The sequence below is a fragment of the Aliigemmobacter aestuarii genome (assembly GCF_004799285.1).
Taxonomy (GTDB): Bacteria; Pseudomonadota; Alphaproteobacteria; order Rhodobacterales; family Rhodobacteraceae; genus Aliigemmobacter; species Aliigemmobacter aestuarii.
In genome coordinates this window covers 226,079-280,350 of sequence record NZ_SSND01000001.1, presented here as the reverse complement: position 1 = coordinate 280,350, position 54,272 = coordinate 226,079, and the positions used below count along the sequence as shown (strand labels likewise).

Genomic DNA, 54,272 nt, shown 5'->3' with positions numbered 1-54,272 from the left:
GGTGCAGCGGCGGATCGAAGCGGATGATCTCTTCCACCGTCGCCGCGACGTTGCCCGGCGCCAGCGCCGCGCGCGGCGTGCGGTGTTCCAGCAGGCATTTCACCCCGTTCCCGATCGAATGAACCGTCGCCTCGTGGCCTGCGTTCAGCAGCAGGATGCAGGTGGTGATCAACTCGTCGGTGGTCAGCTTCTCGCCCTCTTCCTCGGCGGCGATCAGATGGGTGATCAGGTCATCGCGCGGGTCGGCGCGGCGCCGGTCCACATAGCCGCGCATGAAGGCTACGAACGCCTTGGTCGCGGCGACGGCGCGATCCTCCATCGCGCGGGTCCGGCCTGCCTGATACATGCCCACCATCGCGTTCGACCAGGCCAGAAGGTCCTGCCACATCTCTTCGGGCACGCCCAGAAGGCGGGCGATGATGGTCACGGGCAACTTCTGGCCGAACTCGGCCAGCAGGTCGAACTCGCCCTCGGGGAAGGCATCGATCAGGTCCTGCGTCAGGGCCTGTATTTCGGGTTCAAGCGCCGCGATCCGGCGCGAGGTGAAGGCGCGCAGCACGAGGCTGCGCAGGCGGGTGTGGCGGGGCGGCTCCAGTTCCAGCATGGAATGGGCCTCGACCGCGTAGAAGGGGGCGAGGTGTTCGGGGATCGGCCCGCGCCGTTCCGGCGGAACCTCGCGCCCCAGCCGCCGGTCGCGCAGGATCGCGTTGACCGCCGCATAGGACGTGGCCATCACCATCCCGTAGTCGTCCCAGTGAAAGAACGGCCCGCCCGCGCGGGCGCGGTGGTAGAAGGGATAGGGGTTCTGGACGAACGCCGGATCGGTCGGGGATTGGGACAGGCTTAGCATCGGGTTTTCCGGGGGGCGGATTTTCAGGGTGTCCGGGGCGCAGCGGACGGGCGAAGCGGGATCAGGCCCTGCGCGACCATGACGCCAAGCGCCACGATGGCCGCACCCAGAACCTGTGTCCACTGCCAGGCCCCGCCCAGCATCACGGTGAAGATCATCACATAGAAGGGCGCGGCGTTGATGTGAAGGCTGGCCTGCCCGATACCGATCCGCCCGACCGACAGGATCCACAGAAGCTGGCTCAGGCCAAGCGCGCCCACCGAATAGACCGCAAGCGCCGACCATTCCGCCGCGCCAAGCGCCCGCCAGTCGGGGCCGGCCCCGGTCAGCCCGGCATGGGCCAGCGCGGTGGCCGTGGTTGCAATCGCGGCCCCGGTCAGCGTCACCGACGTCCGGCCAAGGGGGGAAAGCCCGGGAAAGGACGTGACCGTCAGGCGCGAGGCCAGCGCGAAGGTGACGACCGAGACGAGGCAGGCCGCCGCGCCAAGCCCGATGTCAAGCCCGCCGATCCCGCGCCCGAGCGCCACCAGCGCGCCCGCAAGGCTCAGCACCACGCCAAGGATCAACGCGACGGTGAGCGGCCGGCGGTCGGCGATCAGTTCGATCGCGATGCCGACAACCGGCAGGCCCGCCGAGATCACCGCCACCGTGACCGGATCGGTCATCGCCTGCCCGATCACCAGAAAGATCGCCCCGCCCCCCAGCGTCGCCCCGACCCAGAGCGCGCGGCCCCAGACCACCGACCTCAGCGCGCCGGGACCTTCCAGCATCAGCCACAAGGGCAAAAGTGACAGCGCGGCCAGCGACATCCGCATCGCGGTCAGCGGCACCGGCGCCACCACGTCGATCAGCCATTCGGCCGCAGGCAGGCCCGCCGCCCAGATCAGCATGGAGGCCATGCAGAACAGGTTGGCGGCCAGAAGGCCGCCCGCGGGCAGGGGGGATGCAGGTGTGGACTGGGTCATGGAATCCGTGCCGGGGCCAAAGGGCCCGTCCGGGGCGATGATGAACCAGCCGGGCGGGCGGCACTGTTCCGCAAGCGACCTTTGGCGTCGCTGCCGTGCGGCCTCAGGCCGCCGACAGGGCCGCGACGATCGCCCCGAAATCGGCCGCCTTCAGGCTTGCACCGCCGACGAGCGCACCGTCGACATCGGGCAGGGCAAAGATCTCGGCCGCGTTCGAGGGTTTCACCGACCCCCCGTACAGCAGTCGCATCCCCGCCGCCTCGGCCCCGAAACGCGCGGCAAGTTCCGCCCGCATGAAACGATGCACCTCGGCGATCTCGGCATTGGTGGGGGTGCGTCCGGTCCCGATTGCCCAGACCGGTTCATAGGCGATGACCAGAGCCGCCGCGGTGGCGCCGTCTGGCACCGACCCGGCCAGCTGCGCGCCGACGACGGCCAGGGTCTGGCCGGCATCGCGCTGCGCCTCCGTCTCGCCCACGCAGACGATGGCCACGAGGCCCGTGCCCCAGGCCGCCTGGGTCTTGGCCGCCACGGCCGCATCGGTTTCGCCGTGATCGGCGCGGCGTTCGGAATGGCCGAGGATGACATGGCTCGCGCCCGCGTCACGCAGCATCGCGGCAGAGATGTCGCCGGTATGCGCGCCGCTTTCGCGGGCGTGGCAATCCTGCCCGCCGACCATCACGGGCGTCCCCCTTGCCGCGTTTGCCATGCGGTCGATCAGCGTCGCGGGCGGGCAAAGCAGCACCTCGCAGCCGGGCGCGGGATGGGCCGCAGCCAGCGCCGCCACCTCGGCCAGCGCGGTGGCCGTGCCGTTCATCTTCCAGTTGCCCGCAGCGAGTTTGCGCATGGTCCGATCTCCCTGAATACCTGCCGGCGACAGGGTTACGCGATCATGCGGGCAATGCAAACAGCGATCAGGCCGCGGGCGTGTCCTTGAACTTGATCGACTCGCCGCAACCGCAGGCTTCGGCCACGTTCGGGTTGTTGAACCGGAAGCCCGATTCCAGAAGGCCGGTCGCATAGTCGATCTCGGTGCCGAACAGGAACATCTGCGCCATCGGCGCGATCATCACGCGCGCGCCGTCCTGTTCGACGACCTCGTCCATCGGGCTGACCTCGGCGGCGAATTCCATCGTGTATTCCATCCCCGCACAGCCGCCCTTCTTGACGCCGATGCGCAGGCCCTTGGCGCCGTCGCGTTCCATCAGGCGCGCGATCTGGCGCACCGCTGCGGGAGTGAGGGTGACGGGGGCCTTGCCGGGAATGCCGAACATGGAAGGGATCCTTATACCTGCACCGCAAAGATAGGATTTTCCCGGCCGGTTCTCAAGCCTCGGGCCGGATCGTCATCGATCGGGGCATCACGGGGCGATTCCTAGCCGGGCGTTTCGTCATGGGGTTTCACGTCAGGGGGCGTGTCGTCACGGGTCTGATCGTTGCGGGTCTGATTGTTACGGGGCAGACCGTCGCGCGGGGATCGTGGCCGGGCGGCGCTGGTCACGGCTGTCGCAGGTCACGGGCGGGCGCAGGTCACGGGCGCGCGGTCCGGTCGGCCATGGCTTACATGAAGCCCAGTTCCAGCCGCGCCTCGTCGCTCATCATCTCCATCCCCCAGGGCGGGTCGAAGGTCATCTTCACATCCACCTGCTTCACCCCCGGCAGGGGTTCGACGGCATCGGCCACCCAGCCCGGCATCTCGCCCGCGACCGGACAGCCCGGCGCGGTCAGCGTCATGGTGATGTCGACGGCATTCTCGGGGCTGATTTCGATCGTGTAGACCAGGCCGAGGTCATAGATGTTGACCGGGATTTCCGGGTCATAGACGGTGCGGCAGGCCTCGACCACGCTGTCGTAAAGCGGATGATCCGTCGTCGAAGGCTTGATCAGCGGCGCGCCCTCGACGGGTTCGGCATGGTCGTTCATCGGCGTCTCTTTTCAGCTTGCGGGCCGGACGGCCCGGTTTCTTGACCGAATATATAGGAAATCGGCGCGGGAAGGTCCAGACCGCGCGCGCCGTCCTGCCATGCGTCGCGCCGCCACGCGGGGCCATCGCAGGCAGGGCCGCCCGTCCGGGGCGATGGTCCGGCGCCGGAACGAAAGACGCCCGGACCATGCGGGGCCGGGCGTCTGCAATGCCTCTGTGCGGAACTCGTCCCGCGATCAGAACGGGATCTCGTCATCCATGTCGGACCGGCCGCCGCCGAACCCACCGCCGGCCGCGGCACCGCCACGGGCCGCCCCGCCGCCGCTGCCGCCACCGCCATAGCCGCCGCTCGAGGCGCCGCCTTCATAGTTGTCATAGCCGCCACGGTCGTCATAGCCGCCGCCACCACCGCCGCCGCCTTCGCCCCGGCCATCCAGAAGCGTCAGTTCCCCGCGGTAGGGCCGCAGCACGATTTCCGTTGTATAGCGGTCCTGTCCGGACTGGTCCTGCCATTTGCGGGTTTCCAGCGCGCCCTCGATATACACCTTCGAGCCCTTGCGCAGATATTGTTCCGCGATCTTGGCCAGCGGTTCCGAGAAGATCGCGACCGAATGCCATTCGGTGCGTTCCTTGCGTTCGCCGGTGTTGCGGTCGCGCCAGGTTTCCGACGTGGCGATCCGCAGGTTCACCACCTTGCCGCCGTTCTGGAAGCTGCGCACCTCGGGATCGCGGCCCAGATTGCCGACGATGATGACCTTGTTGACCGACCCCGCCATGGGTTCCCCCCTTGAAAATCCTGATTCTGTCTTGCGGGCAGGCTCGCCCGAAACTGGTTAACAAAGCCTATAACGGCCCGGTGTCCCTGCTGCAACCGACCTGCGGGACAGGCGCGCGGGGGCTGTTCGGGCCGGGTGCGACGCGAAAACACCGGGCTGAAGCCACGAGGGTCTTTCGATCCGCAGCGTTCTCGCTATAGTTTCCGCGACCTGACTCCTTCGCTGGTAGGCAGATGAAAAGATTCGTCTCTGTTCTTTGCGCTTTCTCCCTTTGCCTGTCCGCCTCTGCAGCGGCGGCCGAAGGGCTGAAGCTCTCGGGATCGTCCAAGTCGCGCGTCTCGCTGTTCAAGTCGCAGACCTCGCTGCTGGATGGCCGTCTGGCCAAACAGTATTCCGGGTCCACCCGGCTTAAGCCTGACGCGCCGAAGGTGACGGTGGCCACGACCTCGGTCGCGATTCCGCGCTATTCAGGCCGCTACAAGGGGCAGTACCTGGAAACCGCGAAGGCCGCCGCGCGCCGCCATGGTGTGCCCGAAGATCTGTTCCTTCGCCTGGTGCAGCAGGAATCGGGCTGGAACCCGAACGCAAGGTCTCACAAGGGCGCGACAGGTCTGGCCCAGCTGATGCCCGGAACGGCGCGGCTGGTGGGGGTGAACATCCACGACCCGGCGCAGAACCTGGACGGCGGGGCGAAATACCTGCGGATGATGTACAACAAGTTCGGCAACTGGCGGCTGGCGCTTGCCGCCTACAATGCCGGGCCGCTGGCGGTGGAAAAGCACAACGGCATCCCGCCCTACACGGAAACCCGCAATTACGTGCGTGTGATCCTGGGCGGCTGAGGGCACGTCCGGGACCGAACGGTCGCGCGATCCGGCCTCAACGGCGCGGAAACCGGAACTTTCCGTCGGCGATCTTGCGGATCAGCGAACAGCCGATCTCTTCGCGGTGAAACAGCGTCCATGCGTTGTTGGCGAAGGCCCGCGGCTCAAGGGCATAGATGCTGATATGCACAAGGCTCATCGAACCTTGCGGCGGCACGGGATGCGTCGCCAGCAGCATGTCGCGCCAAACGGGGTCGAGCGATTCCATCTCGAACGCGTTTGCCACGAATTCCTGTTCGGTTGCGGCGATCTCGACCTCGCCTGCGGATTGCTGCAGCAAGGCATGCGCCATTTCATGCGTGATCGTCGCGGCGAACAGGGCTTCGGGCGGCATGGCCCTGCGCGCGTCCCCGTCGGCAAGCAAGCCTGGCATCCCGTCGATGTCGGATACCTGCAGGCAGCCGGTGCGCTGGTCGAACACGGCAAGGCAATTGCCGAACGAGGGATGCATCGCGCGTTCGACCACCGCGATGTGGATCGGATAACGCTGTTCCAGGCCGCAGGACCCGATCAGCGCCTTTGCCCCGATGGCGGCTGCGCAGACCTTGGCCGAAAGACTCTCGCTTTCGGCTGCGACCGTCAGTTCGGGGTCGTCGCAAACCCGGATTTCTGCCGGGGCGACATCAGGCACAAGCGACAGTCCGGCCAGAACGACACCGTACAGAATGTCACGCATGATGCGATCTCCCGGGTTCGGTCGGGGTGCGATCTGGACTCGCGACCCGGACGTCGTGATCGTTCCGGGAAAAGTTAACGCCACGAAGCCGGCCCGTGGCAACCCGTTCCGAAAGGCCCGCCGGTCCGGGGCCGCGGCCCTTAGGCCAGCGCGCCGTCGGGCGTGATCCGGGTCTTGCCGCCCAGATAGGGATGCAGCACCGCAGGCAGATCGACCGACCCGTCGGCCTGCTGTCCATTTTCCAGAACCGCAATCAGGCAGCGCCCGACGGCAAGGCCCGAGCCGTTCAGGGTATGCACGAATTCGGGCTTGCCGCCGCCGGCGGGGCGGAACCGGGCGTTCATCCGCCGGGCCTGAAAATCGCCGCAGACCGAGACGCTGGAAATCTCGCGATAGGTGTTCTGGCCGGGCAGCCAGACTTCAAGGTCATGCGTCTTGGTCGCGCCAAAGCCCATGTCGCCGGTGCAAAGCACGATCACCCGGTAGGGCAGGCCCAGCTTTTGCAGGATCGCCTCGGCGCATCCCGTCATCCGTTCGTGTTCGGCCAGCGAGGTTTCGGGCGTGGTGATCGACACCATCTCGACCTTTTCGAACTGGTGCTGGCGCAGCATGCCGGTGGTGTCCTTGCCCGCGCTGCCCGCCTCCGACCGGAAGCACTGGGTATGCGCCGTCATGCGGATCGGCAGGGCGGCTTCGTCCACGATCTCGCCTGCGACGAAATTCGTCAGCGTCACTTCCGAGGTGGGCACCAGCCACCAGCCATTCGTGGTCTGATAGCTGTCTTCGGTGAATTTCGGCAACTGGCCCGTGCCATACATCGCCTCGTCCTTCACAAGGACGGGGGTCCAGGTTTCGGTCAGCCCGTGTTCGTTCACATGGGTGTCCAGCATGAACTGCGCCAGCGCCCGGTGAACCCGCAGCACCGCGCCCTGCATCACCACAAAGCGCGAGCCGGAAAGTTTCGCGGCGGTGGCGAAATCAAGGCCCACCTTCGCGCCCGCGATATCGAAATGCTCTTTCGGGGGGAAATCCATCCCGCGCGGCGTGCCCCAGCGGCGCAACTCCACATTGCCCGCCTCGTCCGCGCCCTCGGGCACCTCGGGCAGCGGCAGGTTGGGGATGGTTTCAAGGATGGATTTCAGCCGGGCATCTTCCGCCCCGGCCTTTTCGTTCATCGCGGCCACTTCGGCCTTTTTCTCGGCCACCAGTGCGCGCAGGCGTTCGAACTCGGCCTCATCCCCGCGCGCCTTGGCGGCACCGACCTCTTTCGAGGCGGCGTTCTGCGCGGCCTGGGCAGTTTCTGCGGCCAGAATGGCGGCGCGACGGGCCTCATCCACCGACAGGATATCCGACGACATCGCGGGCAGGCCCCGGCGGGCAAGCGCCGCGTCAAAGGCTGCGGGGTTTTCGCGGATCGCGCGGATGTCGTGCATGGTCTCACCTCTTCGGACTGACGGGCCCCATATGCCCCATTCCACGCGCGGCGTGAAGGGGGCGGGGAAAGCCGGGGCGCAGCGGATGGGCCGCTCGCGCCTGCCGCCCGAAATGCGTGGTGCGGGCCATTGGCAAGCGCCGCCGTCCTTCATATATGGCCCCAAAGGCGGGTTTCCGCCCGCCTTGCCAAGCGCACACCCCGTGGATAGGGTGCGCCACCATCAGAATTCCCGGGGGTCGAACCCCTGACGACACGCAACGAAGAGGACGCCAGATGTTCGCAACCCCCGCCTTCGCCCAGGCCGCCGCCCCCGGTGGCGCGGCCGCCTTCGGCCAGTTCCTGCCGCTGATCCTGATCTTCGTGATCATGTACTTCTTCCTGATCCGTCCTCAGCAGAAGAAGATGAAGGAACACCGCGCGATGGTCGATGCGCTGCGCCGGGGTGACCAGGTCGTGACCCAGGGCGGCATCGTCGGCAAGGTCGCCAAGGTCCATGAGGACGGCATGCTGGATGTCGAGATCGCCGAGGGCGTGAAGGTCAAGGTCCTGCGCAACACCATCGTGCAGGTCCTGTCGAAAACCGAACCCGCCGCTGCCTGAGGCCATCCGAAATGATGCAGACCCCGCTGTGGAAGCGCGTGCTGATCTGGGCCGTTGTGGTCCTTGGGGTCGCGGCCGCGTTTCCGAACCTCCAGTATAGCCGCGTCGAGACGCATAACGATGCAGTCGCGGCGGTCGAGGCAGCGGGGGGGACCGCCACGCCCGAACAGCAGGCCGCGATCGACGCCTGGCCGTCGTTCCTGCCGTCGGGCCTTGTGAACCTGGGGCTTGACCTGCGGGGCGGCGCGCATCTTCTGGCCGAGGTCCAGGTGGCCGATGTCTATGCCGCCCGGATCGATGCGATGTGGCCCGATGTGCGCGATGCGCTGAGGGACGTGCGCGACCAGGTGGGCGCGGTGCGCCGCCAACCCTCGCCCGAGGGCGTGCTGCGGGTCGCGATCTCGAACACCGAGGCGATGCCGGTCGCGCTGGAAGCGGTCAGGGAACTGGCCCGCCCGGTGGTCACGCTGACAGGGGTCGGCCAGAACGACATCGACGTGACCGCCGAAGGCGACACGATCGTCGTGCAGTTGTCCGAGGTCGAGCGCGCCGCCACCGACGACCGGACGATCCAGCAGAGCCTTGAGATCATCCGCCGCCGCGTGGACGAAGTGGGCACGCGCGAACCCACCATCCAGCGCCAGGGCGAGGACCGTATCCTGATCCAGGTGCCGGGCATCGGATCTGCGGCCGAACTGAAGGCGCTGATCGGGACCACGGCGAAACTGACCTTCCATCCGGTCCTGGGCCGCACTTCGGATGCGGGTGCCGATCCGGGTGCGCGCAACCTTCTTCTGCCGTCGATGGATGAGGAAGGCGTCTTCTACATCGTCGAACAGACCCCGGTTGTCACAGGCGAGGAACTGGTCGACGCGCAGCCCGCCTTCGACCAGAACAACCGCCCGGCGGTCAACTTCCGCTTCAACCCTACGGGCGCGCGGAAGTTCGGCGACTATACCGCGACGAACATCGGATCGCCCTTCGCCATCGTGCTGGACGACGAGGTGATTTCCGCCCCGGTCATCCAGGATCACATCCCCGGCGGGTCGGGCATCATCACCGGTCGCTTCACGGTCGAGGAATCGACGCAGCTTGCGGTTCTGCTGCGGGCGGGTGCGCTGCCGGCCGAAATGACCTTTCTCGAGGAACGCACGGTCGGCCCCGAACTGGGGCAGGATTCGATCGACGCGGGCAAGGTCGCGGCGGTCGTCGCGATGGTTGCCGTCGCGGTCTACATGGTGGCCAGCTACGGCCTGTTCGGGGTCTTCGCGAACATCGCGCTGGCTGTGAACATCGCGCTGATCTTCGGGGCGCTGTCCACCATCGGCGGCACGCTCACGCTGCCGGGCATCGCCGGGATCGTGCTGACCATCGGTATGGCGGTCGATGCCAACGTGCTGGTCTTCGAACGCATCCGCGAGGAACTGCGCAACCAGAAGAATCCGGGCCGGGCCATCGAACTGGGCTATGAACGCGCCTTCTCGGCCATCCTGGACGCCAACATCACCACATTCATCACGGCGGTGGTGCTGTTCACGGTCGGGGCCGGCCCTGTCCGCGGCTTTGCCGTCACGCTGGGTGTGGGCATCATCACCTCGGTCTTCACGGCGCTTTTCGTGACGCGCGCGATCATCGAGATCTGGTTCAACGCCCGCCGCCCCAAGACGATCACGGTTTGAGAGGAGAGACGCACCATGGCCTTCCGTCTGCGGCTCGCGCCCGAAAAGACCAACATCGACTTCTTCCGCGCCCAGTGGCTTACCTTCGGCGGTTCGATGATGCTGACCGTCGTGGCGATCGCGCTTTGGGCCGTGATGGGCCTGAATTTCGGTATCGACTTTCGCGGCGGCACCACGATCCGCACCGAAAGCGCCCAGCCGGTGGACGTGGGCGCCTATCGTCAGGCGCTGTCGGGGCTTGATCTGGGCGACGTGCTGATCACCGAGGTTTTCGATCCCACCTTCGGCCCCGATCAGCACGTGGCACAGGTGCGCATCGCGCCGCTGGACGGATACGAGGCGGTCACGCCCGAAACGATCCTGGCGGCCGAAGAGGCGCTGAAGACGGTCGATCCGTCGATCACCTTCCCTTCGGTCGAAAGCGTGGGGCCAAAGGTATCGGGTGAACTGGTCTGGAAAGCGATCCTTGCCATGGTCGCGGCGACCGGCGCGATCCTGATCTACATCTGGCTGCGGTTCGAATGGCAATTCGCGCTTGGGGCCGTGGCGGCGCTGGTGCATGACATCTTCATCACCATCGGCGTTCTGGCGCTGTTCCAGATCAAGTTCGACCTCGCGATCATCGCCGCGCTGCTGACGATCCTCGGCTATTCGATCAACGATACCGTGGTCGTCTTCGACCGCCTGCGCGAGAACCTGATCAAGTACAAGACGATGCCCCTGCGGGACGTGATGAACCTGTCGGTCAACGAAACGCTCAGCCGGACCCTTATGACCTCGGTCACGACCCTGATCGCGCTTGTCGCAATGGCGGTCTTCGGCGGGGACGTGATCCGCGGCTTCACCGTGACGATCATCATCGGCATTGTCCTGGGCACCTATTCCTCGGTCTTCGTGGCGAAGAACCTGCTTCTGTTCATCGGGCTTGACCGGTCGGAAAAGCCCAAGAAGGGCGGGGACCACGAATTTGCCAATGTCGACGCCTGAGGACGGGGCGACAGGAAGGGCGACCGGGCGATGCGGCTGACCGAGATCACCTATGACAAGGCGCAGCCGATCGACGGCTACGGCCCCGGCTTCTTTCGCATCGGCGGTCAGGTGCTGCGCGGGGCCTGCCTGATCACGCCCTGGGATGCTGGGCCCTGGGCCGGATTTGCCGATACGGAGGCGCCGCTGGCGCTGGCGGGCCGGATCGACGTGCTGTTCCTTGGCACGGGGGCCGAAATCGCGCATCCCCCCGCCGCCTTCCGCGAGGCGCTGGAGGCTGCGGGAATCGGCGTCGAGCCGATGAACAGCCCGGCCGCCTGCCGCACCTACAATGTGCTTCTTTCCGAAGGCCGCCGCATCGCCGCGGCCCTGTTGCCCGTCTGACGGCCGGTCTGTTGGCCGCCCTGACAACTTAGGCGCTGCCTAATCTTCCGGAAGAAAGAAACAATTTCCCCTGAACCCGACGGGCCAATAGACCTTGGACGCGGCTGCCTGCGAACAGGGCGGCCCTTGCGTCAGGATCGAAGGGAAGGCAGGGCCATGTCAGTGGAACGGACGGATACGCTTGTGGTGGGCGGCGGGCAGGCCGGGCTTGCGGCCAGCCGTCATCTGGGACGGCGCGGTATCCCGCATGTGGTGCTGGAACGCGCCCGCATCGCCGAACGCTGGCGCAGCGAACGCTGGGATTCGCTGGTGGCGAATGGCCCGGCCTGGCATGACCGCTTTCCCGACCTGGAATTCGACGGGATCGACCCCGACAGTTTCGCCCCAAAGGAACGGGTCGCCGCCTATTTCGAGGACTATGCCCGCAAGATCGACGCGCCGATCCGCTGCGGGGTCGAGGTGACGTCGCTGACGCGAAAGGCCGATGGATCGGGCTTTGTCGCCGAAACGTCGAAGGGCGTGATCGAGGCGCGCAATGTCGTGGCGGCCACCGGGCCGTTCCAGAAGCCGCTGATCCCCACCGTCGTGCCGGAAAACGCGGGCCTTCTGCAGATCCATTCCACGGGCTACCGCAACCCCGGCCAGTTGCCCGAGGGGGCGGTTCTGGTGGTGGGGGCGGGGTCTTCCGGGTCGCAGATCGCGGATGAACTGCTGCGGGCGGGGCGGCGCGTCTTTCTTTGCGTGGGTCCGCATGACCGCCCGCCGCGCGCCTATCGCGGGCGCGATTTCGTCTGGTGGCTGGGGGCACTGGGCTATTGGGACGCGCGCACGGTGCGGCCGGGGATGGAACATGTGACCATCGCGGTCAGCGGCGCGCATGGCGGGCATACGGTTGATTTCCGCGACTATGCCGACCGGGGGATGATCCTTCTGGGCCGCGCCGGTGCCTGGCGCGATGGTCGGCTTGAGATCGCCGGCGACCTGGCCCGCAACATCCGCGAGGGCGATGCCCATTACCTGCGCATCCTCGACGAGGCCGATGCCCATGCCGCCCGCGAGGGGCTGGACATGCCCGAGGAACCCGAGGCCCGGCGGATCGGCCACGACCCCGACTGCATGACCAACCCGATCCGGTCGCTGGACCTCGCGGGCGACGGGATCACGTCGATCATCTGGGCCACGGGATTTGCCCCCGATTTCGGCTGGCTGAAGGTGGATTGCCTGGACGACAGCGGGCGCCCGATCCACGACAAGGGCGTGTCGCGGGTGCCGGGGCTGTATTTCCTGGGCCTGTCCTGGCTGACCCGTCGCGCCTCGGCCTTCATCTGGGGCGTCTGGCACGACGCCGACGCGGTCGCCGCCCATATCGCCGGGCGCGGTTGACCTGTGCCTACCCCCGGGCGGCGGCCAGCGCCTGCGGCAGCACCTCGGCCAGAACGTCGAGTGCGGTATCGTCGCCCAGGCTGATGCGGATGCAGCGGTCCATCGGGGCCACGAAGGGCATCCGGATGAAGACGCCGCGCGCCACGCATTCCTTCAGCACGGAGCGGGCGAAATCCCCGTCGCGCCCGCAGTCGACGGTCACGAAATTGGTGGCCGAGGGCAGGGCGGTCAGACCGTTTTCCGCCGCGATCGCCCCGACGCGCGCCCGCGCGGCGGCGACCCGCGTCCGCACCTCGGCCAGCCACGCCTGATCGGCCAGCGCCGCCAGCGCGCCCGCTTGCGCGATGCGCCCCATGCCGAAATGGTTGCGCACCTTGTTGAAGGCGGTGATCAGCGGCGCGTCCCCGATCGCATAGCCGACGCGCAGGCCCGCCATGCCGTAGCCCTTGGAAAAGGTGCGCATCCGGATCACGCGCGGGTCATCCGCCGCGATGTCGGGCGCGGTGCCGTCGGGGGCAAGGTCGATATAGGCCTCGTCCAGCACGATCAGGCTGCCGTCGGGGCAGGCGTCGATCATCGCCCGGATCGTGGCGGCGGGGTGATGGCTGCCCATCGGGTTGTCCGGGTTGGCGATATAGATCAGTTTCGCCCCAACGGCTGCCGCGCGGGCGATCAGCGCCTCGGGGTCTTCGGCATCAGCCTTGTAGGGAACCTTGTGCAGGGTTCCGCCATAACCCGCGACATGAAAATTGAACGTGGGGTAGGCGCCGTCCGAGGTCACGACCGGATCGCCGGTGCCCACCAGCATCCGCACCAGATAGCCCAGAAGCCCGTCGATCCCTTCGCCCACCACGATATTGGCCGGGCTGACCCGGTGATGGGCGGCCAGCGCCTGCCGCAGGTCATGGTTTTCCGGGTCACCATACATCCAGACCTCGCGCGCGGCTTGTTCCATCGCGGCGATGGCGCGGGGTGAGGGACCAAAGAGCGATTCATTCGCCCCCAGACGCGCGCGGAAGGCCGCCCCCCGCGCACGTTCCTGGGTTTCCGGCCCGACGAAGGGGACAGTGGCGGGCAGGCTTGCGACAAGGGGGGTGTAGCGTGGTCCGGTCATGGGGGCATCAGAAACGGATTTTCCCCCTTTCGGCAAGGGGGCTGCGCGCCATCTTGAGGGCAGGCTTCGGAGCGGAGGACAACCGATGAAGAAGGGTCTGACACGCCGCGGGTTTCTGGTGACGGCGGCCGCGGCAGGCGGCGCGCGCCTTTTGCCGCCGGTCGTGGCGAAACTGGGCGGCAAGCGGGTGCTGATGCTGGTCGTGGACAAGGCGACGGGAACCCTTCGGGCGGTGGACCGCCTGATCCCCTGAGCCGGTCAGGGTTTCAGGAAGGCGCGCCGCGCCTCCTCGGCGATGGCGCGGCGCATCTCGATCCGGGCCAGTTCGGCCAGGGCGGCCTTGATCTCGTCGGGGTCGGTCAGGGCGGCGACATGGGCGCGCAGCACCTCGGCGCGCTTTTTCCACTCGATCTCTTCGGGCAGGACACCCGCCGCGGCCATGATCCGGAAACCGGCCGCATCGCCCACACTGACGAAGGCATCGCCGGTGCGGTCGGGCAGCGGCTTTCCCTCGCCTGCAAGGCCAATGAGCTGCCCGCGCGCGCGGGCACGCAGCATCTGTCGTTCGGCGATCCGTTCAAGCCATCCCATCACCGGAAGATGGGAGGCCCGCAGGAAAAGAAAAGGGGGGCTGTCTGCCCCCCACTGGCCTTTCGGCCATTCACCCCCCGAGGGTATTTGTGCCAGGTTGAAGATCAGCCGATTTCGGCGAGACGCTTCAGGGCGGCGGCGATCTTGGCCGCCTCGTCCTCGCGCGCCTCAAGGTTGGCGCGGGCCTCGTCCACCACCTCTTCGGGGGCGGAGGCGACGAAGGCGGGGTTGCCAAGCCGCCCCTTCAGCCCGCCGATTTCCTTGGCGAGCTTGTCCATCGCCTTCTGCAGGCGGGCCTTTTCTTCGGCGATGTCGATGACCCCTTCCAGCGGGATGGCGAAGGACGCGCCTTCCGCGGCCAGCGTGATCGCGCCCTTCGGGGCGGTGGCGGCCTCGGTCAGGGTCTCGATCCGGGCAAGGCGCCGGATCAGCACCTCGTTCCGGGCCCAGGCCGCGCGGGCGAAATCGTCCATCGCGGTTGCGACCATGTCGAGCTTAAGGCCCACCGGCACATGCATCTGCGCACGGGCCGAACGGATTTCGTCGATCAGGCCGGTGACCCAGGTCATTTCGCGGTCGGCCTCGGCGTCGATCAGGTCGGCGCCATAGGCGGGCCAGTCGGCATGGACCAGCATCGATCCGCGCGTGCCGGTGGTGGCCCAGAGTTCCTCGGTGATGAAGGGCATGATCGGGTGCAGAAGGATCATGCACTGATCCAGCACCCAGGCCATGGTGGCGCGCGTCTCGGCCGCCTGGTCACCATCGAACAGGGGCTTGGCGAATTCGACATACCAGTCGCAGACCTTGCCCCAGACGAAGCGGTAAAGCGCATCCGCCGCCTGGTCGAAGCGGTAGTCGGCCAGCGCTGCATCCACTTCGGCGCGGGCCTTGGCGGTTTCGCCGATGATCCAGCGGTTCGCGGTGGCCTTGGGCGCCGGTGGGGCGGACTGGGTCTTGTGCCCTTCCCAGACGCCATTCATCTCGGCAAAGCGGCAGGCGTTCCACAGTTTCGTGCCGAAGTTGCGGTAGCCGGTGATGCGCGCCGTGTCGAGTTTCAGGACGCCGCCGAGCGAGGCCATCGCCGCGTTGGTGAAACGCAGCGCATCGGCGCCGAATTCGTCGATGATGTCCAGCGGGTCGACGACATTGCCGAGCGACTTCGACATCTTCTTGCCCTTGGCGTCGCGGACGAGGCCGTGCAGATAGACGGTGTGGAAGGGGATGTCATCCACGACCGCAAGCTGCATCATCATCATCCGCGCGACCCAGAAGAACAGGATGTCCTGCCCGGTCACAAGGACCGAGGTGGGGAAATACTTCTGCAATTCCGGGGTGTTCTCGGGCCAGCCCAGGGTGCCGATCGGCCAGAGGCCCGACGAGAACCAGGTATCCAGCACATCGGCATCGCGCCAGACCGGATAGACCAGGTGGGTGGGGTCCTGCGTCAGGTTGTAATCCGCCAGCGACCGCGCCAGCGTCTGCACCGCGTCCTCGCGGCTGTCGACCTCGACGATGCGGGCATGGTTCAGCGGTTCGGGCAACGGGGCGAGATCGTCGCGGAACCGGTCGATCACCGCGCCCAGGTCATGCGCGCAGTGGTGCACCGGCTCGATGGTCGAGAAGGCGCCATCGGCCAGCAGTTCGAAGATTTCGGCCTCGTCGAGCGCATGGTCGCCCTGCGCATCGCGAAACCCCGTGGGCCAGATGTCGAGCCCGTACCACACCGGGATCTGGTGCCCCCACCAGAGCTGGCGGCTGATGCACCAGGGTTCGATGTTCTCAAGCCAGTGGTAATAGGTCTTTTCGCCCGACTCGGGCATGATCCTGACCCGGCCGGAGCGCACGGCCTCAAGCGCGGGGCCGACGATTTTCGCGGCATCCACGAACCACTGGTCGGTCAGCATCGGTTCGATCACCACTTTCGAGCGGTCGCCGAAAGGCTGCATGATCTTTTTCGCCTCGACCAGCGGCACGCGGGCATCGGCGCCTTCGGCATCGGGTTTCAGCGCGGATTTGCCAAGCCGGGGGTCCGAGGCCACGGTCATCACCGCAAGGCCCTCGGCGGTGATTTCCGCGATCACCCGCGCGCGGGCCTCGAACCGGTCAAGCCCGCGCAGATGATCGGGGACAAGGTTCAGCGTGTCGACCTCGGCCTCGGTCAGGCTGCGTTCGCCGCGAGCCACGGCCAGTGCGATCCCGGCCGTCTCGGCATAGGGCAGGCCATCGGCCCGCATCCGGCCCTTGGTGTCCATCAGCCGATAGCAGGGGATCCCCCCGCGCTTGGCCACGGCATAGTCGTTGAAGTCATGCGCGCCGGTGATCTTCACCGCGCCCGAGCCGAAGGTCGGGTCGGGATATTCATCGGTGATGATCGGGATCAGGCGGCGATGTTCTTTGGGGCCAACCGGGATTTCGCAAAGTTTCCCGACAATTGGTGCGTAACGTTCATCTGACGGATGAACCGCCACCGCGCCGTCGCCCAGCATGGTTTCGGGGCGGGTCGTCGCGATCGAGATGTAATCGCGCGTCTCGCGGAAGGTGACGTTGCCGTCGGCGTCCTTCTCGACATATTCATAGGTGGCCCCGCCCGCCAGCGGGTATTTGAAGTGCCACATCTGGCCGTCGACCTCGACATTCTCGACTTCGAGATCAGAGATCGCGGTTTCGAAATGCGGGTCCCAGTTCACAAGGCGCTTGCCGCGATAGATCAGCCCCTTGTGATACATGTCTACGAAGACCTTGATCACGGCGTCGTGGAAATTCGGGCCGTTTCCTGCGTCGGGGTCGCCCTTGGCGCCGCCCATGGTAAAGGCCTCGCGGTCCCAGTCGCAGGAGGCGCCAAGCCGCTGCAACTGGCCGATGATCGTGCAGCGCGACTTGACCTTCTGCTGCCAGACGCGGGCCAGGAACGCCTCGCGCCCCATCTCGGCGCGGGTGGGTTCGCCGTTGGCCGCCATCTCGCGTTCGGTCACCATCTGCGTGGCGATGCCCGCGTGGTCGGTGCCGGGCTGCCACAGCGTGTCGAACCCGCGCATCCGGTGCCAGCGGATCAGGATATCCTGCAGCGTGTTGTTGAACGCATGGCCCATGTGCAGGCTGCCCGTCACGTTCGGCGGCGGGATCATGATGCAGAACGGATCGGCACCGGGTTTCGCATGCGCCCCCGCGCGCCCCGCCTTGCCGTCGATCCAGGTTTTCGAAATCCGGGCCTCGGCCTCGGCGGCGTTGAAGGTCTTTTCCATCGGCATCTGAACACCCTGCATTTCGTGTCGGGCGATCCATAGCCAAAGAGGCCGGAAAGGGGAAGGGTTTCGGGCAGGGCAAGCCGGAATCAGGCGCAGGCCCGAAACCCGCGAAGGCCCGAAACCCGCGCAGGCTCAGGCCGGGCCGATCACCGCGAAACGCGCGCCCTGCGGGTCGCGGGCGATGGCGATGAAGACCCCGCCGGGCACTTCCATCCGGTCCTGCAGGATCGTGCCGCCGTTTTCCCTGATCTGCACGATGGCAGCGTCGATGCCGGCCACCGAAAAATAGGGCAGCCAATGCGCCGGCATGCCCGGTTCTGGGGGGCAGATGCCGCCGATGTCGGTGCCCTGCCAGCGGACCAGTTGATAAGTTCCCATGTCGCCCATCGGCATGGCGTCGCCCTTCGCCCACCCCAAGAGCGCGGCATAGAATGAGAACGCCGCGACGGGATCGGGCGACAAAAGCTCATGCCAGGCACCGTGACCCGTCTTCATCTGGTCGAAGGCCGAACCCGTCTGCCCGTCCAGCGGCTGAAGAAGGCCGAAGACCGCGCCCTGCGGATCGGCGGCAATGGCAAAGCGGCCGGTGCCGGGAATGTCCTCGGGCGGGCGGTGGACATGCCCGCCCAGTTCCCCGACCCGCGCGCAGGCCGCGTCGCAGTCATCGACCGCGAAATAGACCATCCAGAATTCCGGCATCGGCGCATCGGGCGTCATCAGCCCTGCGACCATCTGATCGCCCGCCATGGCCAGCGTATAGGCAAAGCCCTCCATCCCGGCATCGGCAAAGCCCCAGCCAAGGACCCGGCCGTAGAAGGATTGCGAGGCCGTCTGATCGGCGCTGGTCAGTTCATACCAGCAGGGTGCGCCGTGATGCCCGGTCATGCCGCGCCCCCCTGAAAGATCGGGGCGAAACCGCCCATCACAAGACGCTTGCCGTCAAAGGGCATGTCCATCATCGAGGGGTCAATGTCGGCCCGTTCCATGAAGGCCTGAAGCGCGGCATCTCGGGTGGCGCGATCGGGCCATGTCATCCAGCACAGGACCGTCGTTTCATCGTCCCGCCCATCAACCGCGCGGCGGAAATCCGTCCATCTGCCCTCGGGGATGTCGTCGCCCCAGGCGACCATCAGGCCGGTTGCCCCCAGATCGCGGAAGGCCGGCCACCATTTTTCCTCATGCGCGCGATATTCGTCCTTCCGGGCGGTCGGCACGGGAAGCAGAAACCCGTCGATATACATGGCCTGAAACCTCCTGTTCGCTTGATGCGGGAAGCGTTGCGCGATAGGTTAGAAAAAACAACTGAAAAGATGCCGGCGTTGGCGAAGGGCAGTCGCAAGAGCTATGACGAAGGCTGTATCGCGGCCCATGCCCTGGATCTGATCGGGGATCGTTGGGCGCTGCTGGTGGCGCGTGAACTGATGCTCGGGCCGCGCCGGTTCTCGGCCATCCGGGCCGGTCTGCCGGGGATCAGCGCGAATGTCCTGACCCAGCGGCTGGACGAGATGGAACAGGCGGGGCTGGTGGACCGAACCACGCTGCCCGAAGACGCGCGAGCCACGGTCTATGGGCTGACCCGTGCGGGGCAGGGGCTTTGGCCGGTGCTGAAGGCGCTGTGCCTTTGGGGGGTGGGCCAGCCGGGGCATGATCCGTCGAAACACATCAGCCCGACCGCGCTGATGCTGTCGATGCGGGCGCTTTGCGCGCGGGACAGGGCCGGGAGGCATCTGGTGACGGTGCGCCTTGGGGCAGAGGGTTTCACCATCCGCACCGCGCCTGGCGCCTACGAGGTGCGGCGCGAACGGGCCGAGCGCGCGCCCTTGCGGTTCGCCGGCACGCCCTGCCAGATGGCGCGCGCCGTCTACGGGCCCGCGCCGCTGGCTGACCTGGTGGCGGCAGGGATGATCGGCTTCGAGGGCAACCCCGAAGAGGGGCAGCGATTCGTCGATCTGTTCGCCCTGCGGCCCCCGCCTGCGGTCTCAGATCGCGCGGTCGATCCGGGTGGACAGATGGATGAGGCTTTCGGATGAGTTGACGCCGGTCAGCGCGCCGATCTGGTCCAGCACCTGGTCCAGAACCTGCGTGTTCGGCGCGGCGATCTGCAAAAGCAGGTCGAACCGGCCCGAGGTGGTGAACACCTTTTCGACCTCGGAAATCGACTTCAGCCGTGTCAGGATACCCGCCTGCGCGCGCGGTTCGATCGTCAGAAGCACGCTCGCCCGCAACCGGCCCTGGCGCGCCGCCTCGCCCAGTTTCAGGGTGTATCCCGCGATCACGCCGGTCGATTCGAGCCGTTCGAGCCGGGCCTGCACGGTGGACCTTGCCACCTTCAGCCGCCGCGCGAGGGTTGCCACCGACATCCGCGCATCCGCCCCCAGAAGCGCGAGAATGTTGCGATCCAGTTCATCCATTCACTTTGTATCCTTTTTTCGGCATTATAACAGCCAATCACTGCAAATATACAGTTTTCATCGGTAAGGTTGTGCCCCATATCGCGGGTCCCGAATTTCAGGAAAAGGGCGGCTCATACGCACCTGGCCTGGTTGTAACGACCGCGCAGGTGCCGCACTCCCGCAATGATGCGGGCTGGCTTCTTGCGTCTTGTTGGCAGAAAGGATGCGCCGATGGGACTGTCGAAAACGATCTGGACCAACCCTTCAGAATATCTTCGTACCGTGCAGCCGGAAAACCCCGTGCTGTTCTTCTCGCCCGCCGCGCTTCAGGCGGCGGCGCGCCGGTTCATCGACGGCTTTCCCGGCATGGTGACCTATGCGGTCAAGACCAACCCGGCCGATGTGGTGATCGAGAACCTGTCGGCGGCGGGCGTGCGCGGCTTTGACGTGGCCAGCCCGAACGAGATGCGCCTGATCCGCCGGATCGCCCCGGATGCGGCGATGCATTACAACAACCCCGTGCGCAGCCGCGCCGAGATCGCCGTGGCGGTCGAGATGGGCGTGAAATCCTATTCGGTCGACAGCGCCAGCGAACTGGCCAAGCTGATCGAGATGGTGCCCGCCGAGGGCTGCGAGATCAGCGTGCGCTTCAAGCTGCCGGTGGCGGGCGCGGCCTACAACTTCGGTGCCAAGTTCGGGGCGACGGTGGAACTGTCGGCGGAGCTGCTGAAGACCGTCGCCGCGGCGGGCTTCATCCCTTCGCTGACCTTCCATCCGGGCACCCAGTGCACCGACCCGCACGCCTGGGAATCCTACATCCGCGCTGCCGCCGATATCGCCCGCGCGGCGGGCGTGACGATTGCCCGGCTGAACGTGGGCGGCGGTTTCCCCAATCACCGCCTGCACGGCGTGCTGCCGCAGATCGAGGAAACCTTTGACCTGATCGACCGCGTGACCGACGAAGCCTTCGGCGAGGATCGCCCGATGCTGGTCTGCGAGCCGGGCCGGGGCATCGTGGGCGATGCCTTCACCCATGCTGCCCGCGTCAAGGCAGTGCGGGACGGCGCGCATGTGTTCCTCAATGACGGGGTCTATGGCGCGCTGGCCGAACTGCCGCTGATCGGGCCGATCGACCGGATCGAGGTGACGACGCCCGAAGGCGTGAAGCGCCAGGCCGAGGCGACCCCGCGGATCGTCTTTGGCCCGACCTGCGATTCGGTGGACCGCATCCCCGGCGACGTGATGCTGGCCGAGGACATCGCCGAGGGCGATTTCGTAGTCTTCCACGGCATGGGGGCCTATTCGCTGGCCACCAACACCCGCTTCAACGGGTTCGGCGAACTGACTGTCGCCACGGTCCTGTCGCTGAGCCTCTGACGGCATCGCCTGGCCCCGGCGGGGGATGGGGGTATTTGGATCAGGTTGAAGACCGGAACATCCCTGGCGCCCGGCTGGACATATCCGGCCGGGCGTTTACCATTCCGGGCGGAAAGCCGGGGGCCGGGGGATGGACATGCAGAAATTCGGGCAGGCGCAGGGGCGGATCGAGGATCGGCGCTTCCTGACCGGGCAGGGCCGGTACATCGACGACATCGCGCCCGAAGGCGCGCTGCATGCCGTCTTCCTGCGCAGCCCCGTTGCTCATGCCACGATCGACCGCATCGACGTATCGGCGGCGCGAATGGCTGCGGGGGTGCATGAGGTGCTTTGGGCGGGCGCGCCGGGGATGGTGGGCGTGACCCCGGGCATGAAGGGCGCGCGGGTTCCCAACCGCGACGGCACCCGCGGCGCGGCCCCGGAACGCCCGGTGCTGGCCAGGGGCGCCTTGCGTTTCGTGGGCGAGCCGGTCGTCTGCATCATCGCCGAAACGCGCGACCAGGCGCTGGACGCGATGGAGCTTGTCGAACTCGACTACACCGAATTGCCGGTCGCGCTGGATCTTGCGCCGGGCGCGCCCGAGATCCACGCGACGGCGCCGAACAACCTGGCGTATGATTTTGCCCTTGGGGACGATGCCGCCGTCGAGGCGGCGCTGGCGGCCTCGGCGCATCGCGTGCGTGTGGAACTGCGGCACAACCGGATCATCGTGAACGCGATGGAGCCGCGCGGCTGTTTCGCCGAATGGGATGGGGCGCGGCTGCATTTCGCCTTCAACGGGCAGGGCGTCTGGGTCCAGAAGGGTGAACTGGCGCGGATGCTGGCGCTGCCGCCCGATGCGGTGCGGGTGACCAATCCGGATGTGGGCGGCGGCTTCGGGATGAAGGCGATGACCTATCCCGAATATGTGGTCGTGGCCCAGGCGGCGCGGCTTCTGGGCCGTCCGGTGCGCTGGATGGCGGATCGCACGGAATCGATGCTGTCGGACAATGCCGGGCGCGATCTGGTCACGGTATCGGAGCTGGGGTTCGACGCCGACCACCGGATCACCGCCTATCGCGTCAACCTTGTGTCAAACCTTGGCGCCTACAACTCGCAATTCGGTCAACCCATCCAGTCGGAGCTGTTTTCCAAGGTGTTGACCGGCGTCTATGACATCCAGACCGCCTTTCTTGGCGCGCGCGGCGTCTATACCAACACCTGCCCGGTGGATGCCTATCGCGGCGCGGGCCGGCCCGAGGCGATCTTTACCATCGAACGCACGATGGACGAGGCCGCGCGCGCGCTTGGCGTCGATCCCTTCGCGCTGCGGCTGAAGAACGTGATGCGCGATTTCCCGTATCGGATGGTCAACGGGACGACGGTAGATGTCGGTGATTTTCCGCGCGTGATGAACAGGTTGCGGGACGAAGCGGAGATTTCGGATTATCCGGCGCGCGTCGCCCGGTCGCGTGCGGCGGGGCGGCTCAGGGGCATGGGGCTGGCCGTCTACATCGAATCCATCCTGGGCGACCCGGCCGAAACCACGCGGGTTGAGTTCACCTCCGACGGCGTGAACCTTCATGTCGGGACGCAATCGAACGGACAGGGGCACGAAACGGTCTTTCCCCGGATGCTGTCGGAACGCACGGGCATCCCGGTCGATGTGATCACGCTGGTCCAGGGCGACAGCGATCGCATCGCGACGGGCGGCGGCACAGGCGGGTCGCGGTCGGTCACGGTGCAGGGCACGGCGATCTGGGCCACGGCCGATGCGATGATCGACGCCTTCACCGCCTTCCTGTCGGACGAACTGGGCGAGCCGGTCGGCTTCGACGATGGCATCTTCGGCGCGCCGGGCCGAAACCTGCGTCTGACCATGATCGAGGCGGCGGAGCTGGCGCGGGACCGGGGCAGGGACGACCTGCTGGATCACAGCCGCACGATCACGCTTGAGGCGCGGTCCTTCCCGAACGGCGCGCATCTGGCCGAGGTCGAGGTCGATCCCGAAACCGGCAAGGTCACGCTGGACCGCTACACCGTCACCGATGATTTCGGCACGCTGATCAACCCGCAACTGGCCATCGGCCAGGTCCATGGCGGGATTGCGCAGGGCTTTGGCCAGGCCGTGACGGAGGCCGCGCATTACGACGAGACGGGTCAACTGCTCACGGCAAGTTTTATGGATTACGCGATGCCGCGTGCCGATGATCTGCCGATGATCCGTTTTTCCACAGAACCCACGCCCTCGATCTACAACCCCCTTGGCATGAAGGGGTGCGGCGAGGCGGGCACCGTTGCCGGAATTGCCGCGGTGGCCAACGCGGTGCGCGATGCCCTGGCAACGGCGGGTGTCGGCTGGATCGACATGCCCTTTAGCCCCGCCCGCGTCTGGCGGGCCCTGAAGGAGGCCGGCGCTGTCGTGGATTGACCGCATCAGGCGCTGGTGGCACCGCCATCCGGTGGCGACCACCGAGACGCAGGAGGACACGCCCGCCGGGGTGGCGCGGGGCCGGGTCGATCATGTGATCGTGCTGGATGGCACGATGTCCTCGCTCGATCCGGGGCTTGAGACAAACGCGGGCCGCACCTTCCGCCTTCTGTGCGAGGCGCATGGCGCACGGCTGCGGCTTTACTATGAACCGGGCATCCAGTGGGAGGGATGGCGGCGGGCAATGGACGTGGCGCAGGGGCGCGGCATCAACCGCCAGATCCGCCGCGCCTATGGCTGGCTTGCCAGCCATTACCGCGAGGGTGACCGGATCTTTCTGTTCGGCTATTCGCGCGGGGCCTATGCGGTGCGATCGCTGGCCGGGGTGATCGACCGGGTTGGGCTGTTGCGCGCCGAGTGCGCCACCGAACGCAACGTCACGATGATCTACCGCCATTACCAGCACGGGCCCGACAGCCCGGCCGCCCGCGCCTTTGCCGCAGGCCATTGCCACGCCGAAGCCCCGGTCGAGATGGTGGGCGTCTGGGATACGGTGAAGGCCCTTGGGCTGCGGGTGCCGGGCCTGTGGCTGCTGACGCAGTCGCGGCATGCGTTCCACAATCACCACCTTGGCCGGTCGATCCGGCACGGGTTTCATGCGCTTGCGCTGGATGAAACGCGCACCGTTTTCGAACCGGTGCTGTGGTCCTGTCCCGAGGACTGGCAGGGCAATGTCGAACAGGTCTGGTTCCGGGGCGGGCATGGCGATGTGGGCGGGCAACTGGGCGGGCTGGAAGGCGCGCGGCCCCTGGCCAACATCCCCCTGGTCTGGATGCTGGAGCGGGCAGAGGGCTGCGCGCTGGCGCTGCCCGAAGGCTGGCGCGACCGGTTTCCTGTGGACCCGGCCGCGCCGATGATTGGCACATGGTCGGGCTATGGCGCGCTGTTCATCTGGCGTGGGCGGCGACGGATCGGGCGCGACCGGTCCGAACGCATCCACCCCACCGTGCCGGGCGCGCACTGGGCCTGGCGGCGGTTCCGGCCGGGCGAGGCGGCAGGAACCGCGCGGCCCGTGGAATTCCTCAACGCCAGTCCAGAATGAGGCAGGTCGTGCTGGCGGTGGCGTAAAGCCGTCCGTCCTCGGCGCCGCGCACCTCGGCCCTGGCGACGGCGGTCGTCTGGCCGGCATGGTCAACGATGCCGGTCACCTCCACCTCGGTTCCTATCCGGACGGCGCGCATGATGTTGACCTTGTATTCAAGCGTCGTCTGCCACTTGCCCTGCGGCACCACCGTCATCACCGCGCATCCCATCGCGGTATCCATGATCGTGCCATACCAGCCGCCATGCACGCCGCCGAACAGGTTGGTGTGCCCGAAGGCCGCCGCCCCGCGCAGGGTGGCGCGGTGATCCTCGATCGCGGTAAAGACCATGCCCATGTCGGCCACCAGCCGCGGCATCGGAAAGCGGCCTTCCAGTACGCCCTTCATGTAGTCAAGGCCCGACCGGGCGCGAAAGACCTCGGGCGGGGGGATATCCGCGGGGCAGGTGGCGGAAAAGACGGCGGACGGGGTATCGGGCATGGTCTGGTCTCCTTGTCGCCTTCATGGCCGCCACGCAGGCTGCTGTCGAGGGGCGGAAACCCGACCTTGGGGCTTTTCCTTCGCCCGCCGCCGGGGCAATCTGTCGCCCGACGGGCCGCCAAAGGGGCAGCCGGACGGGAAAGGCAGAAGCCATGCGCAAGGTTACGGTCGCGGCCACACAATTCGCCTGTTCATGGGACCTTCGTGCCAATGCCGACTGGGCCGAGGCGCTGGTGCGGCAGGCGGCAGCCCAAGGCGCGGGCGTGATCCTGATCCAGGAGCTTTTCGCCACGCCCTATTTCTGCATCACCGAACGGCCCGAGTATTTCGCCCATGCCGCACCGATGGAGGGGCACCCCCTGATCGCGCGCTTTGCCGACCTGGCGCGGGAACTGGGCGTCGTGCTGCCGGTGTCCTATTTCGAAAAGGCCGGTCAGGCGCATTTCAACTCGGTCGCGATGGTCGATGCCGATGGCCGGATCCTCGGCAACTATCGCAAGACGCATATCCCGCAGGGGCCGGGATACGAGGAGAAATACTATTTCTCGCCCGGCGATACCGGGTTCAGGGTCTGGCAGACGGCGATGGGGCGGATCGGCGTCGGCATCTGCTGGGACCAGTGGTTCCCCGAAGCCGCGCGGGCGATGGCGCTTCAGGGGGCAGAGATGCTGCTTTATCCGACGGCGATCGGGTCCGAACCGCCTGCGCCGGGCTATGACAGCCAGCCGCATTGGGAAATGGTGATGCGCGGCCATGCCGCCGCCAACATCCTGCCGGTGATCGCCTCGAACCGGGTCGGGCGCGAGGTGGCGCCCGAAGGCACCGAGGTCACGTTCTACGGGTCGTCCTTCATCGCCGACCAGACCGGGCAGCTGCTGGCCAAGGCCCCGCGCGAGGGGGTGGCGGTGATCGCCGCCACTGTCGATCTGGACGAGATCGCGGCGCAGCGCGCCACCTGGGGCCTGTTCCGCGACCGGCGGCCCGGATGCTATGCCGCCGTGCAGACACTGGACGGGCGCGTGCGGTCGTGACGCGGGTCCGCCCCCTTTCCGCCCGTGCGCAATTGCGATAGGGCAGGCGCATGGAAATGACGGTTCACGGTCTGGCCTGCGCGCGCGGCGGCATCACGGTGCTGGAAGGTGTCGGCTTTGCCCTGCGGGGCGGGCGGGCGCTTGTCCTGCGCGGCCCGAACGGCATCGGCAAGACGACGATGCTGCGCACCATCGCGGGCCTGCAACCGGCCGTCGCGGGCGAAATCGGCTTGCCGCCTGAAAGCATCGCCTATGCCGCCCATTCCGACGGGTTGAAGGCCACGCTGACCGTGACCGAGAACCTTTCGTTCTGGGCCTCGGTCTATGGCACCGGACCCGACGCGGTCGAGGCCGCGATTACCGGCATGAACCTCGGCATCCTGCGCGACCGCCAGGCGGCGAACCTGTCGGCCGGGCAGAAGCGGCGGCTGGGTCTGGCGCGGCTTCTGGTGACGGGGCGGCCACTTTGGGTGCTGGACGAACCCACCGTGTCGCTGGATGCAGAGTCGGTGCGCCTGTTCGCGGGCGTGGTGCGCCGTCATCTGGCCGAGGGCGGCGCGGCGCTGATTGCAACCCATATCGACCTTGGGCTCGACGAGGCCGAGGTGCTGGATCTTGGCCCCTTCCGGGCGCGCAGCCCGTCCGAGGGCGGGGCGCTTTCGGCCTTTGACGAGGCTTTCGCATGATCGCGCTTCTGGTCCGGGATTTGCGGCTTGCGATGCGCGCGGGCGGGGGCTTTGGCCTCGGGCTGGCGTTTTTCCTGCTGGTGACGGTGCTGGTGCCGCTGGGGGTGGGACCGGAGGGCGCGACGCTGGCCAAGATCGCGCCGGGCATCCTGTGGGTCGGCGCGCTGCTGGCCTGCCTTCTGTCGCTTGATCGGGTCTTCGCGCTGGATTTCGAGGATGGCTCGCTGGACCTTCTGGCCACCGCGCCGATCCCGCTGGAAGGCGTGGTGGCGGTCAAGTCCGCCGCGCACTGGATCGTGACGGGCCTGCCGCTGACGCTGATCGCGCCGGTTCTGGCCGTGCTTTTGCATCTGCCCGAGGGCGGCTATCTTTGGCTGGTCGTGTCGCTCGCCCTGGGCACGCCCGCGCTGTCGGTGATCGGTACCTTCGGTGCGGCCCTGACCGTGGGGCTGAAGCGCGGCGGGCTGCTGCTGTCGCTTCTGGTGCTGCCGCTTTATGTGCCCACGCTGATCTTCGGCGCCGAGGTGGTCAAGCGCGGGGCCGAGGGCATGGCCATCGCGACGCCGCTTTTGCTGCTGGCGGGGATCACGGCGGGGGCGGCGGCGCTTTTGCCCTTTGCCTCTGCTGCGGCAATCCGCATCAATCTGCGCTAGGAAAAACGTGATAGTGAGTTGAGCCGGACCAAGGAAGGACGTAAGCCATCGCCATGTCTATCTGGGAATATGCCAACCCCAAGAAGTTCATGCAGACTTCGGCCTGGGCCCTGCCATGGGTCACGGTGCTGTCGGTGCTGTGCCTGCTGGGCGGGCTGGTCTGGGGATTCTTCTTCACGCCCGACGACTACAAGCAGGGATCGACCGTCAAGATCATCTACCTGCATGTGCCCGCCGCGATGATGGCGATCAACGCCTGGGTGATGATGCTGGTCACTTCGCTGATCTGGATCGTGCGGCGCCACCATGTTTCGGCCCTTGCCGCCAAGGCCGCGGCGCCGATCGGAATGACCTTCACGCTGATCGCGCTGGTCACGGGTGCGATCTGGGGGCAGCCGATGTGGGGCACCTGGTGGGAATGGGACCCGCGGCTGACCTCGTTCCTGATCCTGTTCCTGTTCTACCTGGGTTACATGGCGCTGTGGGAAGCGATCGAGAACCCCGACACCGCGGCCGACCTGACCTCCGTCCTGTGCATGGTCGGATCGGTCTTCGCGATCCTTAGCCGCTATGCGGTGAACTTCTGGAACCAGGGCCTGCATCAGGGCGCATCGCTGTCGCTCGACAAGGAAGAAAACGTGTCGGACGTCTACTGGTTCCCGCTGCTGATCTGCATCGCGGGGTTTGTCCTGCTGTTCGTCACGCTGGTCCTGTTGCGGACGCGGACCGAGATCCGCGCGCGTCGCATCCAGGCGCTTCAGGCACGGGAGAAATTGGCATGATCCCCGATCTGGGCAAATACGCGGGCGCGGTGCTGTCGTCCTATGCGGCGTCGATCCTGCTGATCGGCGCGCTTGTGGCGCTGTCGCTGTGGAGATCGGCGCGGGTGAAACGCGCCTTGAAGGAAATCGAGGAACGGCAGGGCAAGACGAATGGCTAAACCCTTGATGTTCATCCCGCCGGCCGTCTTCGGTGTGCTGGCGGTCATGTTCTATATCGGCATGAACCGGGACAACCCGAACGAGCTGCCTTCCGCGTTGACGGGCAAGGAAGCGCCCGCGGTGCAGGTGGTGGCCCTCGGCGATGCGCCGGTGACGACCGATGCGCTGCTGCGGGAGCCCGGCGTGAAGCTGGTGAACTTCTGGGCCTCGTGGTGCGGGCCCTGCCGGGCGGAACATCCGCTGCTGGAGCGTCTGAAGGACGAGGGGGTGGTGATCCACGGCATCAACTACAAGGACGAACCGGCCAATGCCCTGGGTTTTCTGGCCGAACTCGGCAACCCCTATGCCACGATGGGCGCCGATCAGGGCCGGATGGCGCTGAACTGGGGGGTCTATGGCGTGCCGGAAACCTATGTGATCGACGGCGACGGGCAGATCGTGCTGCGCTTTGCCGGGCCGATCACCGAACAGGAACTGGAACGCAGCATCCGCCCGGCGATGGAAAAGGCCGCCGGAAACTGATCCGCGCCGCGCGCGCGTTCTATCCCCCCATGATCGCAAGGCCCAGTGTCAGGGCCGCTGCAAGGGCCAGCCAGACCTCGGTCGCCGGAACCGGCGGAACCGGGCGCATGGGCGCGCGGCGGGGATGGACGAACAGGTCTTCCTGCGGGGCCAGCGGGGGAAAACGCCGTGACATGATCGACTCGCCTTCTGCAAGTGGGGCAGGGTCAGGCTAGGGGCAAGAACTTAACGGGAACATAATGCGGACCATCGGGGCGAAGGCTGTCGGCGGGGGCCTGCGGCGGGTGACGATCCCGGGGAAACGAAAAGGCCCGCCGTTGCGGGCGGGCCTTTCGATGTCATGCGTCGCCAGAGGCCGATCAGGCGCTGGCCAGATCGCGCAGCACGTATTGCAGCACGCCGCCGTGTTCGACGTATTCGATCTCGATCTCGGTATCGATCCGGCACTTGAGCTGAATCGTCTTGACCGAGCCATCGGCATATTTGATGTGGCAGGGCACAAGGCTGAGCGGCTTCAGATCGCCTTCCAGACCTTCGATGGTGATCACCTCGTCACCCTTCAGACCCAGCGACTTGCGGTTCTGGCCTTCGGTGAATTCGAAGGGGATCACGCCCATGCCGACGAGGTTCGAGCGGTGGATGCGTTCGAAGGATTCCGCGATGACCGCCTTGACGCCCAGAAGGGCCGTGCCCTTGGCCGCCCAGTCACGCGACGAACCGGCGCCGTATTCGATGCCACCGATCACGATCTGCGGCACGCCCAGACCCTGCCAGGCCATCGCCGCCTCGAAGATCGAGGTCTGCTTGCCATCGGGGCCAAGGGTGTAGCCGCCCTCCACGCCGTCCAGCATCTCGTTCTTGATGCGGATGTTGGCGAAGGTGCCGCGCATCATCACCTCGTGGTTGCCGCGACGGGCCCCGTAGGAGTTGAATTCGCGGGGCGCGACCTGGCGTTCGATCAGGTACTTGCCGGCCGGGGTGGTATCCTTGAACGACCCTGCCGGGCTGATGTGGTCGGTCGTGATCATGTCGCCCAGAAGCGCCAGGATGCGGGCGCCCTCGATGTTGGTGATCACGCCCGGTTCCTTGGCCATGCCGCGGAAATAGGGCGGGTTCTGGATATAGGTCGAGGTCGGCGGCCAGTCGTAGGTTTCGCTGTCGGTAGTTTCCACCGCCTGCCACTTGGCGTCGCCCTTGAACACGTCGGCGTATTTCTTCTGGAACGCCTCGCGGGTGACGACCTGATGGACGAGGTCCGCGATTTCCTTGTTGGTGGGCCAGATATCCTTGAGATAGACCAGCTTGCCGTCCTTCGAGGTTCCCAGCGGTTCGGTCGTCAGGTCGATGTTCATGTCGCCCGCGATGGCATAGGCCACGACCAGCGGCGGCGAGGCGAGGTAGTTCGCCCGTACGTCGGGCGAGATACGGCCCTCGAAGTTGCGGTTGCCCGACAGGACCGAGGTCGCCACCAGATCACCCTCGGCGATGGCCTTGGAGATTTCCGGTTGCAGCGGGCCCGAGTTGCCGATGCAGGTGGTGCAGCCATAACCCACGAGGTTGAAGCCGATGGCGTCCAGATCCTCCTGCAGGCCGGCGGCGTTCAGGTATTCCGACACCACCTGCGACCCGGGAGCGAGCGAGGTCTTGACCCAGGGCTTGCGGGTCAGGCCAAGCGCACGCGCCTTGCGCGCCACAAGGCCCGCGCCGATCAGCACATAGGGGTTCGAGGTGTTGGTGCAGGAGGTGATCGAGGCGATCACCACCTTGCCCGAGGACATGGTGTAGCCTTCGCCCTCGACCGGCACTTCCTTGCCCATCGGGCGCTTGAAGGTGGCCTCCATCTCCTTGGCGAACGAGGCTTTCGCATCGGTCAGCGGCAGGTAATCCTGCGGGCGCTTGGGGCCCGAGATCGCCGGCACGATCGTGCCCATGTCCAGTTCCAGCGTCGAGGTGTAGATCGGCGCATAGTCCGCCCCGCGCCACATGCCGTTTTCCTTGGCATAGGCCTCGACCAGCGCGATACGCGATTCCTCGCGGCCGGTCTGGCGCAGGTAGCGCAGCGTTTCATCGTCGATCGGGAAGAAGCCGCAGGTCGCGCCGTATTCGGGCGCCATGTTGGCGATCGTCGCGCGGTCGGCCAGCGGCAGGTGATCCAGACCCTCGCCGTAGAATTCGACGAACTTGTTGACCACGCCATGCTTGCGCAGCATCTGCACGACCTTCAGCACAAGGTCGGTCGCGGTGGTGCCTTCGACCATCTGGCCGGTCAGCTTGAAGCCCACGACCTCGGGGATCAGCATCGACACGGGCTGACCCAGCATCGCGGCCTCGGCCTCGATCCCGCCGACGCCCCAGCCCAGGACGGCCAGGCCGTTGACCATCGTGGTGTGGCTGTCGGTGCCCACCAGCGTATCGGGATAGGCAACGACCGCGCCGGTCTGGTCGTTGTCGGTCCAGACGGTCTGGGCGAGGTATTCCAGGTTCACCTGATGGCAGATGCCGGTGCCGGGCGGAACCACGCGGAAGTTGTCGAACGCCTTCTGCCCCCATTTCAGGAAGGTGTAGCGTTCCATGTTGCGTTCGTATTCGCGGTCCACGTTGGCCTGGAAGGCGCGCGGGGTGCCGAATTCGTCGATCATCACCGAGTGGTCGATCACCAGATCGACCGGGTTCAGCGGGTTGATCTTCTGCGCGTTGCCACCAAGGCCGATGATGCCGTCACGCATAGCGGCAAGGTCCACCACGGCGGGAACGCCGGTGAAGTCCTGCATCAGCACGCGGGCCGGGCGATAGGCGATCTCGCGCGGGTTCTTGCCGCCCTGCGCGCCCCATTCGGCGAAGGCCTTGATGTCCTCGACGGTGACGGTCTTGCCGTCCTCGAAGCGCAGCATGTTTTCCAGAACCACCTTCAGCGCGGCCGGAAGCCGCGAGAAGTCACCAAGTCCCGCGGCCTGCGCGGCCGGGATCGAATAATATGCGACCGTCTGACCGCCTGCGGTCAGGGTCTTGCGGGTCTTCGCGCTGTCGTGTCCGACGATGACAGTCATGCGGGCCTCCTGCGGCTGGCTGTTGGCTGTGGATGGCGTCCTATTGCCCCATGAAAACCCGGGGCGCAAGGGAATCTGCGCTCTTTGTATGCAATTGTATGCCAAAAATCCAGAGGGAGTTTTCAGAACCTTCCGGTGAGGCCCGCCTGACGCATTCGCACCCTGCATCCCATCGGGCGTGACCGATGGGAAACACTGTTGCGACGCCTCTCAAAACCTTGATTGGCAAGCGAGGGGGTGCTTCGCTAGAACCTGAGATACCAGATGGGGATCGGGAACCAGTTCATGCGACATATCGTGAAAGCCGCCTGCGGCCTGTGGCTCGTCTTTGCCTCTGCCGTTGCGGCCCAGAATTCCGAGCCGGTCGTCGTGGTCGAGCTTTACACCTCGCAGGGCTGTTCCTCTTGTCCTCCGGCGGATGAATTGCTGGCGGAACTGGCGACCCATGACCGGGTCGCGCCGCTTGCGCTGCATGTGGATTACTGGGATTACCTTGGCTGGAAGGACGAATTCGCCCATGCGAGTTTCACCGAACGGCAGAAGGCCTATGCGCGTGCCGTCGGCAACCGGATGATCTATACCCCGCAAATGATCGTGGGCGGCCTGCACCGGGTCGAGGGCAACAAGCCCGGTGACGTGGTGGCGGCGGTGGGCGAACACCTGGCGGCAACCTCGCCCGTGACGCTTGAACTGAAACGCGCGGGCGAAACGGTGCGGATCGCGGCATCGAGCGCCGCGCCCCTTGGCCAGCCGTTGCGCGTTCAACTGGTGCGCTACATGCCCGAAAAGACGGTCGAGATCCGCGGCGGCGAGAATGCGGGCCGCGTCGTCACCTATCGCAACATCGTGACCGACTGGCAGAGCCTTGGTGAATGGCCCGGCGATGCGCCCTTGGCGATGGAAGCGGCGGTGGCGGGCGCGCTGCCCGTGATCGTGATCCTTCAAAGGCCCGGACCGGCCGAGATCGTGGCGGCGGCGCGCCTCGACTGACCCCGGGCGGCGCGGCGCCAGCCCCGTCCGGCACGGCGGCAGAAGGTCAGGCCCGCCCCGGTTTCCAGCGGTTGTGGATCCAGAACCACTGATCGGGGTGCTTGCGCACCACCGCCTCGAGACTGTCGTTCAGCGCCTGGGTCATCTCTTCCGGTGTGCCGTGCGGGATGGGCGCCTCGACCACGATGTCGAAATCCAGACCGTTTGCACGCCGGATCGCATAGGTCGGCACCACGATGGCATCGTATTTCAGCGCAAGGTCGGCGGCGGAAAGCGCGGTCATCGCCTCGTGTCCGAAGAAGGTCAGCGGCGCGCCGTGGTTCATGTGCTGGTCGATCAGCAGCCCCAGCATCCCGCCCGCGCGCAGGTGGCGGACCATGTCGGCCAGGCCTTCGCGTCCGCGCGGGAAAAGCGGCGTGCCGATCCGGCTGATGGCGCGGATGTAATGGGCGTTGAAAAAGCGGTTCTTCATCGGCTTGTAAAGCGCGCCGATCCGGTAACCGCGTGCGATCAGCGCGGCGCGGCTTGCGTCGTAATTGCCGAAATGCCCGGTCACGAGGATCACCGGGCGGCGCTGCATGTGGGCCTTGTCAAGCGCCGCAAGCCCTGGCCCCGTGGGGGCGAAGCGCGTGGCGTGGCCCACGAATTCGGCGCCCGAATAGATCTCGATGATCGTGCGGCCGACATTGTCCGGCACGGCCCGCGACAGGCGTTCCACTTCGGGCGCGGGCAGGTCGGGCAGGATGCGGTCAAGGTTTGCCCGCACGCGGTCGCGGTATCCGGCCAGGGGGGCGATCATGCGCGCCATCAGCCACCCGCAAAGCGGCACGCGCCATTGGTAGGGCAGGCGCAGAAGCAGCCAGATCAGGGCCCGCAAGAGGCGGTCCTGCATCCAGTGATCCAGCCGGAAGGCGGGGGTGTCCTTGGTCATTTTCGGTCTTGCGACAGGCGTGCCTGCCTGTGGGCCATGGTCTCTCGGTGCCAGACATAGACACCGGCCGCCACGATCACAAGCGCCCCGACGATGGTCCAGCCATCCGGGTATTCCCCGAACAACACGATCCCCCAGAAAGTGGCGAAGATCAGCCCGACATAGCCAAAGGGCGCAATGGCCGAAGCTTCCGCGACGGTGAAGGCGTGGATCAGGAAATACTGTGCCGCCGCGCCAAGCAGCCCGATCACCAGAAACAGGGCAAGATCGCCCGCACCTGCCGGGGCCTGCCAGACGAAGGGCAGCACGGCCGAAGTGACGACCGTGCCCAGAAGGGCCGCGTAGATCAGCGAGGTCCAGGGGCTTTCATCGCGCCCGACCCAGCGTGTCGCGATGGCATAGCCCGCGTAGCATACGGCACAGCCGAGGGGCAGAAGCGCCGCCGGGGTGAAGACGCCAAAGCCCGGTCGGATCACGATCAACGCGCCGATCATCGCCAGCACCACGCCGAAGATCCGGCGCGGCCCCAGCCTTTCGCCCAGGAAGATCGCCGCGCCCAGTGTGATGAGGATCGGGTTGATGTCGGTCAGGGCCGTCGCCTCGGCCAGGCCGATATGGCCAAGCGAGGCGAAAAACAGCGCCGTCGCCCCGAACTGGAACACCGACCGCAGCGCCTGAAGTTTCGGATACCGGGTGCGCAGCAGGACCGTCAGCCGTGGCAGCAGCGCCAGCGCCACGATCACCGTCTGCCCGGTATAGCGTGCCCAGACCACCTGAAGGACCGGATAGCCCGAGGTGATTAGCACCTTGGCCAGCGCATCCATCGCGGTGAAGATCGCAACCGCCGCGATCAGCAGCAGGATGCCGCGGCCATTGGCGGGCAGGGGGGCGGAAAGGGCGGGGCTGGGCATCGTCATGGCTGCGGACCCTATCGCAGCCGTTCGGCCGGGGAAATGGGGAAAGCGCCGGGAACCGGGCAGGGCGGCCGTGCACGGCGCCGGAGCCTTGGCCCGCCCTTGCCGGCGTGGCCGGTTCGCGCGCCAAGGTCTGCTTAGGGGCCGGCGTGCCGCTGCGGCGGGCGCCCCGTAGCCGCGGTTCCGGGATGCAGCACAGGAAGCGGGCCTTGTAGCGGACCATTGTCAAGGTCCGACCATCCAAGCAGGGCGAAGCCGGTGGCCATCCCAAGCCGCGCGTGACGGATTGGGGGCCTTCAGCGCGGCGGTCTCTACCCCTCGTCATCGGGGGCGATCAGCGCCAGTTCCCCCGACGTTTCAAGCGTTCGGATGCCGGCGATCACCGCATTCATCGCCTCTTCGCCGTCCTTCTGCTTCACCTTGCCGCGTTCGGCCATTTCCTCGCGCAGGGTCTGGGCCATGCGTTGCGACATGTTGGCCAGAAGGAAATCGACCGCCGCTGCGCCTTCAGCATCGGGCATGGCCGCGGCGAGGGCCGTGACCAGCACCGCCTGATCCACCTGCCGCAGCACCTTGGGCACGTCGCGGGGCGAAAGACGGGCGGGGATGTGGACGAAGGTGAAGATCGCGCGGCGCACCTGTTCGGCGAAGGCCTGATCGGAGTCGGCCAGACCGCGCAGCACCTCGTCCCGGGTGGCGGCGGCCGAGACGTTCAGGATTGCCCCCACCCGTTCGACGGGTCCGGCCTCGAAGGCGCGGTCGGGCTGGTTGTCAAGCTGCGTAAGCAAGGCCTGCCCGATCCGCGCGACGGTGTCGGGGGCGACATTGCCGGTCAGCGACATGGCCAGCGCAAGGCTGCGCGCCCGGTCGGGCGGCACGCGGGCCAGCAGGTCGGCCGACCTCGCGGCGGGAAGCCTGGACAGGATGACCGCCCCGACCTCCACGCTTTCCTCGGCCAGAACCGGCAGCAGGCGTTCGGGCGGCATCTGGACGATCCGGTCCCACGGATCCGATCGCGCGGCCACCCCGGCCAGACGGCGCAGGCGGTTCGCGGCGGTGGTGCTGATGTGGCCGTCCATCATCGAGATCGCGCCCTCGATCCCGCCGGGGAAGGACAGGCCCACCTGTTCCAGTTCGTTCACGAATTCCTCGACCACGGCGCCAAGCGTCACGCGATCGACCAGCCGCATCCGCCCGATCTGTTCGGTCAGCGCGGCCTGCATGTGTTCGGGCAGGGCAGAAAGGGGAAGGGATGATCCTTCGGCCAGCAGCAGGCGGACAATCACCGCCGCCTTTTCCGCCGGGGGAAGATTGCGGGGAACGATCCGCCCCCCGCCAGTCGCCGTCGTCGCACCTTGTCGTTCGGCACCAAGCCGGGAAATCCCGTTCTGCACCCGATCCTCCGATTCCCGCTGTCACGGAAGGCAGGATCGGCGGTTCGGGTTAACGGGGCTTTAGCGTCAGCTTGTCGTCCGTTCGCAGGCCTTGGTTTCGGGGTTCCAGACCGAGCCTTCGGCACAGGACATGGAGGCTTCCTGATGGCCCGAGCAGCCGGCGGCAACACCGGACACGGGGGCGATCACGAGGGCAAGCGCGGCAAGGATGGCCTTGGTCTTCATGCAGGTCTCCTCTGTTGGACGAGGCGTCACGATCGCCTCATCCGGAAAGGCTAGCACGAATCACCCGCAAGTCAGCCCGAAATGCCCGGAAAAACCATCACGGAGGCGTGATGGCGCCCGTTTCAGGCCCCGAAGACGCGGCGGAAGATCGTATCGACATGCTTGGTATGATACCCAAGGTCGAATTTTTCCTCGATCTCGGCCGGGGACAGGGCCGCCGTCACATCCGGGTCGGCCAGAAGCTCGGTCTTGAAATCCGCGCCCTGTTCCCAGACCTTCATCGCGTTCCGCTGCACAAGGCGATAGGCGTCCTCGCGGCTCACACCGGCCTGGGTCAGCGCCAGAAGCACCCGCTGGCTCATCACGAGGCCGCGGAACTTGTTCATGTTCTTCAGCATGTTGTCGGGGTAGACGACCAGTTTCTCGATCACCCCCGCCAGACGGTGCAGCGCGAAATCCAGCGTGATCGTCGCATCCGGGCCGATCGCGCGTTCGACCGAGGAATGGCTGATGTCGCGTTCATGCCAGAGCGCCACATTCTCCATCGCGGGGATCACCGCCATGCGGACAAGGCGGGCAAGGCCCGTGAGGTTTTCGGTCAGCACGGGATTGCGCTTGTGCGGCATCGCGCTGGAGCCCTTCTGCCCGGGGCTGAAGTATTCCTCGGCCTCCAGCACCTCGGTGCGCTGCATGTGGCGGATCTCGATCGCGATGTTCTCGATCGAGCTGGCGATGACGCCAAGGGTGGCGAAGAACATCGCGTGCCGGTCGCGCGGAATGACCTGCGTGCTGATCGGTTCGGGCAACAGGCCCAGCATCTTGCAGACATGTTCCTCGACCGCGGGGTCGATGTTGGCAAAGGTGCCGACCGCGCCGGAAATCGCGCCGGTGCGCACCTCGTCACGCGCGGCGGCAAGGCGTTTGCGGCCGCGGTCCATCTCGGCGTAGAAGCGTGCGAAGGTCAGGCCCATCGTGGTGGGTTCGGCGTGGATGCCGTGGCTGCGCCCGATGCGCACCGTATCCTTGTGTTCGAAGGCGCGGGTCTTCAGCGCCGCCAGGACCCGGTCCATCCCGGCCAGAAGGATGTCGGCTGCGCGGACAAGCTGGATGTTCAGCGTGGTGTCCAGCACGTCGGACGAGGTCATGCCCTGATGCACGAAGCGCGCGTCCTCGGCGCCGATGTGTTCGGCCAGATGGGTCAGGAAGGCGATCACGTCGTGTTTGGTCACCGCCTCGATCTCGTCGATCCGCGCGACGTCGAAGGTCACGTCCTTCGCGCGCCAGACGGCTTCGGCATTGGCCTTGGGGATCACGCCAAGCGCGGCCTGCGCATCGCAGGCATGCGCCTCGATCTCGTACCAGATGCGGAACTTGGTTTCGGGGGACCAGAGGGCCACCATCTCGGGGCGGGAATAGCGCGGGATCATGGGCGGGCCTTTCGGTTGCAGGACAGGCGCGCCCCCCTTAGACTGCGTCGCATCAGGACACAAGCCGGTGAGGCGGGCGTGCGACGATTGGTTTGGCTGCTGGCGCTTTTTCCGCTGGCGGCAGGGGCCGGGGGCTGGGAACGGCTGGACGGACCAGGGATCGAGACGGCGCTTCGGTCACGGGCGGTGCAGTATCCCGATGGACGCGTTCAGGATTTCCTGGCCGACGGGCGCACGCTGATGTGGACCGGGCAATCCGCAGCGGGGCTGTGGCGGGTCGAGGCAGGGCAATGCTGCCTGCTGTGGCCACCCGAAACCGACTGGGATTGCCATGTCGTGGACCGGTCGGAAAACGGGCTGGATCTGCGGTTCACTGGCCCATCGGGCGCGGTCCGGATCGGCCGTTACACCGACCTGAACTGACAGCGTGGCGTCAGGGGTTGGCCTCGCGCCACAGCGTCCATTCCTCGACCACACGGCCATCGGGCAGGGTGCAGTAGCCGACTTGCCCGCCGGGTTCGTCCCGGATGTCCAGCGTTCCGCCCTGTTCTTCGCAAAAGACCGAGGCCGGGTTCGCCCCTGACAGCAAAGCTCCGGGCGCCGGTTCGGGCGCCGGTTCGGGCGCCGGGGCCGGGGTGCAGGCGGCAGAGAGGATCAGCGCGGCAAGGGCGGGCAGGTGGTGCATCGGCGTCCTCAGGCGGCGCCGGTCAGGCGCGGATCGAAGGGGTATTTCGTCAGGTTCTGGCAGCCGGTTTCGGTAATCAGCACCTGATCTTCCAGCTTGATCGAGAAATCGCCACCCTCGGGGCTGACCAATGCCTCCACACACAGGACCATGCCGGGTTCGAGCGCCACATCGAACGCGCCTTCGGCCCAGCTGTCGGGGTAGGGCACGAATGGCCATTCGTCGCAAAGCCCCACGCCATGCATCTTGCAGGAATATTTCTGTTTCCAGTACTGGTCGTCCAGCTGGTGCCCGCCGAAGGTCAGTTCGCGGATCGTGACGCCGGGCTTCAGGCGGGCCTGATGATCGCGGATATGGTCCAGTCCGTGATTCATCGCCGAGATCATCGCGTTGGTGGGGCGCTGATCGCCCACCCACCATGTGCGGCTGATGTCGATGCAGATCCCGTAGCATCCGATCAGGTCGGTATCGAAGGCCACGATCTCGTTCGGCTGCACGATGCGCGGGCCGCATTCCTGAAACCATGGATTGGTCCGCGGGCCGGAAGCGAGCAGGCGGGTTTCGATCCATTCCCCGCCGCGCCGGATGTTGCCCTTGTGCAGTTCCGCCCAGATGTCATCCTCGCTGATCCCGCCCTTGGGAACGTTCTCGCGGGTGAAAGCCTCCATCTCGGCGATGGCGCTTTCGCAGGCCAGATGGGCGCAGCGCATGGCGAGGATCTCGTCCGGGCCCTTGATGGCGCGGGTGCGTTCGGTCAGCTCTTCGCCCTCCATCACCTCGAAGCCGGCCCGTTCCAGCGCACGCAGGCCGTGGATCATGATCTTGTCCACCGCGATGCGGCGGTTTGCGCCGGCATGGGCGGCCATCACCTCGGCCACCTGCGCGGCGAAGGCGCGGGCATCGGTGGCGGTGTTGTCGCCGCAGACGTTGTAGAAGAACGAGGCGCCGGTGCGCAGTTCCTTTACCAGCGGGTTGAAGGTGACGAGGAAGGGCGAATTCTTGTATTCCCACATCACCATGTGCCCGTCGGCGCAGACCATGCAGGCGCGGAAGGGGTTGTGGCTGTTCCACAGCTGCATGTTGGTGGTGTCGGTCGCATAACGGATGTTCAGGGGGTCGAACATCAGGATGGCGCCATAGTCGCGGTCCACCAGCGACTGGACAAGCCGCCGCCAGCGGTATTCGCGCATCCGCGCCAGATCGGGCAGGGCAAGGCCTGCGGCCTCCCATTCGCGGAAGGCCAGCTGCGTCGGGCCGATCTCGACCCGGTCGTTGTCGTTCGGCGTTCCGTCGCCGAGGCGGTCGCCCCGGCTGGGGTCGATCTTGCGGCGCGTGTCGGCGTAAGTCATGCGGTCCTCCCCCTGGCATGGGCGAAGCGTCCCGCCTTCGCCGCCGCGATGCTGGCCCGTCAGCGACAGCCGATGCCGCAAATCGCGACCTTGCGCGCGGATCGGGCGGACAGACGGCGGGGCGATTTGCCCTTTTCCTTGCCGGGGGTCCGGCGCTAGGGTCGGCCCATGATGACCGAACCGATCCTGCAATCCCGACTGCCCCACGCCGCCTGGATGGACCCGCGCACCGCACGCCTGCCGGGCATACTGCCGGTGGAAGGCGACGACTGGCTGCGCGTTGACGATGCCTATGCGGGGCAGATGGCCGAACGCGACCGGCTGCTGACGGACCGGCGCGACGCGGTCCATGCGCTGATGGATCAGGCGCGGCCTGCGGCCCTGGAGCTGCTGGAGATGATCCTTGACTGGTGCCGGCGGCAGCCGGGGTTCGTCGTGGCGCAGGATCATGTGATCCGGCCCGATGGCGTCACCGTCCCGCTTGACCGGGATGATCCGCTGGCGACCGCCGGGCGTCTGGTGCAGGAGGACCTTTGCATCCTGCAGCACGAGGGCGAGGAACATGTCCTGACCGGGGCGGTGCTGTGCTTTCCGGCAAGCTGGATGCTGTCGGAAAAGGTGGGGCGCCCGCTGGTCGCGATCCATATTCCGGTGGAGCATTATTCCGGGGATGTGGCGCGGCGCGTGCAGCGCCTTTTCGATGCGATCCGGTCGGAACAGCCGCTGTGGCGGATGAATGCCCTGACCTATGCCGATCCGACGCTGCATCAGCCGCGCGGCGAGACCGACCGGCGCCCCCGGCCGAAGGCGGAAGAGCGGCGGTTCATGCGCAGCGAACGCCAGTGCCTGATCCGTCTGCCGCAAACGCGGGCGGTGGTGTTCACGATCCACACTTATGTGGTGCGGCTCGAGGCACTGACCGAGGAAGAACGGGCAGGTCTGGTCGCGGCGGGGCTGTGATCCGCCGCGGGGTCATGGATCAGATCAGGCGCGACAGGCCGGCTTCCAGCAGGCCTGTCTGGCCCGCGACGCTGAGCGCGCCGACAAGTCCCATCGCGCGGGCCGTCAGCCGCGTGTCGACCTTGCCGCGAAGGGCCGAATGGACGACCAGCGCACCGCCCACGGGAAAGGCCGCGACCGCAAGCGCGCCGTTCATCAGATGCGTGGCCAGCCGGATCGCAAGCGAGGGTTCGGCCTTCGCGTCGCCTTCATCGGCATAGATCGCCGACCGCGCCCGCGACATCCGGGCACTGATGTCCTGTTCGTCGGATGTCGCCATCCTCGTGGCCTGGATGACGCCTGCGTTCCGCTGCATCAGGTCGCAGGGCAGGCTGGGCGAGGCGGTGCGGCCATCGGCCAGATCCTCGATCACCTCGGCGTCGATCACGCCGCGCAGGTGGTACCAGGTGATCGCGATGCCGCTGATCCGCTGCCGGAGCCGTTCCACCAGCAGGCGCGCCAGCGCGGTATGGCGGCGCGACAGCGGGGTGGAGCGTGTGGCATCGGGGGCGGGACCGACCGACAGGAACAGGCGCTGCAATTCGAAACGGTCGTCGGGTTCGATCGCGGCCAGCAGGATACGGGTGCCGTTCACGTCGATGAAGGCGAGGTCCTCGCATTCCCAGACAACGGCGTCGCTGGTCCTGCGGCAACGGACGGTTGCGCGTTCCATTTCGCGGACAAGATGCGCAAGGTTGACCTGAACCCCACCGGGGAAGGCGATTTCGGCAACAGCGGCCTTGAGATAGTCTTGCATGGCGTTCCTCCTTCTGGAGTTATCCCGAGGTTGCGTGGCGACTGCGGCCAGAAATTGGCAACCTTGGGTTGTTTCCGTGAACCGTCAGATCGGGAGCGTTCCCAAGGTGCCGGTCAGACCCTGATGGACGGCGGCCAGGCCCACGGCCGTGACGGCGGTCAGGCGGCTGGAAAGGCGCAGGTCTTCGCCGCGGCGGGCGGAATGGACAAGAAGGGCCAGACCGACCGGCAGGGCCACCACGCAAAGCGCGGCATTCATCGCGCGGGCGGCGAGCCGATTGCGGCGGTTGCGCCGTTCCTCGGCGGGGTCGACCTCGGGATAGAGGGCCGAACGCATGTCCTGAACGCGGTCCAGTTCCATCAGCGCCGGGTCATAGCGATGCGCGGGGCGGTCGGCGTCGCGTGTCACGGCGGCAAGGCGGTGCTGCACGCGGGCGCGGCGGATGGCCAGGATGTCGCGGCGCGCGGCGCGGGCGGCGGTCTGGCGGCGGGTGCGGGCCGGGCGGTTGCGCGGCGTTTCTTCCGGGGCTTCGACCGGCAGGGCGACGATGGCGGTGCTGCCCTCGGTGCCGTTGGCCAGCACGATCTTGCGTGCAACCGGGGCACGCCGCGGAGCAAGCCGGATCACCTCGGCTTCGGGCTGCATTTCCGGCAGTGCGAGATGAAGGCGGGGTTCCTGAAACGTCCGGAAGTGAACGTCGATCGGCTGGACACTGGCACCAAGAAACTCGTTACGGATGATGGGTTCGACCTTGCACATGTCGCATCCTCCGCATGGGGTAACTATGAGACTCAGGATACACTTTACAATCGGGCCGAAAGTGGCCACACACGCGCAGGTTGTGTGGTAAATCTGTGGTTCTTTTGTGGCGAATGCCGAAAAGCGCCTTTCCCTGTCGGGAAAGACGCTCAGGAGGGAAATGTTCCATCCGGAAAGCTGAATATGACGTGCAGGGAATGCCGGTGCCCTGTGGCATTCAGAAGGAGGATTTGCGGCAGTACGCAGATCGTTTCAGGGCGATTCCGCCACAATGAGAAAGGGCCGCGACAATCGCGGCCCCTTCGTCTGTTCTGTTCCCGGGATCAGCAGGAATAATACATCTGGTATTCGACCGGATGCGGCGTGTGTTCGTAGGCGTAGACCTCTTCCCACTTCAGCGCGATGTAGCCTTCGAGTTGGTCCTTGGTGAACACGTCCCCCGCGAGCAGGAACTCGTGATCCTTCTCCAGCTCTTCCAGCGCCTCGCGGAGCGAGCCGCAGACGGTCGGGATTTCGGCCAGTTCCTCGGGCGGCAGATCGTACAGGTCCTTGTCCGAAGCGGGGCCCGGATCGATCTTGTTCTTGATGCCGTCAAGGCCGGCCATCAAGAGGGCAGCGAAGGCCAGATAGGGGTTCGCGGCCGGATCGGGGAAACGGGCCTCGACGCGCTTGGCCTTGGGCGACTCGGTCCACGGGATACGGACGCAACCCGAACGGTTGCGGGCGGAATAGGCGCGCAGAACCGGGGCCTCGAAGCCGGGGATCAGGCGCTTGTAGCTGTTGGTCGACGGGTTCGTCAGCGCGTTCAGCGCCTTGGCATGCTTCAGGATGCCGCCGATGAAATACAGCGCCTCCTGGCTGAGGTCGGCGTATTTGTCGCCGGCGAACAGCGGCTTGCCATCCTTCCAGATCGACATGTTCACATGCATGCCCGAACCGTTGTCACCCTTCATGGGCTTGGGCATGAAGGTCACCGTCTTGCCATAGGCGGCTGCGACGTTGTGGATCACGTACTTGTACTTCTGGATGTTGTCGGCCTGTTCGCACAGCCCGCCGAAGATCATGCCCAGTTCGTGCTGGCAGGTCGCCACTTCGTGGTGGTGCTTGTCCACCTTCATGCCCATCCGCTTCATGGTCGAAAGCATCTCGCCACGAATGTCCTGCGCCTCGTCGATCGGGTTCACGGGGAAGTAGCCGCCCTTGTGGCCCGCGCGATGGGCAAGGTTGCCGCCTTCCATTTCCGCATCGGTGTTCCATGCGGCGGCTTCGGCGTCGATCTGATAGGCGACCTTGGCCGGGGTGACCGAATAGCGCACGTCATCGAACAGGAAGAATTCCGCCTCGGGGCCGAAATAGGCCGCGTCGCCGATGCCGGAAGCCTTCAGATAGGCCTCGGCCTTGAGCGCGGTGCCGCGCGGGTCACGGCTGTAGGGCTCGCCGGTGTCGGGCTCAACGACGTTGCAGTGCACGCACATCGTCTTTTCCGCATAGAACGGGTCGATATAGACCGAGCCCGCATCGGGGATCAGCTTCATGTCGGACTGGTCGATCGACTTCCAGCCGGCGATGGACGAACCGTCGAACATGAAGCCTTCCTCGAAGAAGTCCTCATCCACGAGGTCGGCCACCAGCGTCACATGCTGAAGCTTGCCCTTGGGGTCGGTGAAACGGATGTCGACGTATTCGACTTCCTCGTCCTTCATCAGTTTCAGAGCATCCTTGATCTTGCTCATCGGGGTATCCCTTTCCTTGTCGATTGCGGGGCCTGTGCGGGCGTCTGCCCGCCCGGCGGGTTTCGTCAGATCGCGTCGTCGCCGGTTTCGCCGGTGCGGATGCGGATCGCCTGTTCGACGGGCGAGACAAAGATCTTGCCGTCGCCGATCTTTTCGGTCCGGGCGGCCGAGATGATCGCCTCGATGGCGGCATCGACCATGTCATCGGTCAGCACGACTTCGATCTTCACCTTGGGCAGGAAGTCGACGACATATTCGGCGCCGCGATAAAGCTCGGTATGGCCCTTCTGGCGGCCAAAGCCCTTGACCTCGGTCACCGACAGGCCCTGGATGCCTGCCTCTTGCAGGGCTTCCTTCACCTCGTCCAGCTTGAAGGGCTTGATGATCGCCTCGATCTTCTTCATGGGCCGACTCCCCCCGGAATTGCGCTTGGCCCCGTCTGACCACTTCCACCGGACGGGGACAATTGGCTAGGCTAGGGATGCGGCGCGATGGCGCGGCTTTTCCGGGCAAATGCACAAAATTTATGCAGTCAGGTCGAAAAGCGGGCGAAATGCGAAAAGAAGGGGCGCGAGAATGGCGGAACTGCTGACAGCGGCCGAGATGCGGGCGATCGAACAGGCCGCGATCAAGGCCGGTGACGTGACCGGGCTGGAGCTTATGGAGCGCGCGGGCCGGGCTGTGGTGGAGGCGATCCTCGCGGAATGGCCAGAGCTGGTGGCGACCCCGCGCAGGGTGGTCGTCCTTTGCGGGCCGGGCAACAACGGCGGCGACGGGTTCGTGGTGGCGCGGCTTTTGAAGATGCTGGGCCATGACGTCGCTGTGCTGTTCTTTGCCACGCCCGAGCGGTTGCCGGACGACGCCCGGATCAATCACGACCGCTGGTGTGACGCGGGCGGAAAGGTCATCCCTATCGATCCTGAAACAGCGATGGATTGGGATATCGAAGCGGAAGTGATCGGGGCGAGCCTTTGCGTTGATGCCCTGTTCGGGGCCGGCCTGACACGACCGATTTCACATATCTGGGCGGTCGGACCGTCCGAAGCGATTTTCCACGGAGTGCACCTGGTTGCAGTGGATGGATTAAGCGGGCTCGACCTCGATACAGGCCGGTTTCTGTGTGACTGGACACCGGACGATCCGATCCGCGCAGATCTGACGGTGACGTTCCAGCGCCCGAAGCGGGGCCACTACCTTGACGAAGGGCCGTTTCGCAGCGGCAAGCTGGTCGTGAAGGATATCGGGATCGAATCCTATGCACTGCGGTTTTCCCAGGGCACCCTTGAAAGCATGATGCATCCCCAGCGTCAGCGCCTGTGCTGGCTTCTGGGCGACAGAAGGTGGGTGTCGGACTTCCGCGAAGGTTATGGGGTCGATGTTGCGGCCCTGACCAAGGGCGACGGCCACAAATATGCCCATGGTCACGCCCTGATCCTGTCGGGCCCCGCCGGTCGTGGCGGCGCGGCGCGGCTTGCCGCGCGGGGGGCCTTGCGGATCGGGGCGGGGCTGGTGACGATCGGCTGCCCGTCCGGGGCGATGGCGGAAAACGCGGCGCGGCTCGATGCGGTGATGCTGCGTGAGGTGGCGTATGGCGCGGCATTGGCGACAGTGCTGGAGGATGGCCGGATCAACGCGCTCTGCCTTGGCCCCGGCATGGGCGCGGGCGCGCGCGAGGCGGGGCTGGTGGCTGCGGCCCTTGACGCGTCCCGCCCACCCCGCCGCGGGTTTTCCTCGCCCCCGCCCCCTTCCCGCGAAGGGGAGGGGAAGCGCGCGCCCGGCAAAGGCCGCCCGAGGGCCATCGTGCTGGACGCGGACGCGCTGACCATCCTCGCGCGGGAACCCGCCCTGTTCTCGGCGCTGCACGGGGCCGCTGTCCTGACGCCACATGCCGGGGAATTCGGGCGGCTCTTTCCCGACATCGCGGCACGGCTGGCGGAACCGGTCCCCGGGGACCGGGTTTCTTCAAAGGTGGATGCGACACGGGCGGCCGCCGCGCGAAGTGGCTGCGTGGTTCTGTTCAAGGGCCCCGACACGGTGATTGCCGCACCTGACGGGCGCTGCGCCATCAATGCGGCGGTCCATGACCGCGCCGCCCCCTGGCTGGCCACCGCCGGATCGGGCGATGTTCTGGCGGGATTCATCACCGGGCTGGTCGCGCGGGGCTTATCGCCTTTTGACGCCGCATGCGCCGCCGCCTGGCTGCATGTGGAATGCGCCCGCAGCTTCGGTCCGGGGCTGATCGCCGAGGACCTGCCCGAGGAACTGCCCAAGGTCTTCCGCGGGCTGGGGATGAGATAGGGGGCGCTGCCCCCTCGGGCCATCCGGCCCTTACCCCCGGGATATTTTCACCAGAATGAAGGGGCGCCGAAACTTTAAATCAAGTTTTCATTTTCTGTCTGCAAATATCCTCGGGGGGTGAGGCCGCAGGCCGAGGGGGGCAGGCGGCCCCCCTGCGACGGTTGCCGGAATGACAAGGGCCGGGGACGGGCCCCGGCGCCTTGTGCTCGTGTCCTTGGACAGGGACGGAACGGATCAGGCCTCGACGGCGACCGGGGCAATGGCGATTTCGAGCCCGCCTGCATAGATCACCACGGGCGCATCGAATTCAAGCGTGTAGAGGCGCGCGCCGGCGAGTGTCTCGTGGCGGATGTATTCGCCGTCAACAAGGCGAGCCGCTTCCATCACGGCCTGATCGCAGCCCTTCAGCGCCTTGGCGCGCCAGTCGCGGATCAGGATCATCGTGTCGGGGGTGATCAGCATGTCTTCTTCAGGCTGTTCCACGCCGATGGCCGAGGCCGAAACGCGGATCATCCGGGCCACCGCTTCGGTCCGGGCATGGACCGCCTTCAGCGTCCGGGCCCCGTCGCGGGTGATCACGCGGTCGCCCGGCGTCAGGTGTTCCACCGGAAGCGCGCCGGCAAGGGTCAGGACGGTGACGCCTGCGGTCAGGGCGGGTACGGGACGGGTCGTGGCCGGGGCTTTCCCCGCGACCACCATATCGGCGATGTGCGACATGGGTGTTACCTGTGTTTTGGTCTGCTGCTCTTTTTGCGCCACAATATGTCAGGAATGCGTTTCCGACGAGGTCTTTTTGGGCGTTGGCCGTCCGACTGTGGCGGAAATGGGGCAACTTTTTCCTCTCGCATCCGCGCGTGGCCTTTGCTAGAAGGGCGCCGACTGAGAAGGCAGGCGCGGGGCCGCCCGGAAAGGGGCGGGGCCCGCATCTGTTTTGCTCAAGCGGGTGTGGCGAAATTGGCAGACGCACCAGATTTAGGTTCTGGCGCCGCGAGGCGTGGGGGTTCAAGTCCCTCCACCCGCACCAGATGAGATGAGAAGGACGAGAGAATGCAGGTCACCGAGACCCTGAAGGACGGTCTGAAGCGCGGCTACACCATCACGGTGTCGGCGGCCGAGCTGGACGCGAAGGTGCAGGAAAAGCTGGTCGAGGCGCAGCCCGATATCGAGATGAAGGGCTTTCGCAAGGGCAAGGTCCCGATGGCGATGCTGAAAAAGCAGTTCGGCCCCCGCCTGCTGGGCGAGGCGATGCAGGACGCGATCGACGGCGCGATGAAGCAGCATTTCGACGCCTCGGGCGATCGTCCGGCGCTGCAGCCCGAGGTCAAGATGGTGGGGGGCGAGACCTGGGCCGAGGGCCAGGATGTCGTCGTCGAGATGACCTATGAAGCCCTGCCCGAGATCCCGGATTTCGATGCCGCCCAGATCACGCTGGAGCGTCTGGTCGTGAAGGCCGAAGATGCCGCCGTGGACGAGGCGCTGAAGAACCTCGCCTCCACCGCGCAGGCCTTCGAGGATCGCAAGAAGGGGTCGAAATCCAAGGAGGGCGATCAGGTGGTGATCGACTTCAAGGGATCGGTCGACGGTGAACTGTTCGAGGGCGGCTCGGCCGAGGATTATCCGCTGGTTCTGGGGTCGGGTTCGTTCATCCCCGGCTTCGAGGATCAGCTTGTCGGCGCCAAGGCGGGCGACGAGGTCGCGGTCAAGGTGACCTTCCCGGAAAGCTACGGGGCCAAGCATCTGGCCGGCAAGGACGCGGTGTTTGCCTGCACCGTCAAGGCGGTCAAGGCGCCGAAGGATGCCGAGATCGACGACGAACTGGCCAAGCGCTATGGCGCGTCGGACCTTGCTGCACTGAAGGGGCAGATCGCCGAGCGTCTGGAAGCCGAATACAAGGGCGCCTCGCGCGCGGTGATGAAGCGGGCGCTGCTGGACCAGCTGGATGCGTTGGTCAAGTTCGACCTGCCGCCGTCCCTGGTGGAAGCCGAGGCCGCGCAGATCGCCCATCAGCTGTGGCATGAGGAAAACCCCGAGGTTCACGACCACAACCACGGGTCGATCGAACCCACGGACGAACACAAGACGCTGGCCGAACGCCGCGTGCGTCTGGGCCTTGTGCTGGCCGAGGTGGGCCGCAAGGCCGAAGTGACCGTGACCGATGCCGAGATGACGCAGGCCGTGCTGGCCGCTGCCCGCCAGTACCCGGGGCAGGAGCGCGCCTTCTTCGAATTCGTGCAGAAGAACGCCCAGATGCAGCAGCAGCTGCGCGCCCCGATCTTCGAGGACAAGGTCGTGGATCATATCGTCGCCCAGGCCAAGGTCAGCGACAAGGAAGTGTCGAAGGACGACCTGCAGAAGGCCGTCGAGAAGCTCGACGAGATCTGAGACCGGGAATATCCGGAATGAGGGGGCCGCGCCGAAGGGTGCGGCCCCTTTCGTTTGGGGCTTGATCGGTGGGCGAGGGGGCACTACTGTCAAAGTGTGGCGATGGCCACGTTTCCCTGAAATCGAAAAAACTGCCCTGACCTGCATCTGCGGGCGTTTCGCCCGTGGCGGATGGCGGCGGCAGTGGAAAGGACGGACATGGACGATCGGATCGCGCAGGCCGAGGCTTTCGCGCGCAAGGCCCATGCGGGCCAGACCCGCAAGGGCGAAGGGGCCGAGCCCTATGACATCCACATTGAGGAGGTCGCGGCCCTTGTGGCGCGGTTCGGCGGGGCGGATGAGGTGATCATGGCGGCCTGGCTGCATGACACCATCGAGGATTGTGCCGTGGATGAGGCCGAAATCCGCGACCGGTTCGGCGCTGCGGTGGCGGCGATGGTGGTCGAGCTGACCGATGACAAGGGGCTGCCCAAGGCCGAGCGCAAGCGGCTTCAGGTGGTCAATGCGCCGGGCAAGTCGGCGGGGGCGGCGCTGGTCAAGCTGTGTGACAAGATGTCGAACGTGCGGGCTGTGGGGGCGACGCCGCCGGTCCACTGGCCGGTGACGCGGCGGATCGCCTATCTGGACTGGGCCGAGACGGTGGTCGCGGCGCTGCCCGGCGGCCATGAGGCGGCGCGGGCGGAATTCGCGGCTTGTCTTGCGGCATCGCGCGCGGCGGTTCTTGCGGCGGCAGGTCCGGCACCAGGTCTGGCGGCGGGGCAGGGCGAGGGGAACGGGCCGGTCAGCCCTTCCTGACCCGTTCCCGCCAGGCGACGTAAAGCCCCGCGCCGACGATGATGAAGATCCCCGTCCAGCCCTGGGCATCGGGCCAGTTGGCAAAGAACAGCCAGCCCCAGAGAACCCCCCAGATCATCGCTGAATATTCGAAGGGGGCGATGACATTCGATTCAGCGATCCGGTAGGCCTGTGTCAGCAGGACAAGCCCCGCCGCCGCGATCACGCCGCAGGCGGCCATCAGGCCCGCATCCGTCCAGCTGGGTGAGACCCAGCCACGCGTCAGGAAGGCCAGCGACGGATGGCTTGCGCCGTCGAAGGCCCCGCCGCCGAACACCGCCGCCATCGCAAGCGCAAGCGCGAGGAACACGGCATTGCCCCAGAAAGCCATGGCCGCGGCGCTTTCGGTCCGCCCGAGGCTGCGCGCCTGGATCATCGCCAACGCATAGCCAAGGCCCGACAGGATGGGCAGCAGCGCCGCCCATTCGAACAGTTCCGCCCCCGGCCGGACCATGATGATGACGCCGGTAAAGCCCGCCGTGACCGCCGCCCACCGGCGGGGGCCGACGTGTTCCTTCAGGATCAAAACGGAAAGCACGGTGATGAAGAGCGGCGCCGAGAAGTAGAGCGCCACCGTCGTCGCCAGCGGCAGCGCGGGAAGGGCGATGTAATAGGCGGTGTAGGCCACGAACATGGTCAGGCCCCTGCCGATCATGCGAAGCGTGCCGGGGGTCCAAAGGCTGCGCAGGCCGCCCTCGACCCAGGCCATGGCGGCGATGATCGGCATCGCCGTCAGACCGCGCAGGATCATCGCCTCGTACAGCGGGTAGTTGCCGGAAAGGGATTTCAGGATCAGGTCCTGCACCGAGAACAAGAAAAGCCCGCCCAGAAGCAGCAGGATGCCGCGCCCGCTTTCCAGCGGGGAAGAGACCATCAGAGGGGATAGGGTGGCCATCTGCGCGCGTCCTGACCGTCAATGGCCCACAGATGGCACGGGGCGTGGCGTTTGGCGCGACTGTTCCCGACAGGGCGTGTCGCTGCCGTGGGGCGCGGTCGGGGGCGTTTTCCGACAGGGTCGCGGGGCAGCCTGGGGCGTGGCGACGTGCCGGTCCTGCCGTCATCGTGACGGTGCAACGGAAAGGGGCGCGAGGTTTCCCCCGCGCCCCCGATGTCTCAGGCCGCTGTGGCCCGGATCATTCTTCTTCCGAGGCCGCGCCGCCGATATCGTCGAACAGTTCGGCGATCTCGAATTCGGCTGCGGCTTCGGCTTCGGCAGCCAGTTCCTGGATCGACTTGCCCGAAGCCTGCAGTTCGGCCTCTTCGGTCGAACGGGCGACGTTCAGGTTGATCTTGACCGTCACTTCCGGGTGCAGCACGACCGAAACGGCGTGCAGGCCGAGGTCCTTGATCGGCTTGTCCAGAACGATCTGGGCGCGCGCCACGGTGAAGCCCGCCGCGGTCGCCGCGTCGGCGGCGTCACGGGTGGTCACCGACCCGTAAAGGGCGCCGGCGTCCGAGGCCGAACGGATGATCACGAAGGTCTGACCGTCCAGCTTTTCGGCCACCACTTCGGCCTCTTTGCGGGTTTCGAGGTTTTGCGCTTCCAGCTGGGCCTTCTTGGCCTCGAACGACTTGATGTTCGCGTCGGAGGCGCGAAGAGCCTTGCCCTGGGGCAGCAGGAAGTTGCGGGCGTAACCGTCCTTGACGTTCACGACTTCGCCCATCTGGCCGAGCTTGGCCACGCGCTGAAGGAGGATGACTTGCATTGCAGGATCTCCTTACTTCACGGCGTAGGGCAGCAGGGCGAGGAAGCGGGCGCGCTTGATGGCGCGGGCCAGTTCACGCTGCTTCTTGGCCGAGACGGCGGTGATGCGCGACGGCACGATCTTGCCGCGTTCGCTGATGTAGCGCTGCAGCAGACGGACGTCCTTGTAGTCGATGGCCGGAGCGTTGTCGCCCGAGAAGGGGCAGACTTTCCGGCGGCGGAAGAAGGGCTTGTTTGCCATGTGTGTGTTCCTTTGCCTTTACCGGATCAACGACGACGGTCGCCGCCGCGGTCACCACCACGGTCGCCGCGATCGCCACGGTCACGGCGGTCGCCGTCCGGGCGGTCGCCACGGTCGCCACGCTCGTCACGCTTCTGCATCTGGACCGACGGACCTTCGGAATGGGTGTCGACCTTCACGGTCAGCACGCGCATCACGTCGTCATGCAGGCGCATCAGGCGTTCCATTTCCTGCACGGCAGCGGCGGGCGCGTCCGAACGCAGGAAGGCATAGTGGCCCTTGCGGTTCTTGTTGATCTTGTAGGCCATCGTCTTGACGCCCCAGTATTCGTGTTCAACGACCTTGCCGCCGTTGTCCGCGAGAACCGTGGAGAAGTGTTCGATCAGCCCTTCGGCTTGCGCGTTGGACAGGTCCTGACGCGAAATGAAGACATGCTCGTAAAGCGGCATGTGCAGTCCTTCGTTTTCATGCGCATTTCATAGGGCGGGCCAACGATCCTTTCCGCGGCCCGTCCACGAGAGTCTGCGCGGTTCCGATTGAAGTGCGGAAAGGATGCGCGTCCTTACAGGGAAGGCCCCGCGCGCGCAAGCGCTTTTCGCCCCCGCGATCCATGGCGGTGCGGGGGCGGTGCAGGGGCGGGCGGGGGCGGCATTGCTGCCGGCCCGGTCGTCCGGTCCGGCTGGCGGGGTTGTGATGTTCGCGGGCGCACAGGGTCTGTTTGACGCTGTGGAATTGTGCGCAGCCGCGCGGGACGCCACTTTCCCGGCGGCATCCAACCCATGCAGGAGAGACCCATGCACCGCCTTTTCGCCTCTGCCGCCCTTGCGGCGCTGATCGCCTCGCCCGCGCTCGCGGCCCCCGAGAAATACGTTCTTGACGCCAGCCACAGCCAGGTCGTGTTCAGCTACAACCACCTTGGCTATTCGACCACCTGGGGCATGTTCTCGGGCTTTGACGGCGAGATCATGTTCGACGCCGAGAAACCGGCCGGGTCGTCGGTCACGGTTTCCTTCCCCGTCCGCACGATGCTGACCGGTTGGGAAGCGCGCTTTGAACATTTCATGTCGCCCGATTTCTTCGGCGCGGCGGAAGACGAGATGGTGACCTTCACCTCGACCGCGATCGAGGTCACGGGCGAGAACACCGCCAAGATCACCGGCGACCTGACGCTGAACGAGGTGACGAAGCCCGTCGTTCTGGACGCGGTGATGAACCAGGCGGGCGAACACCCGATGGAAAAGAAGCCCTGGGCGGGGTTCAGCGCCACCACCACGGTGCTGCGGTCGGATTTCAACCTGGGCCAGTTCGCGCCCTTCGTGTCGGATGAAGTGCAGATCCAGATCTCGATCGAGGCGATGAAGGCCGAGTGAGAAGGCCGAGTGATCGGACGATCGTCTGACGAAAAAAGGGCCGTCGGGAAACCGGCGGCCCTTTTGTCTTGCCCGCCTTTGTGACCCGCGCGCCATGCCGGGCCTTGGCGGGGCAGACGGGCGGGCGACTGTGGGGGCGACCGGGGCGACGACCGGGGGGGCGACCGGGGGGGGCGACTGGCCCGCATGCAAAAGGGGGCCAGCCGCCCCCTTCGATGGCTTCCCTTGCCTGCCGCGGCCCTGCTCGTTCGTCTGGGGGGCTGGAACGTCTGTCGCCGGGCTGTCTCCTGTCTCTGGTTCCCGTCTCTGCCCCCCGGCGCCTGTGGCCCCGGCCTCCGGGCTTTGTCCCTGGCCGGGCGCGGCTTTGACCGATCAGCGGCGCGTGGCTGTCAGGTCGACCGAGACGATGACGGAAAAGCCGACCGTTTCTTCATCGGTATAGCTTGCGCCCATCCCGAAATCGCGCCGGTCAAGCGTGGCCTGCCCCGTCATGCGGGCCAGGTCGCCCTCAATGGTCAGCGTGAAGGGCAGGACGACCGGAACCGCGACGCCACGCAGGGTGAGTGTTCCTGCGGCCTCGTATCCATCGCCTGTTCCATCGCCTGTGCGCAGGATGTCGGCCTCGAACCGGGCGATGGGGTGGGCTGCCACATCGAAGAAGTCGCCTCCCTTCGCCTGATCGGTGACAGAGCCGAGCGTGAGGCGTGTGGTGTCGATGCTGACGGCGACGCGATTTCCGGTGTCCCGGTCGGGGTCGAAGGTGATGTCGGCCGTCCATTCGGGCAGGGTGCCCGTTACCTCGGCCCCCATCTGGCGAACGCCGAAGGACAGGGCACCCTCGACCACCTGCCAGTTGCCGGCCGCGGTTGCCGTTTCGGTCGCGGCGGGGGAAGCCTCCAGCGCTCGGCCGATGGCGTCGGCCCCCTGGGGCAGGGAAAGCGCCGCCGCGGTCAGCGCGGCAAAGGTGACCGCGGCGATGACGGGCGCCCCGCGACCGTGACGCGGGCCGTCGGCCCCGGCCTCGCGGCCCGTCAGCATCCGCGCCAGGGTCGCGTCGCGGTCGACCATCGCATGTTTCAACGCGCCCGCCACATGCAGAAGGATCGACGCCGCCAGAACCTTGGTGAAGAGCCAGTGCACCGC

Annotated in this window: 58 protein-coding genes and 1 tRNA gene (2 of these 59 running past the window's edge); 25 read left to right on the top strand and 34 right to left on the bottom strand. The window is 66.4% G+C overall.

Going from position 1 to position 54,272, the window contains the following annotated elements:
* From E7811_RS01335 to ssb, 6 genes are all read right to left on the bottom strand, one after another.
* Positions 1–850, bottom strand: the 5' portion of a protein-coding gene (locus E7811_RS01335) for a cytochrome P450 (RefSeq protein WP_136392805.1). It extends 335 nt beyond the left edge of the window; 850 of the gene's 1,185 nt are visible here — the first part of the coding sequence; the start codon lies at positions 848–850; its stop codon lies beyond the left edge, outside the window.
* Between the two features lie 23 nt (positions 851–873).
* Positions 874–1,815, bottom strand: coding sequence for a DMT family transporter (locus E7811_RS01330; protein WP_136392804.1), 942 nt, complete (start codon positions 1,813–1,815; stop codon positions 874–876).
* Positions 1,816–1,918: 103 nt separating this feature from the next.
* The gene (tpiA, locus tag E7811_RS01325) at positions 1,919–2,662 is read right to left on the bottom strand and encodes a triose-phosphate isomerase (RefSeq protein ID WP_136392803.1); all 744 of its coding nucleotides are present in this window, start codon (positions 2,660–2,662) and stop codon (positions 1,919–1,921) included.
* Between the two features lie 67 nt (positions 2,663–2,729).
* Complete coding sequence (locus tag E7811_RS01320) at positions 2,730–3,089, bottom strand: HesB/IscA family protein (RefSeq protein ID WP_136392802.1); 360 nt, start codon at positions 3,087–3,089, stop codon at positions 2,730–2,732.
* Positions 3,090–3,375: 286 nt separating this feature from the next.
* A complete protein-coding gene (locus E7811_RS01315) occupies positions 3,376–3,738 on the bottom strand; it encodes an SUF system Fe-S cluster assembly protein (RefSeq protein WP_136392801.1) in 363 nt (120 codons plus the stop codon).
* A 237-nt stretch (positions 3,739–3,975) separates the two neighbouring features.
* Positions 3,976–4,515, bottom strand: a complete 540-nt coding sequence (ssb, locus tag E7811_RS01310) for a single-stranded DNA-binding protein (protein WP_136392800.1) — start codon at positions 4,513–4,515, stop codon at positions 3,976–3,978.
* 233 nt (positions 4,516–4,748) lie between these two features.
* Between ssb and E7811_RS01305 the strand changes: the two genes are divergently transcribed.
* On the top strand, positions 4,749–5,357 hold the full coding sequence (locus E7811_RS01305) for a lytic transglycosylase domain-containing protein (RefSeq protein WP_136392799.1): 609 nt from the start codon (positions 4,749–4,751) through the stop codon (positions 5,355–5,357).
* 37 nt (positions 5,358–5,394) lie between these two features.
* On the opposite strand, the gene E7811_RS01300 is transcribed toward E7811_RS01305, so the two are convergent.
* On the bottom strand, positions 5,395–6,075 hold the full coding sequence (locus E7811_RS01300) for a DUF6639 family protein (RefSeq protein ID WP_136392798.1): 681 nt from the start codon (positions 6,073–6,075) through the stop codon (positions 5,395–5,397).
* 140 nt (positions 6,076–6,215) lie between these two features.
* Positions 6,216–7,508 carry a serine--tRNA ligase gene (serS, locus tag E7811_RS01295; RefSeq protein ID WP_136392797.1) on the bottom strand — a complete coding sequence of 431 codons (1,293 nt, stop codon included), beginning with the start codon at positions 7,506–7,508 and terminating at the stop codon, positions 6,216–6,218.
* A 275-nt stretch (positions 7,509–7,783) separates the two neighbouring features.
* Here serS and yajC point away from each other — a divergent pair, with 275 nt between their 5' ends.
* From yajC to E7811_RS01270, 5 genes are all read left to right on the top strand, one after another.
* Entirely contained in the window at positions 7,784–8,110 is a 327-nt protein-coding gene (gene yajC, locus E7811_RS01290; protein ID WP_136392796.1) for a preprotein translocase subunit YajC, read from the top strand.
* An 11-nt stretch (positions 8,111–8,121) separates the two neighbouring features.
* Positions 8,122–9,789, top strand: a complete 1,668-nt coding sequence (secD, locus tag E7811_RS01285; protein WP_136392795.1) for a protein translocase subunit SecD — start codon at positions 8,122–8,124, stop codon at positions 9,787–9,789.
* A 15-nt stretch (positions 9,790–9,804) separates the two neighbouring features.
* Entirely contained in the window at positions 9,805–10,776 is a 972-nt protein-coding gene (gene secF / locus E7811_RS01280; protein WP_136392794.1) for a protein translocase subunit SecF, read from the top strand.
* 30 nt (positions 10,777–10,806) lie between these two features.
* A complete protein-coding gene (locus E7811_RS01275) occupies positions 10,807–11,160 on the top strand; it encodes an Mth938-like domain-containing protein (RefSeq protein ID WP_136392793.1) in 354 nt (117 codons plus the stop codon).
* A gap of 156 nt (positions 11,161–11,316) precedes the next feature.
* Entirely contained in the window at positions 11,317–12,543 is a 1,227-nt protein-coding gene (locus E7811_RS01270; RefSeq protein WP_136392792.1) for a flavin-containing monooxygenase, read from the top strand.
* Positions 12,544–12,550: 7 nt separating this feature from the next.
* Here E7811_RS01270 and E7811_RS01265 read toward each other — a convergent pair whose 3' ends face one another.
* On the bottom strand, positions 12,551–13,657 hold the full coding sequence (locus E7811_RS01265; RefSeq protein ID WP_136392791.1) for a pyridoxal phosphate-dependent aminotransferase: 1,107 nt from the start codon (positions 13,655–13,657) through the stop codon (positions 12,551–12,553).
* Positions 13,658–13,742: 85 nt separating this feature from the next.
* Here E7811_RS01265 and E7811_RS01260 point away from each other — a divergent pair, with 85 nt between their 5' ends.
* Entirely contained in the window at positions 13,743–13,910 is a 168-nt protein-coding gene (locus tag E7811_RS01260) for a twin-arginine translocation signal domain-containing protein (protein WP_136392790.1), read from the top strand.
* Positions 13,911–13,915: 5 nt separating this feature from the next.
* On the opposite strand, the gene E7811_RS01255 is transcribed toward E7811_RS01260, so the two are convergent.
* The 4 genes from E7811_RS01255 to E7811_RS01240 form a co-directional block, all read right to left on the bottom strand.
* On the bottom strand, positions 13,916–14,248 hold the full coding sequence (locus tag E7811_RS01255; protein WP_136392789.1) for a DnaJ family domain-containing protein: 333 nt from the start codon (positions 14,246–14,248) through the stop codon (positions 13,916–13,918).
* A 104-nt stretch (positions 14,249–14,352) separates the two neighbouring features.
* A complete protein-coding gene (locus E7811_RS01250) occupies positions 14,353–17,496 on the bottom strand; it encodes a valine--tRNA ligase (protein ID WP_136392788.1) in 3,144 nt (1,047 codons plus the stop codon).
* Positions 17,497–17,625: 129 nt separating this feature from the next.
* Positions 17,626–18,378 carry a VOC family protein gene (locus tag E7811_RS01245; protein WP_136392787.1) on the bottom strand — a complete coding sequence of 251 codons (753 nt, stop codon included), beginning with the start codon at positions 18,376–18,378 and terminating at the stop codon, positions 17,626–17,628.
* Positions 18,375–18,734, bottom strand: a complete 360-nt coding sequence (locus tag E7811_RS01240) for a DUF1428 domain-containing protein (RefSeq protein ID WP_136392786.1) — start codon at positions 18,732–18,734, stop codon at positions 18,375–18,377. The genes E7811_RS01245 and E7811_RS01240 overlap by 4 nt, the downstream gene beginning before the upstream one ends.
* A 69-nt stretch (positions 18,735–18,803) precedes the next feature.
* On the opposite strand from E7811_RS01240, the gene E7811_RS01235 reads away from it, so the two are divergent.
* Positions 18,804–19,523 (top strand): winged helix-turn-helix transcriptional regulator, encoded by a 720-nt coding sequence (locus tag E7811_RS01235; RefSeq protein ID WP_136392785.1) that lies wholly within the window; start codon positions 18,804–18,806, stop codon positions 19,521–19,523.
* Here the strand turns inward: E7811_RS01235 and E7811_RS01230 are convergent.
* Positions 19,473–19,904: an Lrp/AsnC family transcriptional regulator gene (locus E7811_RS01230; RefSeq protein ID WP_136392784.1), complete on the bottom strand. Its 432-nt coding sequence runs from the start codon at positions 19,902–19,904 to the stop codon at positions 19,473–19,475. The genes E7811_RS01235 and E7811_RS01230 overlap by 51 nt on opposite strands.
* A 213-nt stretch (positions 19,905–20,117) precedes the next feature.
* Between E7811_RS01230 and E7811_RS01225 the strand changes: the two genes are divergently transcribed.
* From E7811_RS01225 to E7811_RS01215, 3 genes are all read left to right on the top strand, one after another.
* Entirely contained in the window at positions 20,118–21,263 is a 1,146-nt protein-coding gene (locus E7811_RS01225; RefSeq protein WP_136392783.1) for a type III PLP-dependent enzyme, read from the top strand.
* Between the two features lie 136 nt (positions 21,264–21,399).
* Positions 21,400–23,673, top strand: coding sequence for a xanthine dehydrogenase family protein molybdopterin-binding subunit (locus E7811_RS01220; RefSeq protein WP_136394169.1), 2,274 nt, complete (start codon positions 21,400–21,402; stop codon positions 23,671–23,673).
* Between the two features lie 31 nt (positions 23,674–23,704).
* Positions 23,705–24,775, top strand: a complete 1,071-nt coding sequence (locus tag E7811_RS01215) for a DUF2235 domain-containing protein (RefSeq protein ID WP_246020146.1) — start codon at positions 23,705–23,707, stop codon at positions 24,773–24,775.
* Here E7811_RS01215 and E7811_RS01210 read toward each other — a convergent pair.
* Entirely contained in the window at positions 24,756–25,256 is a 501-nt protein-coding gene (locus E7811_RS01210; protein WP_136392782.1) for a PaaI family thioesterase, read from the bottom strand. The genes E7811_RS01215 and E7811_RS01210 overlap by 20 nt on opposite strands.
* Before the next feature lie 152 nt (positions 25,257–25,408).
* Between E7811_RS01210 and aguB the strand changes: the two genes are divergently transcribed.
* The 6 genes from aguB to E7811_RS01180 are packed head-to-tail and all read left to right on the top strand — an operon-like array spanning position 25,409 to position 29,089.
* Positions 25,409–26,287 carry an N-carbamoylputrescine amidase gene (gene aguB / locus E7811_RS01205; protein ID WP_136392781.1) on the top strand — a complete coding sequence of 293 codons (879 nt, stop codon included), beginning with the start codon at positions 25,409–25,411 and terminating at the stop codon, positions 26,285–26,287.
* Between the two features lie 50 nt (positions 26,288–26,337).
* Positions 26,338–26,973 (top strand): heme ABC exporter ATP-binding protein CcmA, encoded by a 636-nt coding sequence (ccmA, locus tag E7811_RS01200; protein ID WP_136392780.1) that lies wholly within the window; start codon positions 26,338–26,340, stop codon positions 26,971–26,973.
* Positions 26,970–27,626: a heme exporter protein CcmB gene (ccmB, locus tag E7811_RS01195; protein ID WP_136392779.1), complete on the top strand. Its 657-nt coding sequence runs from the start codon at positions 26,970–26,972 to the stop codon at positions 27,624–27,626. The genes ccmA and ccmB overlap by 4 nt, the downstream gene beginning before the upstream one ends.
* A 53-nt stretch (positions 27,627–27,679) precedes the next feature.
* Complete coding sequence (locus E7811_RS01190) at positions 27,680–28,408, top strand: heme ABC transporter permease (protein WP_168732896.1); 729 nt, start codon at positions 27,680–27,682, stop codon at positions 28,406–28,408.
* Complete coding sequence (ccmD, locus tag E7811_RS01185) at positions 28,405–28,566, top strand: heme exporter protein CcmD (RefSeq protein ID WP_136392777.1); 162 nt, start codon at positions 28,405–28,407, stop codon at positions 28,564–28,566. The genes E7811_RS01190 and ccmD overlap by 4 nt, the downstream gene beginning before the upstream one ends.
* Positions 28,559–29,089 carry a DsbE family thiol:disulfide interchange protein gene (locus E7811_RS01180; protein ID WP_136392776.1) on the top strand — a complete coding sequence of 177 codons (531 nt, stop codon included), beginning with the start codon at positions 28,559–28,561 and terminating at the stop codon, positions 29,087–29,089. Before ccmD ends, E7811_RS01180 begins: the two co-directional genes overlap by 8 nt.
* Positions 29,090–29,108: 19 nt before the next feature.
* Here E7811_RS01180 and E7811_RS17855 read toward each other — a convergent pair whose 3' ends face one another.
* Both E7811_RS17855 and acnA read right to left on the bottom strand, forming a co-directional pair.
* Entirely contained in the window at positions 29,109–29,264 is a 156-nt protein-coding gene (locus E7811_RS17855; protein WP_168732895.1) for a hypothetical protein, read from the bottom strand.
* 184 nt (positions 29,265–29,448) lie between these two features.
* On the bottom strand, positions 29,449–32,136 hold the full coding sequence (gene acnA / locus E7811_RS01175) for an aconitate hydratase AcnA (protein WP_136392775.1): 2,688 nt from the start codon (positions 32,134–32,136) through the stop codon (positions 29,449–29,451).
* A gap of 285 nt (positions 32,137–32,421) precedes the next feature.
* Between acnA and E7811_RS01170 the strand changes: the two genes are divergently transcribed.
* Entirely contained in the window at positions 32,422–33,126 is a 705-nt protein-coding gene (locus E7811_RS01170; RefSeq protein WP_136392774.1) for a DUF1223 domain-containing protein, read from the top strand.
* A gap of 46 nt (positions 33,127–33,172) precedes the next feature.
* Here the strand turns inward: E7811_RS01170 and E7811_RS01165 are convergent, their stop codons facing one another.
* From E7811_RS01165 to purB, 5 genes are all read right to left on the bottom strand, one after another.
* Positions 33,173–34,057, bottom strand: coding sequence for a lysophospholipid acyltransferase family protein (locus tag E7811_RS01165; protein WP_136392773.1), 885 nt, complete (start codon positions 34,055–34,057; stop codon positions 33,173–33,175).
* On the bottom strand, positions 34,054–34,974 hold the full coding sequence (locus E7811_RS01160; RefSeq protein WP_246020145.1) for a DMT family transporter: 921 nt from the start codon (positions 34,972–34,974) through the stop codon (positions 34,054–34,056). The genes E7811_RS01165 and E7811_RS01160 overlap by 4 nt, the downstream gene beginning before the upstream one ends.
* 308 nt (positions 34,975–35,282) lie before the next feature.
* Positions 35,283–36,365 (bottom strand): flagellar motor switch protein FliG, encoded by a 1,083-nt coding sequence (locus E7811_RS01155; RefSeq protein ID WP_394345587.1) that lies wholly within the window; start codon positions 36,363–36,365, stop codon positions 35,283–35,285.
* Positions 36,366–36,431: 66 nt separating this feature from the next.
* A complete protein-coding gene (locus tag E7811_RS01150; protein WP_136392772.1) occupies positions 36,432–36,590 on the bottom strand; it encodes a chitin binding peritrophin-A domain-containing protein in 159 nt (52 codons plus the stop codon).
* A 122-nt stretch (positions 36,591–36,712) separates the two neighbouring features.
* On the bottom strand, positions 36,713–38,017 hold the full coding sequence (gene purB / locus E7811_RS01145) for an adenylosuccinate lyase (protein WP_136392771.1): 1,305 nt from the start codon (positions 38,015–38,017) through the stop codon (positions 36,713–36,715).
* Between the two features lie 78 nt (positions 38,018–38,095).
* On the opposite strand from purB, the gene E7811_RS01140 reads away from it, so the two are divergent.
* A complete protein-coding gene (locus E7811_RS01140) occupies positions 38,096–38,440 on the top strand; it encodes a hypothetical protein (RefSeq protein WP_136392770.1) in 345 nt (114 codons plus the stop codon).
* A gap of 10 nt (positions 38,441–38,450) precedes the next feature.
* On the opposite strand, the gene E7811_RS01135 is transcribed toward E7811_RS01140, so the two are convergent.
* Positions 38,451–38,702: a putative hemolysin gene (locus E7811_RS01135; protein ID WP_136392769.1), complete on the bottom strand. Its 252-nt coding sequence runs from the start codon at positions 38,700–38,702 to the stop codon at positions 38,451–38,453.
* Between the two features lie 8 nt (positions 38,703–38,710).
* Positions 38,711–40,051, bottom strand: coding sequence for a dimethylsulfonioproprionate lyase DddP (dddP, locus tag E7811_RS01130; RefSeq protein WP_136392768.1), 1,341 nt, complete (start codon positions 40,049–40,051; stop codon positions 38,711–38,713).
* A 171-nt stretch (positions 40,052–40,222) separates the two neighbouring features.
* On the opposite strand from dddP, the gene E7811_RS01125 reads away from it, so the two are divergent.
* Positions 40,223–41,011 carry a heme-dependent oxidative N-demethylase family protein gene (locus E7811_RS01125; protein WP_136394165.1) on the top strand — a complete coding sequence of 263 codons (789 nt, stop codon included), beginning with the start codon at positions 40,223–40,225 and terminating at the stop codon, positions 41,009–41,011.
* Between the two features lie 19 nt (positions 41,012–41,030).
* Here E7811_RS01125 and E7811_RS01120 read toward each other — a convergent pair whose 3' ends face one another.
* The 4 genes from E7811_RS01120 to E7811_RS01105 all read right to left on the bottom strand — a co-directional run bounded on the left by E7811_RS01120 (position 41,031) and on the right by E7811_RS01105 (position 44,703).
* Positions 41,031–41,807: a hypothetical protein gene (locus E7811_RS01120; RefSeq protein ID WP_136392767.1), complete on the bottom strand. Its 777-nt coding sequence runs from the start codon at positions 41,805–41,807 to the stop codon at positions 41,031–41,033.
* Positions 41,808–41,891: 84 nt separating this feature from the next.
* A complete protein-coding gene (locus tag E7811_RS01115; RefSeq protein ID WP_136392766.1) occupies positions 41,892–42,566 on the bottom strand; it encodes a hypothetical protein in 675 nt (224 codons plus the stop codon).
* 323 nt (positions 42,567–42,889) lie between these two features.
* On the bottom strand, positions 42,890–44,299 hold the full coding sequence (gene glnA, locus E7811_RS01110) for a type I glutamate--ammonia ligase (RefSeq protein ID WP_136392765.1): 1,410 nt from the start codon (positions 44,297–44,299) through the stop codon (positions 42,890–42,892).
* A 65-nt stretch (positions 44,300–44,364) separates the two neighbouring features.
* A complete protein-coding gene (locus E7811_RS01105; protein WP_136392764.1) occupies positions 44,365–44,703 on the bottom strand; it encodes a P-II family nitrogen regulator in 339 nt (112 codons plus the stop codon).
* A gap of 172 nt (positions 44,704–44,875) precedes the next feature.
* On the opposite strand from E7811_RS01105, the gene E7811_RS01100 reads away from it, so the two are divergent.
* A complete protein-coding gene (locus tag E7811_RS01100) occupies positions 44,876–46,597 on the top strand; it encodes an NAD(P)H-hydrate epimerase (RefSeq protein WP_136392763.1) in 1,722 nt (573 codons plus the stop codon).
* Between the two features lie 234 nt (positions 46,598–46,831).
* On the opposite strand, the gene E7811_RS01095 is transcribed toward E7811_RS01100, so the two are convergent.
* Positions 46,832–47,314 carry a Hint domain-containing protein gene (locus E7811_RS01095; RefSeq protein ID WP_136392762.1) on the bottom strand — a complete coding sequence of 161 codons (483 nt, stop codon included), beginning with the start codon at positions 47,312–47,314 and terminating at the stop codon, positions 46,832–46,834.
* Positions 47,315–47,536: 222 nt separating this feature from the next.
* On the opposite strand from E7811_RS01095, the gene E7811_RS01090 reads away from it, so the two are divergent.
* From E7811_RS01090 to E7811_RS01080, 3 genes are all read left to right on the top strand, one after another.
* Positions 47,537–47,621: transfer RNA gene (locus E7811_RS01090), tRNA-Leu, on the top strand.
* Between the two features lie 23 nt (positions 47,622–47,644).
* Positions 47,645–48,979: a trigger factor gene (tig, locus tag E7811_RS01085; RefSeq protein WP_136392761.1), complete on the top strand. Its 1,335-nt coding sequence runs from the start codon at positions 47,645–47,647 to the stop codon at positions 48,977–48,979.
* Positions 48,980–49,177: 198 nt separating this feature from the next.
* On the top strand, positions 49,178–49,774 hold the full coding sequence (locus E7811_RS01080; protein ID WP_168732894.1) for an HD domain-containing protein: 597 nt from the start codon (positions 49,178–49,180) through the stop codon (positions 49,772–49,774).
* Here the strand turns inward: E7811_RS01080 and E7811_RS01075 are convergent.
* The 4 genes from E7811_RS01075 to rpsF form a co-directional block, all read right to left on the bottom strand.
* A complete protein-coding gene (locus E7811_RS01075; RefSeq protein WP_136392759.1) occupies positions 49,761–50,708 on the bottom strand; it encodes a DMT family transporter in 948 nt (315 codons plus the stop codon). The two genes, E7811_RS01080 and E7811_RS01075, sit on opposite strands and share 14 nt — an antisense overlap.
* A gap of 238 nt (positions 50,709–50,946) precedes the next feature.
* Positions 50,947–51,519: a 50S ribosomal protein L9 gene (gene rplI / locus E7811_RS01070; RefSeq protein WP_136392758.1), complete on the bottom strand. Its 573-nt coding sequence runs from the start codon at positions 51,517–51,519 to the stop codon at positions 50,947–50,949.
* A 12-nt stretch (positions 51,520–51,531) separates the two neighbouring features.
* Positions 51,532–51,759 carry a 30S ribosomal protein S18 gene (gene rpsR, locus E7811_RS01065; RefSeq protein ID WP_136392757.1) on the bottom strand — a complete coding sequence of 76 codons (228 nt, stop codon included), beginning with the start codon at positions 51,757–51,759 and terminating at the stop codon, positions 51,532–51,534.
* Positions 51,760–51,785: 26 nt separating this feature from the next.
* Positions 51,786–52,208, bottom strand: a complete 423-nt coding sequence (gene rpsF / locus E7811_RS01060) for a 30S ribosomal protein S6 (RefSeq protein ID WP_136392756.1) — start codon at positions 52,206–52,208, stop codon at positions 51,786–51,788.
* A gap of 345 nt (positions 52,209–52,553) precedes the next feature.
* On the opposite strand from rpsF, the gene E7811_RS01055 reads away from it, so the two are divergent.
* Positions 52,554–53,129 (top strand): YceI family protein, encoded by a 576-nt coding sequence (locus E7811_RS01055; RefSeq protein ID WP_136392755.1) that lies wholly within the window; start codon positions 52,554–52,556, stop codon positions 53,127–53,129.
* Between the two features lie 372 nt (positions 53,130–53,501).
* On the opposite strand, the gene E7811_RS01050 is transcribed toward E7811_RS01055, so the two are convergent.
* On the bottom strand, positions 53,502–54,272 hold the 3' portion of the coding sequence (locus tag E7811_RS01050; RefSeq protein WP_136392754.1) for a cytochrome b/b6 domain-containing protein. It continues 441 nt past the right edge of the window; the window shows 771 of its 1,212 coding nt (coding positions 442–1,212); its start codon lies beyond the right edge, outside the window — the gene reads right to left on this strand; its stop codon occupies positions 53,502–53,504.

Coding starts and splice junctions, on each gene's coding strand:
- E7811_RS01150 (WP_136392772.1), bottom strand. CDS start 36,590: ATGAAGACCAAGGCCATCCTTGCCGCGCTTGCCCTCGTGATCGCCCCC.
- yajC (WP_136392796.1), top strand. CDS start 7,784: ATGTTCGCAACCCCCGCCTTCGCCCAGGCCGCCGCCCCCGGTGGCGCG.
- E7811_RS01100 (WP_136392763.1), top strand. CDS start 44,876: ATGGCGGAACTGCTGACAGCGGCCGAGATGCGGGCGATCGAACAGGCC.
- E7811_RS01320 (WP_136392802.1), bottom strand. CDS start 3,089: ATGTTCGGCATTCCCGGCAAGGCCCCCGTCACCCTCACTCCCGCAGCG.
- tpiA (WP_136392803.1), bottom strand. CDS start 2,662: ATGCGCAAACTCGCTGCGGGCAACTGGAAGATGAACGGCACGGCCACC.
- E7811_RS01240 (WP_136392786.1), bottom strand. CDS start 18,734: ATGTATATCGACGGGTTTCTGCTTCCCGTGCCGACCGCCCGGAAGGAC.
- E7811_RS01105 (WP_136392764.1), bottom strand. CDS start 44,703: ATGAAGAAGATCGAGGCGATCATCAAGCCCTTCAAGCTGGACGAGGTG.
- E7811_RS01265 (WP_136392791.1), bottom strand. CDS start 13,657: ATGACCGGACCACGCTACACCCCCCTTGTCGCAAGCCTGCCCGCCACT.
- E7811_RS01225 (WP_136392783.1), top strand. CDS start 20,118: ATGGGACTGTCGAAAACGATCTGGACCAACCCTTCAGAATATCTTCGT.
- E7811_RS01235 (WP_136392785.1), top strand. CDS start 18,804: ATGCCGGCGTTGGCGAAGGGCAGTCGCAAGAGCTATGACGAAGGCTGT.
- E7811_RS01170 (WP_136392774.1), top strand. CDS start 32,422: ATGCGACATATCGTGAAAGCCGCCTGCGGCCTGTGGCTCGTCTTTGCC.
- E7811_RS01260 (WP_136392790.1), top strand. CDS start 13,743: ATGAAGAAGGGTCTGACACGCCGCGGGTTTCTGGTGACGGCGGCCGCG.
- E7811_RS01125 (WP_136394165.1), top strand. CDS start 40,223: ATGACCGAACCGATCCTGCAATCCCGACTGCCCCACGCCGCCTGGATG.
- rpsR (WP_136392757.1), bottom strand. CDS start 51,759: ATGGCAAACAAGCCCTTCTTCCGCCGCCGGAAAGTCTGCCCCTTCTCG.
- tig (WP_136392761.1), top strand. CDS start 47,645: ATGCAGGTCACCGAGACCCTGAAGGACGGTCTGAAGCGCGGCTACACC.
- E7811_RS01165 (WP_136392773.1), bottom strand. CDS start 34,057: ATGACCAAGGACACCCCCGCCTTCCGGCTGGATCACTGGATGCAGGAC.
- E7811_RS01305 (WP_136392799.1), top strand. CDS start 4,749: ATGAAAAGATTCGTCTCTGTTCTTTGCGCTTTCTCCCTTTGCCTGTCC.
- secF (WP_136392794.1), top strand. CDS start 9,805: ATGGCCTTCCGTCTGCGGCTCGCGCCCGAAAAGACCAACATCGACTTC.
- ccmA (WP_136392780.1), top strand. CDS start 26,338: ATGGAAATGACGGTTCACGGTCTGGCCTGCGCGCGCGGCGGCATCACG.
- E7811_RS01055 (WP_136392755.1), top strand. CDS start 52,554: ATGCACCGCCTTTTCGCCTCTGCCGCCCTTGCGGCGCTGATCGCCTCG.
- E7811_RS01160 (WP_246020145.1), bottom strand. CDS start 34,974: ATGACGATGCCCAGCCCCGCCCTTTCCGCCCCCCTGCCCGCCAATGGC.
- E7811_RS01300 (WP_136392798.1), bottom strand. CDS start 6,075: ATGCGTGACATTCTGTACGGTGTCGTTCTGGCCGGACTGTCGCTTGTG.
- acnA (WP_136392775.1), bottom strand. CDS start 32,136: ATGACTGTCATCGTCGGACACGACAGCGCGAAGACCCGCAAGACCCTG.
- E7811_RS01330 (WP_136392804.1), bottom strand. CDS start 1,815: ATGACCCAGTCCACACCTGCATCCCCCCTGCCCGCGGGCGGCCTTCTG.
- E7811_RS01075 (WP_136392759.1), bottom strand. CDS start 50,708: ATGGCCACCCTATCCCCTCTGATGGTCTCTTCCCCGCTGGAAAGCGGG.
- aguB (WP_136392781.1), top strand. CDS start 25,409: ATGCGCAAGGTTACGGTCGCGGCCACACAATTCGCCTGTTCATGGGAC.
- E7811_RS01080 (WP_168732894.1), top strand. CDS start 49,178: ATGGACGATCGGATCGCGCAGGCCGAGGCTTTCGCGCGCAAGGCCCAT.
- purB (WP_136392771.1), bottom strand. CDS start 38,017: ATGATCCCGCGCTATTCCCGCCCCGAGATGGTGGCCCTCTGGTCCCCC.
- E7811_RS01245 (WP_136392787.1), bottom strand. CDS start 18,378: ATGACCGGGCATCACGGCGCACCCTGCTGGTATGAACTGACCAGCGCC.
- E7811_RS01095 (WP_136392762.1), bottom strand. CDS start 47,314: ATGTCGCACATCGCCGATATGGTGGTCGCGGGGAAAGCCCCGGCCACG.
- ccmB (WP_136392779.1), top strand. CDS start 26,970: ATGATCGCGCTTCTGGTCCGGGATTTGCGGCTTGCGATGCGCGCGGGC.
- E7811_RS01275 (WP_136392793.1), top strand. CDS start 10,807: ATGCGGCTGACCGAGATCACCTATGACAAGGCGCAGCCGATCGACGGC.
- rpsF (WP_136392756.1), bottom strand. CDS start 52,208: ATGCCGCTTTACGAGCATGTCTTCATTTCGCGTCAGGACCTGTCCAAC.
- E7811_RS01250 (WP_136392788.1), bottom strand. CDS start 17,496: ATGCCGATGGAAAAGACCTTCAACGCCGCCGAGGCCGAGGCCCGGATT.
- glnA (WP_136392765.1), bottom strand. CDS start 44,299: ATGAGCAAGATCAAGGATGCTCTGAAACTGATGAAGGACGAGGAAGTC.
- secD (WP_136392795.1), top strand. CDS start 8,122: ATGATGCAGACCCCGCTGTGGAAGCGCGTGCTGATCTGGGCCGTTGTG.
- E7811_RS01255 (WP_136392789.1), bottom strand. CDS start 14,248: ATGGGATGGCTTGAACGGATCGCCGAACGACAGATGCTGCGTGCCCGC.
- rplI (WP_136392758.1), bottom strand. CDS start 51,519: ATGCAAGTCATCCTCCTTCAGCGCGTGGCCAAGCTCGGCCAGATGGGC.
- E7811_RS01315 (WP_136392801.1), bottom strand. CDS start 3,738: ATGAACGACCATGCCGAACCCGTCGAGGGCGCGCCGCTGATCAAGCCT.
- E7811_RS01210 (WP_136392782.1), bottom strand. CDS start 25,256: ATGCCCGATACCCCGTCCGCCGTCTTTTCCGCCACCTGCCCCGCGGAT.
- dddP (WP_136392768.1), bottom strand. CDS start 40,051: ATGACTTACGCCGACACGCGCCGCAAGATCGACCCCAGCCGGGGCGAC.
- E7811_RS01120 (WP_136392767.1), bottom strand. CDS start 41,807: ATGCAAGACTATCTCAAGGCCGCTGTTGCCGAAATCGCCTTCCCCGGT.
- E7811_RS01190 (WP_168732896.1), top strand. CDS start 27,680: ATGTCTATCTGGGAATATGCCAACCCCAAGAAGTTCATGCAGACTTCG.
- E7811_RS01230 (WP_136392784.1), bottom strand. CDS start 19,904: ATGGATGAACTGGATCGCAACATTCTCGCGCTTCTGGGGGCGGATGCG.
- E7811_RS01135 (WP_136392769.1), bottom strand. CDS start 38,702: ATGCACCACCTGCCCGCCCTTGCCGCGCTGATCCTCTCTGCCGCCTGC.
- ccmD (WP_136392777.1), top strand. CDS start 28,405: ATGATCCCCGATCTGGGCAAATACGCGGGCGCGGTGCTGTCGTCCTAT.
- E7811_RS17855 (WP_168732895.1), bottom strand. CDS start 29,264: ATGTCACGGCGTTTTCCCCCGCTGGCCCCGCAGGAAGACCTGTTCGTC.
- E7811_RS01270 (WP_136392792.1), top strand. CDS start 11,317: ATGTCAGTGGAACGGACGGATACGCTTGTGGTGGGCGGCGGGCAGGCC.
- E7811_RS01180 (WP_136392776.1), top strand. CDS start 28,559: ATGGCTAAACCCTTGATGTTCATCCCGCCGGCCGTCTTCGGTGTGCTG.
- E7811_RS01115 (WP_136392766.1), bottom strand. CDS start 42,566: ATGTGCAAGGTCGAACCCATCATCCGTAACGAGTTTCTTGGTGCCAGT.
- ssb (WP_136392800.1), bottom strand. CDS start 4,515: ATGGCGGGGTCGGTCAACAAGGTCATCATCGTCGGCAATCTGGGCCGC.
- serS (WP_136392797.1), bottom strand. CDS start 7,508: ATGCACGACATCCGCGCGATCCGCGAAAACCCCGCAGCCTTTGACGCG.
- E7811_RS01220 (WP_136394169.1), top strand. CDS start 21,400: ATGCAGAAATTCGGGCAGGCGCAGGGGCGGATCGAGGATCGGCGCTTC.